This is a genomic window from Lactobacillus rodentium (genome assembly GCF_003423665.1).
GTDB classification, from domain to species: Bacteria; Bacillota; Bacilli; order Lactobacillales; family Lactobacillaceae; genus Lactobacillus; species Lactobacillus rodentium.
On sequence record NZ_BFBY01000001.1, the window covers coordinates 57672 to 115342 of the forward strand.

Here is a 57671-nt window from a genome sequence, read left to right on the forward strand (position 1 = left end):
AGTAGTCCACAAGACGATGCGCCCTAGTGAAAAAGTCGAATTAGTAGAAGTTTCTTTGAAAAAGGCGCAATACCTTTATGATGATGAAGCAAATTATATTTTTATGGATCAAGAAACCTATGAACAATATATGATTCCGAAAGAGCATTTAGCTGATGAAACTCATTACTTACTTCCTAATATTGATGTAGAATTAAAATTTACTGACGATGGTAAATTAATTGGAATTAACTTACCAGCCACTGTAAAAATGAAGGTTATTGAAACTCAACCGGAAATTAAAGGTGCAACTGCAGCAGGTGGCGGTAAACCAGCAACAATGGAAACAGGACTAGTAGTTACTGTCCCTGATTTTATTAATGAAGGTGAAGAGTTAATTATTGGTACTGAAAAGGGCGATTATAAGAGTCGTGCATAATAAAAGAAAGGAACAAATAATAGTGTTTGTTCCTTTCTTTTTTAATTTTGGTGGTTTACTAATGACAGTCGTTATTAAATTATAATTTTTAATTACTAGTATTGTAAGACAGGGCTAATAGCTGGAGCATCAACACTTATAGGCGTTTTATATTAACATTTTTTTGCGAATATAATATAATAAATGAGTAATTTTGTTATATAAATAACAAGGAGAAGAATGAAATATGAAAAATGTTAATGAAAGAAAAGTTAACCACTTTTCAATTAGAAAATTAAGCATTGGTGCTGCTTCAGTTCTATTATCGACTACAGTGTATTTTGGCTTAAAGCTTCAAGAGCCTACAGTACATGCAGCAGAAGTTACTAGTGAAGAAACTAACCAAGATTCTAATTCAACAATTGCAGTGGATTCAGATAAGGTAAGTAATGATGAGGATGCTACGAAAAACATTGATGCAGGTGAATCTTCAAAAAATGTATCATCTAACACAGATTCCACTCAACAAAGTTCAGCTCAAAATCAAACAGTAGCTACTAATCCCACTGCTGAGGTGATTTATCCTAATAAAGAAGATAATGTTCAGGCTGGAAATTGGTTTAAGGTAAAAGTTTCTAGTGGAGATTTAACTGATGTTAAGAAGGGTTCATTGTATCAGGTAACTGTTGGCAATAGTTTGCCGCTAGATTATGATCGATCAGAATTTTCTACTCCAGATTTTGATGTGGCTAATATGGGTAATGGAACCTATAATTTAACCGCTACTAATGATTATAGTAATGCAAGTTTTGATATCGTTGTTTCAATGAGCTATAAGGGAAATTTAGCAACAGATAAAACTATTTCTCTACCAATAACTTTTAATCATGATGATCAAACTAAAACTTTTTCAACAAATGTTAACTTAGTTCCAGCACCAAAGCCAACCTACCAAGAAACTCATCCACTTCTTAAGTATGTATGTTATGGGTTAAATCCATTAACTAAAACAATCTCGTGGGGAATTTATGTTAACTATAATGCAACGGATTTAAGAGATGTGGATATTGAAGGAACTTTTAGTGGCGCTCAAGAGTTAATAAAGAAAAGTATTTTAGTTTATGATACTTTTCCTGGAGATAGTGGTGATTTAAATGTAACTGAACACCAATATCAACAGTACAATTATTCTCTTTCTAAATTAATGCAAGATGAGTCTACACCGAAGTCAATTGAGCTCAAGCAAGCTGGGCCTTTCGTTGTGGACAACATTGATTATTCTAAGAAGCCTTTATATATCTATTTTCAAACTCAATTAAATAATTCAAATAATCCTACTCCTGGAAGTGATAAGCCGACAAACTATGCGAGTGAACTAAGTTTGAATGCGGCTGGAATTTCAATTAAACAAAGTGAAGCACCTGCACCAACAGGCAATAGTGGAACTAGTACAGGAGAAAATAGTTTAGTACCAGTTTCTGAAAGTAAATCTATAACTGAAACTATTAACTATTTATATGCAGATACAAATAAAATCGCAGCGCCTCAATATAAAGCAGAACCGCTCACATTTACTAGAACTGGAAAGAAAAATACTGTAACTGGTGAAATAATGTGGAATGCATGGACTCCTGCGCAAACTTTTAAGTCTGTAGTTTCACCAATTATTGAAGGCTATACTGTTGATAAGGAAAAGATTGAAGCTCAAACAGTCAACTTTAATAGTAAAGATTTAGTCTTTAACGTGTACTATGCAAAAACAGAAGTTCCAGTAATACCTGAGCAACCAGTGACTCCAACTCCTATACCTGATCCAGAACCAATCCCACAACCTCATCCTAATGAGCCAAGTGAACCAGTGACCCCAATTACTCCTAGTGAACCAAATACTGAAGTTGAAGATGTTCCAATGCCTCATGCTGCTAATGAAGATGAAATTACTCGCAGTTTATCTAATAATTCACAGTTAAGGAGATCAATGACCAAGCCATTATCTCTTCAAAATGCAGTTGCTCCAAAAGCTAATGAATTAGGAGAAAATACTGGTGAACAAGCAAAACTACCACAAACTAACAGTAAGAAGAATAGTTTACAAATAGTGGGTATAGGTATAAGTGCCTTAATTGGAGCATTGTCATTATTTGGCTTTAATAAGAAGAAAGAAAATTAAATTTGAAATGTAAAAAACAAGCTGTAGTAGCTTATTTTTTATTTTTTATTTTTAATAACAAAAATGTAAACCTTTGTATAAATCATATGTTGATATATTGGAATATTTTATAATACAAATGAATATTATATAAATTTAACATAACAAAAATATGGACTTTAATAATAACGAGCGTTATTATTGTTTTGTTAGATAAATAATATATCAAGTGTTCATAATTTGGTGAGGAGAAAAATACTAATGGAGAAAAAAGATAATGAGAGAATAAATCATTTTTCAATAAGAAAATTAAGTATTGGAGCAGCCTCAGTTTTGTTGTCGACTACTTTATATTTTGGAATTAATATTTCAAATTCCACAGTTCATGCAGCAGAAGAAACAACAAGTACTTCAACTATTCCCGTAACTGAAAATACAAAGCCTGCAAAAGAAAGCTCATCCATAGCGGCTTCACAATTAGAGCAAACAACTCAAGATCAAAATAATAAGTCTACTCTAATTCAACAAAAAAATGTTTCTCCTGAAAAAGTAGAAAATAAAGTAAATCAGAATAATACTTCAGTTAAAAAAGAAGTAACTAAACCAAGTGCCAATATTATTTATGCTGGGTCAACGCAAAATGTTCAAGTAAATGGTTGGTTTAAAGTAGAAGTAAATAGTGGAACTTTAACTAATATACCTCAAGGTTCTAGTTACCAAATTGCCATTGGCCAAAATTTACCTTTAAACTATAATCGTTTAGATATCAATATTCCTAAATTTAGTGTGACTAATAATGGTGAAGGTGTTTTTGATGTAACAGCTGATGGAGATTATACTAATGCTAGTTTTGATATCATTGCATCAATGAGTTATAAAGAACCAATTTCAGCAAATAAAACAATTACTTTGCCTGTAACTATTACTCATAATGGACAAACCACTAACTTAGATACTCAAGTTAATATAACTCCAGAACCTAAAAAGACAGAAAGTGAAGCTCATCCTTTAATTTATTACAAGTGTTTTGGTTTAAACCCTCAAACTAAGCGAATTTCTTGGGGAGTATATGTAAACTACAACGAAGAAGAACTTAAAGATGTTGATGTTAGCGCTATATTTAATGGAGACCAACAATTAGTAAAGGATAGTATTGCAGTTTATGCACCAACTCAAGATGAACTTGGTGATGGAATCAATACTGAAAAGTATCCAGATAATACATATAATTATGATTTATCTGCTCAAATGCAAAAAGAATCTACTCCAACTAGCGTTAAGCTACAACAAGCTGGTCCCTTTGTTGTAGATGGGAAGAATTATTCTAAGCAACCTTTGTATATTTATTTCCAAACTCAATTACCAAGTAGTGCAAATGTTTCATCAGGTGAAGGTTTAAGTAAATATTCGAGTGTATTAAATTTGAAGGCATCAGGGATTGCAGTTCATACACCTCCTACTAGTCCTGCTTCTTCAGGTAATGGCGGTCAAGCTGATGGAGAAAATATCCCTGTAGCTGTTAGTGAAACTAGAACTATTAACGAAACCATTAATTATCTTTATGAAGGCACAAACAAGACGGCTGCTCCACAATATAAAGCAGTACCAATAACTTTTACGCGCACTGGTGAAAAGAATGTTGTAACTGGTAAGGTAACTTGGGGTAAATGGAATGCAGATGAAAGCTTTAAATCAGTGACCTCACCAACTATCAAAGGATATACGGCAGATAAAAAAGTTATCACTAGCCAAAATGTAAATCCAGACAGTAAAGATTTAGTATTTGATGTGTATTACACTAAAAATGCTCCAACTAAAGTTAGTGAAACTAGAACCATTAATGAAACCATTAATTATCTTTATGAAGGCACAAACAAGACAGTCGCTCCACAATATAAGGCAGTACCAATAACTTTTACGCGCACTGGTGAAAAAGATGCAGTAACTGATAAAGTAACTTGGGGTAAATGGAATGCAGATGAAAGCTTTAAGGCCGTAACCTCACCAACTATCAAAGGATATACGGCAGATAAAAAAGTTATCACTAGTCAAAGTGTAAATCCAGACAGTAAAGATTTAGTATTTAACGTATATTACTCAAAAAATGAACAAACTAGTGGTACAGTTTTGCTTCAAGATGATGATGTAATTAATGAAACAATTAAGTACATTTATGCTGATTCGGGTCTACAAGCAGCTCCAACTTATAAGAATGTTATCGGCTTTACTAGAGAAGGAATAAGTAATGGTAAAACTACTATCTGGAAGACTTGGAATCCAGAAAATGGAACTTTTGAAGCAGTAACTTCACCTAATATTGCAGGATATACTGTAAGCAAAAAGGTAGTTAATGCGATGACAGTAAAACCTGGAGATAAGGATATTGAAATAACTATTTATTACACCCCAATTCCATCTCCAACCCCAACTCCGGACTCAACTCCTGTTCCTGATCCAGATCCAACTCCACAACCTCATCCTCAACCAACTCCAACCCCAACTCCTAGTCCTAATCCAGACCCAACAACCCCCGATGTACCGCAACCACATGCAGCAATCACTTCAGAAGAAAATACTAGGGTAATAGTTAACCACCCTAATAAGAGTCAGGTGATTGCAAGCGCAACTGGTCATTCTGATAAAAAAGATATAACTACTCAAGTTCAAGGCCAGAAAAAAGAAACTTTACCACAAACTGGTAGTCAAAGAAATGAACTGGGATTAATAGGTTTAGGGATTAGTTTGGTTGCTACAATGCTTTCTTTAGTTGGTTTTAATGAGAAGAAAGAACATTAATATAAAAACGAGTTTTGTTAAACTCGTTTTTTCTTTTCTATTTATTTTTTTGTTCAGCCAGAAGATCTCTAATTTCTTTTAGATAAATTTCTTCTTGTGATGGGCCAGTTTCTTTTGGCCTCATTGGGATAACTTTAGTTACAGCCTTCATTAAGAGGAAAACAACAAAAGCAATAATAATAAAATTGATTATAGCGTTAATAAAACTACCGTATTTAAAAGTTGCATCGCCAACTTTAAATACTAAATCAGATAAATCTATTTTACCAATGAAGATACCAATCAAGGGATTAATTAAGTTTGTTACCAAAGAATTGACAATTGCGGTGAAAGCACCACCGATGATTACGGCGATAGCTAATCCCATTACATTGCCACGAGAAATAAAGTCTTTAAACTCTTTTAGCATATTTTTACTCCTTTTGTACTTATTTAATTATAGTTTATAGATAAATTGTATATAAATTATGAAGATTATTGAAATTTTTTTAGAACTTAATTCCCGTTATAATAACCCTTAAAATTTTTCTATAAATGTCAATCCTTGTTTTTAAAATTTTATACTCATATACTAGATATCGATGCGTAATGCGGACAAGGTACGATATATAGTATTATATTGTAACCTAATTAAGAAAAGGAGATAGAATATGCAGGAATCGACATCACTCAATGGTTCAGTTTCAACCAAAAAAGAAAATTATTTTGTATGGTTATTTAACCAATTAAAAGGATGGCCAATTCAAAACTACATGTTGTGGTTTTTTGCTTTTGGTTTCCAATTAGCTTTATTAATTGAAAGTAAAATTACTGTTTTAAGTTTAATTACTTTTATCGGAACTTTATTAGGGACACTTTGTGTTTTAGCTATTAATGCTACTAAGGCAATCAATGGTTGGCTCGGTTTGGTGTCGGCAGCATGTTTTATCTATGCTGGTTTAGCAGCTAAGAATTACTTATCAATTTTTGAACAAGTTGCTTATATTCTTACTTTAGATTTACCAATTATTTTCTCAGTTAGATCTTGGAATGATGATACCAAGAATCACTTACGTAAATTCGGTGCAAAACAATGGGTAATTGCAATTTTAGGGACATTGTTAGTTTACGTAGTTTCTGGTTACTTAATCGGACACTTTACTAATGATCCTCGTCCTTGGATTGATTCAATCAGTTTTTCAATTTCATTAACTGCAGGAATCATGTGCTTTATGCGTTACAATAACCAATACTTCTGGTGGACAGCTAGTGGTATCTTCCAATTAATTTTATGGGGTGTAACGTATGCGCAAGGGGATGCTTCCTTAGCTATGGCAGTGAACGCCTTGATTTATGTCGTTAATGATGTGTTAGCCTTTACCGTATCACCATGGTTTAATCGTGGTCGTCGTCGGGAAGGCTTGCGTGAAATTAAAGGCCAAGAATAAAAATAAAAGCTCAGCGAAAGCTGGGCTTTTTTTGTGGAAAAAACTATTGATATTGAGCAATTTTTTGTGCTTTTTTCCTAAATTTAGTTGGTGTCTCATGATAATGCTTTTCAAATTGCTTGATAAAAAAGGTATCGTAATTGTAACCCACCGCATAGGCAATTTCGGTCAAACTTAAACCAGTTAAGGTAAGTAATTCAGTTGCCATTTTTAAACGATATCTTTGTAAAAATTGCATTGAAGTGCAACCGTAAGTTTGCTGGAAAAGTTTATTTAAGGAGACACGATTCAAATGCGCTACATTTACTAAATCTTTTTGTTCAACCTGATCACTATAATTTAGATGAATATAATTGACAGCCTCTGCCAATGCGTTTTTGCCAACTTCTTGGTTAAATTGTTCGACCATAGTTAAAGATTCAATTAAACATTTTTTTATTCGACATACCCAAAAATTATCTGTTTGAATTTGAATTTCACTAATCGCCATTAAAAATTGATTTAGGACTTTACTGTATAATTGTGAATTTAAACTATATATACCAGTATAACCTTGCGTACGATTAAATAATTTTAGGCGTTCCTTGATTATTTGTGGATCTTTTTTAATATATTCTTTTTCTGAAATACGTAGAACGGATAAAAAGTCGGGAGCAAAAGAGATTGTGGGTAAAATTGCATTTTGATTTTTGGTAATTTGAAATTTGTCTTTATCATTTAAGCAAATGATAGCAGGAGCAGAAATGTTGAAATCAAGCTTATTAATGTTACCCTCAATTTTTCCGCTTGTTAATAAAGTAACTGAATAGTGATTTGTAATTGGCAAAAATTGACCCTCATTTTGATTAAGTACAACATTAATATCTACATTTCTTTTTTTAAAACGATCATATTGCATAATTGATTTCCCTATTTCAAAAAGTATAGTTAAGCTTTACGAATACTTTATGGTGCATAAACAGAATATTAACTATATTTTATGTGTAAACAAAATTAATCGCAAGTTAAAAGAGAGGTAATTCATATGACTGTTAAAGTTGCAATTAATGGATTCGGAAGAATTGGTCGTTTAGCATTTAGAAGAATTCAAGACGTTGATGGTATTGAAGTGGTAGCTATTAATGACCTTACTAATGTCGAAATGTTGGCTAACTTATTGAAGTATGATACAACTCAAGGTACCTTTGATGCAGATATAGAAAGTAAAGATAATAATTTAATTGTAAATGGTAAAACTATTAAGGTTTTAGCAGAACCTAATCCAGCTAAGCTTCCATGGGCAGAATTAGGTATTGATATCGTTCTTGAATGTACTGGCTTCTTTGCATCAAAAGATGGTGCTCAAGCTCACATCGATGCTGGTGCAAAGAAAGTATTAATTTCAGCTTTTGCTGGGTACGATGTTCCTACTATTGTATTTAATACTAATCAAAATATCTTAACTCCAAACGATACTATTGTTTCTGGTGCTTCTTGTACAACTAACTCTTTAGCACCGATGGCTAAAGTCTTAAATGATAAGTTTGGTATTGTTGAAGGATTAATGACCACTATTCATGCCTATACTGGAGATCAAATGACTCTTGATGGTCCACACCGCAAAGGTGACTTTAGAAGAGCGCGTGCAGCAGCAGAAAATATTACTCCTACTACCACAGGGGCTGCCCGTGCTATTGGTCAAGTAATTCCAGAATTAAATGGAAAACTTGATGGTGTGTCTCAACGTGTACCAGTTAAGTCCGGCTCATTGACCGAATTATATACTGTTTTAAACAAGAATGTAACAATTGAAGAAATTAATCAGGCTATGCAAGATAGTCAAAATGAATCATTCGGTTATAACATTGATCCAATTGTTTCTTCAGATATTATCGGGATGCATTATGGCTCATTATTTGATGCAACCCAAACTCATGTAATGGATGTTAATGGTAAACAATTAGTTAAGACTGTTGCTTGGTATGACAACGAAATGTCTTATACTTCACAATTGGTAAGAACTTTGAAGTACATGGCAGAACTTTAATTTAATACTTAATATAGAAAGCTCAGCGAAAGCTGGGCTTTTTTATTTTGCTCAGTTGGTTGCATTTAACTAATGGCTTTCGTTAAACTAAACCTAAAAAATAATAGTGAGGTAAAAGTATGGATGAAGAATTACTCGCGCTAGCTGATGAAGAGGGGAATTGGCTCAAAAAAGCCAGTCAATTAAAAAGTGTAATTACCAGTAATGCTTATTTCAGGCTAAATGCGGGAATTTTATCACTTGAACAAATTAATGAATTACTTGCTAGTTATCCTGGAAATCTATTCTTTTATGGAAAAGATGGTCATTTTCTTTACTATAAGCAATTAATTGATATGAATTATGATCCAGTCGAATTAGGACACAAGACAATCAATTCTGATATTTTTGCAACTTTAAAATCTGGTAGTAAAAAGAGAATTATTGTCCCTGATCAAACAAATTCTTTAACAAGATTCGTAATAGATGAATATAAGAGTGTTTTTAATAAAGAGCACCAGTTTGCTGGAGTAGTTGAAATAGTTCAAGATATTTATCCACTAGTAGAATATTATTTACAAGAAACTGGACAAAAATTAGTACCCGATCCGGATAATAAGAAAGGTAAAGTATATCATCAAAATGCGGAAACAGATGCGGAGACGGGGGCTAGTGAATGGGAAGGATAAAGAATGAATTTTTATACGATTGATTACATTACGCGAAATCAAACTGACGATCGAAAAATGCTGTATATCTTAATGGTAGTAGCCGGCTTAGCAATGGTTATTTTTGTACTATTATACTTACGTGACAAAATGGCGACCAAGTATCGTGATTTGGGGATTATTGCTCTATTATTTTTACTATTATTTGCTGGAGTTCAATATGAGAAAGTTTTGCAGACTAACAGCCAAAAATCGCAGACTAGTCAATTAGTACCTTTTATGAAGTCAGTCGCAACTGATAAGGGAGTTTCTCCTAAAAAAGTACTAGTTAATTCGACAACCTTACAAAATGGACTAATTGTTAGGATTGATGATGAAGATTACCAGCTGAATTTAAATTCGGATAATAATTCATATACTTTAACTCGGGCCCATATTATTGATCATCATGTTTATGTAAATAAGTAGGAGAAAGATGTATACAGATCTATTTATAAAATTTGCTTTAGGGATTTTAACTTTAATTTTTCAAATTAATATTTTTGGTAAAGGTAATTTAGCCCCTACGACTGCTTTAGACCAATTACAAAACTATGTACTTGGTGGTATTATTGGTGGACTTATTTACAATCAAGACATTACGGTACTGCAATTTTTGATGGTCTTAATTCTTTGGACTTTAGTAGTATTTATTTTAAAATTTAGTAGGGATAATAGTAGTTGGATTAGAAATTTGATTGATGGGAAACCAGTACAGGTTATTAAAAATGGTAAGGTTCTAGTCGATAATTGTTTAAAGGCTGGAATATCTGCTAATCAATTAATGTTTCAATTAAGAAGTCGGGGCATCTTCTCTACTTCCAAAGTAAAAAATTGTATTTTTGAACAGAATGGTCAATTGACAGTAATTGAAAATGATGAAGATAATATTAGATTTCCAATTATTAGTGATGGTCAGATAAACGAAGATGTATTGGAATTAATTCATAAATCCAATCATTGGCTTGAACAAGAGGTTGAAGCAGCAGGTTTTAATAGTATTTCGGATATTTATTTAGGTGAATATAATAAGGGAAAGTTAACCTTTTTTGGCTACAATGATACTATTGCCAAAAATTAGCTAAAGGAAGAAGAAAAATGAGTATTTCAATTATGCAAGGTGTACTGAATATACCAGGTGCTCAAGATAAAATTAGAGCTAAGGGAATTGAAAAGCCCGGCTTTTTAGATAACTATACTTTGATTGACGTAGAAACAACGGGTCTCAGTCCCTACCATAACCGCATTACAGAGATGGGAGCCTTAAAAGTCCGCCATGGTGAAGTAATTGCAACTTTTTCAGAATTAGTAAAATTTCCTGATTCTAATAAAGTACCAGCATTTTTAACTAAATTAAATGGTATTGATGAAGAAGCAATTGAGTCTAAAGGAATGCCAGTTGATCAAGCGATAAAAGAGTATCGACAATTTATTGGTAGTGATATGATTGTTGGTTATAATGTTAACTTTGATTTGAATTTTGTTTATGATCTTACTGAAAAGTATCATTTACCAGTATTAAGTAATGATTATGTTGATGTTCTACGTTTGGCTCGCAGTTTTTATAATCAGGAAACACATAATCGTTTGATTGATTGTATGCAGAGAATGGGGATTGCTGAATCACAAGAACATCGCGGGTTAGATGATTGTCTTGATACTAAAAAAGTCTATGATAATTTACGAGAAAATTTCACCCAAACACATATGTTACGGGCACACGAATCAGTGAAATCACTTGATTTAACAAATGAATGGCCAGATATCGTAAAACAAACTACTGTCTTTAGAAGTCCATTTAAAAATAAAAATATTGTCCTTACCGGTGATATGGTTCTAGATACAACTGAATTAGAGAATGCCATTAAGAACTTAGGTGGCTTTGTTCAAGAACATGTAGATGATTATACTAATTATGTGTTTATGGGCGATGGTGATTTCTTTAGAACTGATTTAGTAGAACTGAATCGTGCCAAGGCCTTGAAAAAGAAAGGCCAAAAGATTAGTACTTGGTCCGAAAAATTCTTTTTGAGTGTTTTGGATGATTGGGCAAGATCATAAAAAGCGGCTTTAAGCCGCTTTTTTAAATATTTAATTTTTCATTACTTTTAGAAATAGAAATAGTAATTAAATAAATCATGTTGATCATGACTACAAAAAATGAGGTCATAATTACTACAGGGAAGTAATGGAAATAAAGGCAAATTAATAAACCAATTATTGTAATTAATCCAAAGAAAATGATAGTAGATTTTCGTAATGCAAAAATTTTTTGGTTATAGCGAGTTGCAACTAAAAGACCTAAATAGATTAGAGCAATCCCTGCAAAAAGACAGCATACCGTAAAAAGCGAATCTGCTTCTTTTTCGTGAATAATTTTAAGACTGGCTGTAACTAGGCTAATTCCAAAAATAATTGCATAGTGGAGATAAATAAGGGCATTTCCAGTTGCGTGTGGTTGATTCTCTTGGATTAAATAGTCGAATTGTAAAATATAAGTAAAGAAGAGAAATGCGACAAGTAAGAAAATAAAAACAGAATAGAAATTAAAAGTTGTTGGTCTGAAATAGTCGGCAATACCAATAATCGTCTCACCAAAGATTACGATAACTAGTAAATTTAATCTTTCTAAAAAGTGACCAAAATGGATAGGATGCTTAATAGTATATTTTTTGGTCAAACTTGGCATAATCCAGCTTAAGGCCAAACCAAGAATGGCAATTGAAAAACCAAAAATATTATCAAGATATCCACCTGTGAATAAACAGATGGCACGGAAAATTAAAAACCTAAAATATGAGATAGTAATTTTTTTATCTTCTTGCTTGTCTACTTGAAAATAGGTAATTAAATAGTGGAGTGCCAAAGTTGTAGATAAAAGTCCTGCTGAACTTAATAAGATCCGCATTTCTCTTAAATCGGTGGTATCAAATGAATTTGACATGAAAAGCAAAATCATCATATCAATAAAGTAAAATGCGATATCACTCCAACTTCCTTTGCCATAACGGTTAGTAAAAATCGTTTGGGTCATCCAGGAGCTGATAAAAATTAGGACAATAATTGCAAATAAAATAAAAGAAAATGTTGAAATTCGTCCATGTGATAAATGATGGAGAATTTCACTAGTTTTAGAAATCATGTAGACAAAAACTAAATCATAAAAAAGGGCAATTTTTGAAACATGTTTTTCAGTGTTTTCAGAGCTAGAAGTCATTAATAAACCTACTTTCATATATTATTGATATCTTTAGAATAATACTTATTGTTAAATTTAGGATAAAAATAAATCCTATCAAAACAGGGATAGGATTTTGAAAATTAAAATTCTTCATGTTCATGGGGATCAAAACGACGACTACCAATTTGATCAAGTGCGGTGATTTTTTCCACTTCTTCAGGAGTTAGTTTAAAATCAAAAATATCTAGGTTAGATAATTGGTGCTTAATTGAGCTAGCCTTTGGAATAGGAACTACATTTATTTGCGTTTCCCAACGTAAAATTACTTGAGCAGGCGACTTACGATACTTTTGAGCAAGTTGATTTATAAAGGGTTCATTAAAGGCTTCACCACCACGTTGTAGTGGACTCCAGGCTTCAGTAATAATCTGGTGAGCATCATCAAATTGACGAATGGTATTGCTTGACCAGTAGGGATGTAATTCAACTTGATTGATTGCCGGCATAATATTTGTAGCTTGATAAATTTTTTCAATATGTTCTGGTTCAAAGTTTGAAACACCAATTGACTTAATTAAGCCCCACTTCTGTGCATCTACTAAGGCTTGCCATGCTTGGACATATTTATCCTCTTTAGGGTTAGGCCAGTGAATTAGGTAAAGATCAAAGTAGTCTAAACCAGCTGAAAACAATGATTCTTGAATTTGATCTACAGCTTTTTGATATTCGTGATCTCGACCCGGCAATTTACTCGTAACAAAAATATCGTCACGAGGAATGCCACTACGTCTAATTGCTGCTCCAACTGCTCCTTCATTTTCATAGTTAACGGCACTATCAAGTAAACGATAGCCAAGTTTAAGTGCATTTTGAATGGCGAAACAACCGGCACTACCATTTAATTTATAAGTACCAAATCCTAATTTAGGAATTCGATTGCCATCATTTAAGTCAAAATATTCCATCATGGATGTCCTTTCTTTTAATGCCAAGCTAATTGCTTATATTTAGTGTAACATTAATTAATTTTTTTAAATAAGCTACAAACATATGTTCAAAAAGAATATACTAGTTTTAGTTAAAATCAGTTAAGGAGTAAAGTAATGGCGAAAAAGAAGCATAAACAGACTCAATCTACTAAATCTACGCTATTTTCATCACTTGTAGTTTTAGTAGCCCTAATTTGGGGTGTTTGGGGTAAATACGGTGGACAACTAAAGCAAGCTTATTCTAATAATAACGAACCTAAGTCTGGCGTAGTGAATAATGCTAATCGTGCAAATACCACCTATGGAGGATTATCTAAGCAAGACTATCAAAAATTAGCTAATTTAAATTTTCAAAGTGGTAATCGTGGATATGTTTATGTCAACAATGATAAATCTACGTTGATAAAAAATGCTTGGCAAGTAAATAAGGTGATTTATTCAAACCTAGATAATTTAAATAGAACTTCTGCTTCTAATACGGCCTTTCTTGAGCCACGTAATGTAGCCAATGATAGTTTGCGAGTCCGACAGTTTATTCAGCCAACTGCTTGGCATTCAAATAATAAAAGTGGAACTCAAATCTATAATCGGGGTCATTTAATTGCTTATTCAGTTTCGGCTGGAATTGATCAAGATGGTCAGTATAATCCCAATAATCAATCTGGTGATCAAAATAATCCTAAAAACTTATTTACTCAAACTGCTTTTTCTAATCAAAAAGTTCAAACTATTTTTGAGACAAAAGTGAGACAAGCCTTGAAACAAGGGAATAAGGTGATTTTTCAGGCTACCCCTATTTTTCGTAGAAATGAATTAATGGCACGCGGGATTAACTTGCAAGCAATTGGTGTAACTGGAAACTTGAATTTTAATGTATATATTTTTAACGTTCAGCCAGGGTATGCATTTGATTATAATAATGGAAGAGCAAGTATTGATCGTTCAATGCAGGTTGTTGAGTAAGAAATTATTATTCGTATTTGTATTATGCATACAAGATATAGAATTTGGTAAATTTGCTGGATATGAATATACATATCATGAATTACGAATTATATAATGAATATACGTCTCCATTATTCGTATTATCATCCAACGTACTAAAAATAAGTATTACTATATAGACACAGTTATATTAATTTACGAACCTTTTTTCTAAAAAAAGGTTTATTTTTTTACTTATTTATCATAGAATTTGTGTTAGCAAAATTTAAAACACACAAGATATAGTGGTGGAGGAGTAATGGAAAACAAAAAATTCATTGAAGTCAAAGATTTGCAGAAAACGTATGATAATGGACATCAAGCAATTAAATCTGTCAGTTTTTCTGTAAATAAAGGTGATTTAGTTTGTCTTTTAGGACCTAGTGGATGTGGAAAAACTACAACTTTGAATATGATTGCTGGCTTGCTCGCTCCTACCGGAGGTGACATTTTAGTTGAAGGTAAATCCATGATCCATGTTGAACCAAAGGATCGTAATATTGGCTATGTATTTCAAAATTATGCTCTTTATCCACATATGACAGTTTTACAAAATGTAATGTTTCCCTTAACTGTGGGAAAGGGTAAAAAGTCCAAAAATGAGGCTAAAAAAATTGCTAAACGTTACATGCAATTAACTCATATTGAAGAGTTGGCTGATCAAAAACCAGGTAAATTATCTGGTGGTCAGCAACAAAGAGTAGCAATTGCACGTGCATTAGTGCAAGAACCTAAAATTTTATTAATGGATGAGCCCCTTTCTAATTTAGATGCACGTTTACGCTTGAAAATTCGGGAAGAAATTCGTGCCTTAGTTAAGGAAGTAGGAATTACTACTTTATTTGTGACTCATGATCAAGAAGAGGCTTTATCAATCGGTGATAGAATTATTTTATTTAATGAGGGTACGGTTCAGCAAAATGATACGGGTGATAATCTTTATTTAGAGCCTGTAAATCAATTTGCCGCTAATTTTATTGGTAATCCTGTAATCGATAACTTCAAGGTAAAAGTTGAAAATGACTATGTAGTTGGTAAAGGTTTTAAGTTTGCTATTACTGATTTAAAGAATGAACGTTTCAAAAAAACACTTCAAGAAGGACAAACTTATACTTTAAGTGTTCGTCCAGAAAATCTTCTCCCCTTGATGACTGAAGTAAAAATTGAAAATGATGATCATTATTTAGAAGCTGATATTGAAGATATTGAGTTAATTGGTCGAGAACGAGTATTGAAATTTACTAATGATGGAAATTCAGAAAGATCTTTAATTAATTTGGAACACCAAGTTAAACGTGGTGATCACTTAACCTTCAGTTTTAAGTTGAAGCGTGTGTACATTTTTGATGATAATGGGGAACGAGTTTACTAATGAAACAAAATCAAAAGAAAGCCTGGCTATTTTTAGCGCCAATTTTAATTCTAGTGACCGTTTTCAGTATTTGGCCAATTATTAGGGCATTTATTATGTCTTTTAAAGGCGGTCCAATCATTAATATGCAATATAATGGGTTAGCTAATTATCAATATATTTTCAGTGATCCAGATTTTTGGCATGCTATAGCTAATACCGCCATTTATGCCTTTGTAACGGTACCAGTTGCATTGATTATTTCAATAGCATTGGCGTGGTTTGTATTCTCAAAAATCAAACATAAAACATTTTTTGAAACAATGTTTTTCATGCCATATGTTACAAGTACAATTGCAATTGGAATTGTCTTTAGATATATCTTAAATGGCAAATATGGACTTTTAGATTATCTTTTAAGAGCAATCCATTTACCAGCACCTGATTGGCTTGATGATCCAAGTATGAGTATTATTTCATTAATTATGTTTGGTGTCTGGGCGTCATTAGCTTTCAATATTGTAATTTTGATGGGTGCACTACGTAATATTGATCCCAATTATTACGTTTTAGCCGATATGTACGGTGCTAGTGAAATGGAAAAATTCTGGCGGATTACCTTACCACAATTAGTCCCGACGATTACTTTTTTATTAACTGTTAACTTAATTGGGGCATTTAAGATCTATACTCAAGTCTATGCCTTGTTTAATGGGGCTGCAGGGCAAGCAAATTCGGCTATGACTGCGGTTTTCTATATTTATAATAAATTCCAAGTAGTGAATACCCCAGGTGTGGCGATGGCTGCAACTGTAGTCCTATTCTTTATTATTTTGCTTGCGACATTTATTCAAAGAAAAATTACTAAGAAGGTGAACAGCTAATGAAAAAGAAAAAGTTTAGTTGGGGCATGGTAGTAATTTATCTTTTTATCGCTATCTTTGCTATTATTACGGTTTTTCCGTTTATTTATATGATTCTAGGTGGATTAATGTCTTATGAAGAGACAACTACAATTCCACCCACTTTGATTCCACATCATTTTAATTGGGATAACTTTCGGCAAGTCTTTGCACAAGCGCCTTTCGCTAGATATTTCCTCAATACCTTTATTACTGCGAGTGTAAGTACTCTAGTAACTTTGTTTACCTCAATTCTTGGAGCCTTTGCAATGGTTTATTTGAAATTTAGGGGAAAAGGTTTTATTCAGTTAATTCTTTTATCACTTTTAATGGTACCTGCTGAAGCAATCATTTTTACTAATTACACCACAATTATGGACATGGGATTGCTTAATACTTATCTTGGGTTAGTGTTGCCTTTCTTAGTATCAATTTTTTATATGTACTATTTGCAAAGTTATTTCACAGCGATTTCGCCTACTATTTATAAGGCGGCGAAGATTGATGGGGCCAGCGATTGGGAATTTATCTGGAAAATTTTGGTGCCAATGTCTAAAGGTGGCCTCATGACAGTTGGGCTTTTAAGTTTTATTGCAGGCTGGAATTCATTCTTATGGCCTTTGTTGGTGACTAACGAAGATAGCATGCGGTTGTTAAACAATGGGTTGACTGCCTTCACTACTGATGCTGGAGCACAAACTCAATTACAATTAGCGGCAGCAACTTTAACGGTTTTACCAATTTTAGTAATTTACTTTATTTTCAGAAAACAGATTATTAATGGAGTGGTAAGAAATGACCTCAAAGCCTAAAACAATAGTAACGTTTTATAATGGCTTGACAACGATTGGTGGTCCAATGATTGAAGTGGCCTATGATAAATCTCATGTTCTGTTTGATCTAGGGGAAGTTTATAAGCCTGACCTTGGTTTAAGTATGGAAGATGAAGATTATCAAACTTTAATCAAGTATCAATTAATCGGTGATGTAAAAAATTTTTATGATCCTCAAATAACCGGTCAACCAATTGATGGTGAACGTTGGCATCATGCGGCCGCTTATATTTCACATGTTCACTTAGATCACAGCAAGGTGGTAAATCTTATTGCACCAGAGATTCCGGTTTATGCTGGACCAATTACCGCAAGGTTATTATCAACTCTTAATCAAAATGGAGATTTTCTTTTACCGGCCGCAGGACATGATAAAAGTTATACTCGTCCTATTACGGCTGTTGAACTAGGTCATTCAATCAAAGTAGGAGATATTACCCTGGAAATAGTGGCTAGTGATCATGATGCATATGGGGCCACTGGATTAATTATTAAAACCCCTGATAAAACTATTGTCCATACTGGGGATATTCGGTTGCATGGTTATCATCCTGATTGGGTACGAGAGTTTATGGCTAAGGGTAATAAATGTGATCTCTTAATTATTGAAGGAACTGGAGTATCTTTTCCTGATGAAGATGGTGAAGAATTTTCCGGCCCTAAAAATGAGCAGGAACTAACTGAACAAATTATTCAGTATCAAAAGCGGAACCCTCAGCGTCAGCTTACTTTCAATACTTATCCGACTAATGTTGAAAGAATGCTGCGAATTATTGCCGATTCACCAAGAAAAGTTGTTCTACATGCAGAGCGAGCGGCATTATTAAAAAGAGCTTTGGGACAGGATGTTCCTTATTATTATTTGCCAGAGGACCAGAAAATTGATGCGCTCAATTCTGAGTTGGAAATTTCATATTCTAACTTATTGGAAGATGATCATCAATACTTCTGGCAAGTAGTAGGTCATTATGATCAGCTAAAAGTGGGCGGATTATATATCCACAGTAATGCCCAACCGCTAGGGGATTTTGATCCAGCTTATCGTCCCTTTATAGAAAATATTGAAAAGCGTGGTATTGAATTAATACCTTTACGCTGTTCAGGTCATGCAGGGGTTGATGAGTTAAAAAAGATCATTGCTGGGTTTGAGCCAAAAATATTGGCTCCGGTGCATACATTGCATCCAGAATTAGAAGAAAACCCATTTGGAGTAAGGATTTTACCTAAGCGTGGCGAAAGCCTTGAACTTAGTTAAAATTAATTGTTGTTATTGTTAAATTTATTTTTTATTTATAGGAGGAACTCATGAAGTTCAAAAAGGCGTTAGCTGCAGCAGCTGTAGCTACTTTGGCTATGATAAGTTTATCTGCTTGTTCAAACAAGGGTGGCTCGAGTGATTCTAGTTCTACTAAGATTCCAACTAAAATTACTAAAAAGACCACAATTACTTTTTGGCATGGAATGCATGGTAGTCAAGAATCTACTTTAAAGCAATTAACTAAGGATTTCGAAAAAGAAAATCCAAATATTACCGTTAAACTTGAAAATCAAGGTAGTTATCAAGATTTACAATCTAAGCTCAATTCTACTTTGCAATCACCTAAGAATTTACCAACTATCACACAAGCATATCCTGGTTGGCTCATGGATGCCGCTGATAGCAAAATGTTAGTCAATATGACCCCATATATTAATAATTCTAAAATTGGCTGGGGTAGTGCTAAAAAGAGTGATATCCGCCAAGAACTTCTTGATGGGGCAAAAATTAACGACACTCAATATGGTATTCCATTTAACAAGTCAATTGACATGTTAACTTATAATAAAACTCTATTAGACAAATATGGTGTTAAAGTTCCAACAAATATGGCAGAATTGAAAAAAGCCTCAGAAACTATTTACAAGAAGAGTAACGGTAAAGTTGTTGGTGCTGGATTTGATTCACTTGCCAACTACTATGTTTTGGGAATGAAAGATAAAGGCATTAACTTTAGTAAAAAAATCAACTTTACTGGGACTGATTCTAAAGATGTAATTAATTATTATGCTCAAGGTATCAAGAAAGGATACTTTGAAACTGCAGGCTCTGCTGGTTATCTATCAGGTGATTTTTCTAACCAAAAGATAGCCATGTTTATTGGTACTTCTGCTGGTGAAAGCTATGTTAAAAAAGGTGTAGCCAATAAATTTGAATATGGTGTTGCTCCTCGACCATCAAAATACACAATGCAACAAGGAACGGATATTTATATGTTCAATCAAGGTAGTGCTGATCAAAAAGCCGCTGCATTTATGTACATTAAATACTTATTAGGAAAGAAACAACAATTAACTTGGGCTAATGCAACGGGGTATATTCCGGTACTTAACTCCGTAGCTAACTCAAAGGAATATAAAGACAATACTGATAGTAAAGTGCCGGGACAATTAGCTAAAGCAATGAAGCACTTATACAGTATTCCTGTAGTTAAGAATGGTAATGCTGCTTACAATGGTCTTTACCCAATTATGCAAAATATCTTTGCTCAAGCCAAGAAGGGGAAGAGTTGGAATTCAGCTATTGATCAAGGTAAGACTAAGTTCAATAGTAACTGGAATCAATAATAAATCTAACAAAAAAGAAGTAGAAATTTTCTACTTCTTTTTTTATTAGAATGATAAACAAATCAAAGCAATTAATGCTGGAAGCATTTGTACTAAGAATATTTTCTTTGTGGCAGTAAATCCGCCAAAATTTCCCGCAATCACTATAAAACCTAAAAGTAATTGCCAAACCACTAAAAGCCAATTAAAAGGAAAAATAAACCATACTAGGATAATTAAAAGTCCCAAAAGGCCATTATAAATTCCTTGATTTGCCATCGAAATTTTTGCGGGCTTTTGGGTAATAAATTTGATATCCATATCAAAAGATTTAGCTTGTAATTGTGAGTTGCCAAAAATTTCAAGAAAAGCGATGCCAATATGTTCGATTCCTACGAGGAATGTTATAATAATTCCAATTATTTGGAGTGTATTCATAAATGTACCTCTTTCTAATAATTTGCAAAAATTATTTTATAAAAATCATGCGCTTACTGCAAGAATAGGAGGATTCAAGTGAATTTTAACTTTAAAACAGTTGACCAGATGAATGGTAGAGAAATGTTTTGTGTTGAACGGTTACGTTTAGAAACATTTGTGACTGAACAAGAAATTACTTTACCTGAATTAGATGATCAGGATTTAAAGGCGATTCATGTTTTTCAATTAAATGAAAATAAGACTGATGCTTTAGCCACTTGTAGAATTTTTCAAGATAAACAAGGAAAGTGGATTTTAGGAAGAGTAGCAGTTTCTAAACAAGCACGAGGACAAGGATTAGGTAAGAAAATGTTAAAAGCTGTGCATAAATACCTAAAAGAAGAAAAGGGTGCGAATTCTATTTCTTGTCATGCTCAGCAATATGTACAAAAATTCTATGAATCTTTGGGGTATGAAATCCAGGGAGAAGTTTTTCAAGAAGCAAATATCGATCACATCATGATGATGAAAAAATTATAAATGAAAAGGACAGTTAGTTTTTTACTAACTGTCCTTTTCATTTTAACTAATTGTACTAGTTGTTGTGATTAGTGAAGTAACGGTAATCTTTACTTTTATCAAAAATTACACCACGTGCATTTTCACCATTAGATACACTAAATACTGCATCTGGGTATTTTTCTTTAACTTCATCTTCCATAATTGAACGCATCATGGCATTATTTGAAAGAACTGAACCGGTTAAGGCGATACGCATTGGTTTTGGATCTTCGTAACGATCTAAACAATTGATAATATCACGTGCTAAGAGGTGAGCTTGTTCTTGAATGATTTCGCGAGCTTCTTCATCACCATTATCAGCAAGTTTAGCAACTTCAACAGCATATGAAGCAACTTCAGGACTGGTTAATTCATAGAACTTAGCTGGAGCTTCATCCATACTATCTAAGTCCCAGATTTTTACAAAGAGATCAACTAATGAACTCTTTTCACGTTGGTCCCATTTAAGTAGAGCTGCTTGTAAAGCTGCCTTAGATATAGCATAACCACTACCTTCGTCTCCCAATTGAGAACCGTAACCACCAGTAGCAATTAATGATTCATTTTGGCGGCCGTTAACAACAGAACCGGTACCAGCAATAACTAATGCACCGTCTGCACCTTCAAGTCCATTGTATAAAGCTAAAAGTGAGTCAGTAATTGCTCTAGTTGGAATATTACCAACGTTTGAAGAAATAGTTGCAGCTACTTCAGGAGCATTTCCAACTACAGATAATCCAGCAATTCCTGCTAGGATTTTCATACAATCACCATTAATTTGATCTTTTAAGTTATTTATGGTGTCAGAAATATTTTTTATACCAAGTTCATAATTATTATTAATTTGACCTGGGCCACCTTCTGCGCGACCTAATTCTTTACCATTTTCATCGTAGGCGATAGCAGTGGAATGTGTACCACCGGCATCAATACCAATCATATATTTCAACATGTTATCTTGTCCTTACTTTTAAAATATTTAACTAGTTTATCATACTTTGCAGTAATTTCACATTGTGAGCGTATTCATTATATTACAAGCATAACGATTAGGTCTAATTTTTTTTGAGAATCCTACTAATATTTTTCTTTCAAAATGATAAAATAAAACAAGTATTTTAAGGAGTAAAATATGAAAAATAGAATTTTATTAGGATCACTCTTAGTTACATTTTTCAGTTTAACTTTTTATTTAACTGGAACCGCTAGATTTGAAAATGCTACATTAAAAATCTATGGAAATAAGGATGCTAAGGTTGCTACTCAGTCCACATTAAATGATAAAACAAACACCAACCTGACTCCTGATAGTTTAAAACGAACTAAAAATAGTAATAAAGCCTTATCCAAAGTAATCATAAAAAATGTTGATGATACTACAGCCCCAGTTCAAATAACTGCGGAAAATCTTAAGCACAGTGATCAATATGCAAATGTTAAAAATATAGACCAGGCTCAAGATGTTGGAGCTGTGTTGAAGCTCTTTATTTTAATTGCGTATGAAAAAGAAGGAAAAACTTCTCAAACGTTTAAAGTAACTAGTAGTGAAATAAAGGGAAATGATAATTCACTTCAAGCTGATACAGCTTATTCAGGAACATTTTTAAAAGATTTAATGATCCGGCAAAATAATAATGATGCCGCAAATGTTCTATTAAAGGCATTAGGTACTAAAAAAGTTAATCAAATTTCTCATTCAATTGGTGCAACTCATACAAAAATAACTGGTAAGTTTGGAGATGATAAAGTAGGTGTTACTACAGCTAGTGATTTAGAAATAGTAATGAAGAAACTTTATCAAGGTAAAATTAAAGATACAAATTCAGACAATCAAGTTTTAGGTCAATTATTGAATTTCCCTAATAAAGGGTTAGCTAGCCAAATAAACGGTACTGTTTATCGCATAAGTGATTCGCATGCCAGTGTAGCGTTAGTACAGTCAAATAATGGTCAAGTTTACATTATGAGTGGAATTAATCCAGATAATAGCTTTAACTTTGAAAAATTAGGAAGTGCTATTAATTCTTGGTATGAAAAAAATTGAGTTTAAAAAGTCTTTGCTAGCAAAGGCCTTTTTATTTGAATTTTTAAAAAACTACACTTTGTAAACAATAATCTACAAAATGTAGATTGTAATCTACAGTATGTAATGATATTCTATTTAAGAAAGAGGTGAAAATCATGGCACAAAAAAGAACCTTAGATCTAGAAAAGGTAATAAATAAAGCTACAGAAATTATTAATGAAAAGGGCTTAAGCGAGCTTACAATGCCAAAACTTGCCATGGCTTTGAACGTAAGATCACAATCCCTTTATCATTATGTTTCTAACCGAGACCAACTACTTTCACTAGTGTGTGCCGAACGTTTAAGAGTATTACGTAGACACCTAACAGAGAGTTTAATTGGGTATTCAGGTAATGATGCTTTATATCGGTTTGCAGATGAAACTCGTGATTTTTTACTCAATGATCGAACTGTTTCCAGTATTTTTTATAATGTTGACGAGTATATCAATAACAAATTAATTACTGATGAAATTAATAAGATAATTGATTTGGGAGAAAAATTATTAGATGTTGATAAGAAAAATACCGTCTCATTACATGGTCTGCTAGGAGCGGTTTTAGGTTATGTCTTCTTAGATCGTGCTGATCTGTTTAAAAATGAAGATAAAAAAAGTGCTGATGATAATTACCATGAATTGCTATCACGCTTAGTTGCATCGAATGAATGATAAGTAAGTGAAGCAAAAAAGTTAGGAAAGGAAAAATTTTATGAAAGGGTTTGTCAAAAATCACGTTGGTGCGTTAATCGCATGGATTGTAATCCTACTCGCAGCTGTTTTAACTTTGCCAAATGTTTCTGCATTGACAAGTGCTCACTCAGAAATAACTCTTCCCAATTATGTTCAAACATCTGTAGCAAAGAAAATTCAAAATCAGTGGGGACGCAATCAAGGTAATAGTTATACCGCGGGAGTTGTTTTTAATAGAAAAGGCGGAAAATTAACTACTGCTGATAAGGAACGAATTGATGATACGATTTCTTTCTTAAAAGATAATAAGAAAAAACTCGGTATTAAGACAATGATGACGCCTAATGATAATGAGGCGGCCAAATCTCAATTGGTTTCAAAAGATGGTACCACAGAAGTTATTCAGTTGACTCTATCTAAAAGTCATAAAACTGTCGGGGAAACTAACAAGGACTTAATTAAAGCAGTAAAGACTAAGGGATTAAGAACTTATGTAACTGGTGCAGAAATCCTTCAGGATGATTTTTCTTCATCTGTTCAAGAAGGAATAAAAAAGACTGAGATAATTTCTATTATCTTTATCTTTATTGTTTTGGTCCTAGTATTTAGGTCACCTATTGTCCCAATTATTTCGCTAATAACTGTAGGAGTTTCATTCTTTACTTCCTTCTCAATTGTTACGAATTTAGTACAACATGCTAACTTCCCATATTCAAACTTTACTCAAGTATTTATGGTCATTGTGCTATTTGGGATTGGTACTGACTATAATATCTTGCTATATAACAAGTTTAAAGAAAATCTTGGAAAAGGGATGAAGAAGTGGGAAGCTACGCGTAGTGCCCAACGTGAAGCAGGAAAAACGATTTTATATTCTGGCTCATCAATCTTGATTGGATTTTCTGCTTTAGGTTTAGCAAACTTTTCACTCTATCGTTCAGCAGCAGGAGTTGCAATTGGGGTAGCGGTTCTCTTAGTAGTTCTTTTGACCTTGAACCCATTTTTCATGGCAACTCTAGGCAAGAATATGTTTTGGCCAGTTAAAACGTTTAAGAGCGAAAATGATTCAAAATTATGGCATAGTCTTTCAAAAAACACTTTATTACATCCAATTGTTTATATTGTAATTATGGCAATTGTGACAGTGCCTTTCATGTTGCTCTATAATTCAGGTGCGTTGAATTATAACGATGCGGATGAAATTTCGGATTCTACGCCATCAAAACAAGGCCTACTGGTATTCCAAAAACATTTCTCAAAGGGGACTCCGGAGGCTTCTACTTTATACATTAAAGCCGACCATCCTTTAGATAATGAGAAAGATCTGAAGGTTATTGATCAAATTACTAAACAAATTCAAGATTATAAGGATGTTAAATTAGTTGCATCAGTTACAGAGCCAGCTGGTAAACCAATCAAGGCATTATATGTAAATGATCAACTTAAAACAGTTAATAGTGGGACTGTAGCGGCCAGAAATGGTTTAACCAGAGTTAGTGAAGGTACTAGTCAAATTGCTAGTGGTGCTACTTTATTACAAAATGGTGCGGGTCGTTTAGAAAGCGGAACACTCCAACTTAGAGATGGTGCTGTTCAACTTCAAAATGGTACTTATGTTTTAGTCAATGGTGCTAATACCTTACAAAATGGTACGCAACAATTGGCTAATGGCTTAAACTTAATGAGTGCTCAATTATCAAGTCAAATGAATGGTGCAACAGCTGCTCAATTAGCCCAATTACAACAAGGATTACCACAAATTAATGCTGGTATTCAACAATTAAATCAAGCATTAGGCAATTCGGAAAACGTTAATACTGAAGCCTTAACAAACAATTTAACTAATGTAGGTTCACAAGCTAAGATTATTGGTGATAATTTAACTGAAGCTGGTAATACCTTGCAAAATATGCAAGGAAGTTCACAACAGGCGCAAAGTGCTTTTGCAAGCGCAATGAATCAGGCTCAATTAACTGAGCAGCAAAAACAAGTGATGAGTGCTGCTTTAAGTCAAATTATGGCAAGTCAACAAAATAGTTTAAATTCCGTAGCTGGTAATCTTAAGGCTGCTGGAGATGCTGATCAGTCATTGGCAACTTCTATGACGAGTGTTGCTGGCACCATGCAAAACTTGCAAAGTATGTTGGGACAAGTAACTACCTTAAAGGCCTCTGTTAATCAGTTAGCTACTGCATCTAATGTGGCTCTTCCTGGCGCCAACCAAGCTTTAGATAAATTAAGTTCAGGTTTAACTCAAGTCCAAGGCGCTGTTGCTCAAAGTGCTAGTGGAGCTGAAGCTTTGAATACCGGAGCAGGTCAATTAGCTAGTGGCTTAAGCCAAGGTGCTGATGGAGCTGCGCAATTAAGTTCAGGAGCTGAAGCTTTGAATTCTGGTGCTAGTCAACTTGATAGTGGGTTAGGCCAAATTGCTACCAATGCTCCACTTTTAACTGATGGTGTTAATAAAGTTAATACAGGATTAGGAACAGCTCAAAATTACTTAACTGGTTTAGGTAATTCTGCCGCTGCTAAGACTTTCTACATTCCAGAAGATAAGATTCACTCAGATGATTTCCAGGAATCAATTGATAATTATATGTCTTCAAACTTAAAGGCAACTAAGTTTACAATTGTCTTTAAGATCAACCCAAGTTCAACTAAGGCAGCTAAAGAAGCTAATGAAATTAGTAAGATGGTTAAAAAGTCTGTGAAAGGAACAAGCTTAAGCAATTCAACAATTGCCATGGCTGGCCAATCAGAAAATATTTACGATACACAATCTGTCGCAAATTCAGACTTTATTAGAACAGCTGCAATAATGTTAATTGGTATTGGAATTGCTTTAATTTTCATTACTCGTTCAGTTTTGCAACCTATATTTATTTTGGGTACTTTGCTAATTGCCTACCTAGCTTCATTAGGTATCACACAAAAATTAATACCTGTAACTTTAGGTTCAGATTTAATGGCTTGGAATACACCATTCTTTACCTTCATCATGTTAGTTGCTTTAGGTGTTGACTATAGTATTTTCTTGATGATGCGTTATCGTGAATTAGGACAAGAGGATCCATCTTGGAGCCCAAGCGAAAGAATTTTGAAAGCAGCTAGCTTTATTGGTACAGTTGTAATTTCTGCAGCTATTATTTTAGGTGGTACCTTTGCTGCATTAATTCCATCTGGTGTTCCTACTTTAATTGAAGTAGCAATGGGAGTAATTATTGGTTTATTCTTGTTAGTATTCTTACTTCCAATTAATATGTCGGCTGTAGTTAAGATTACCTATGAAGGGCTTAGTCGCAAAAAAGGCAAACACTCTGAAAATTAGTCTTTAAAATAAAAAAGTTCGCATATAATGCGAACTTTTTTGGTATCAAGAGAATTATCATGTAAAATAATTCTAATAAGTAAAGTTTTAATGAAAGATAATTATGAAACAGAAATTACTTAAAACAGTATTAATTGGACTAGGTATCGTAGTAGCAATTAGTTTGCTTTACTTTTTGTACCAAGATTATCGCCCAGAAATTCAAATATTACTTCATCCAGAGCAAGGAGATATTAAAGAAAAATTACTAGTGCTTTTACGTCAACATGAAACACGAGATGTTTTATTCTTGATGGGGTTAATTGTAATCTTTAATGCAATTCCTGGACTTTCAAATTCAATATTTTGTATTTTAGCTGGTCTGTGCTATGGTCCATGGCTAGGCTTGCTAATTAATTGGTGTGGCAATATTTTGGGTAACACTATTATTTGCGTCTTAATTAATAAAATAAATTTTTCTCGTTCATTTAAAAAAAATCGGATTTTAACTTATTTAATGCATCAAAAGCATCCTGTCATTGGAATGACTATTGGTTTAATGATTCCAGTAATTCCTAGTATTTTGGTTGATTACACAGCAGTAAGATTAAAATTACCGGTAAAACATATTATCGGCATGATTGTAATTGGCATGTTTCCAACTTCATTTATTTATGCTTTTGGTGGAGATGCAATTTTTTCAGGAAATATTAAGCGAATTGCAACCGCGTTAGCAGGATTAATCATTTTAATTGTGGTTGCTTTGATTATTTTCCAACTTGCAAGTCATCATGAAAAATCAAGTTCAAAGTCTGCTTCATAAAGTTAAATCTTAAATAAAAGGACATACGCCTAATAAAGTAGCGTATGTCCTTTTGTAGTATTTTTAATCAAATTAATCTAACAAATCATATTTTAAGGTCATTAAACCATGGCCTTCTTTAACCATATTGCCAAGTAATTCAACGGTATTGTTATAAACCGTATCAGCCATTTTTTGGTTAGCGGCGTCAAGTTTATCTTGTAATTCATCACCAGAGAAGTTAACAGCTTCTTTGTCAGTATCATGTTGAATCTTATGACATTGGGCCAAAGATTTTTGCTCAAAATCTTCTTCTAAAGCTCCATAAACTCGGAAATTAGTGTCTCCTAATTGTGCAGTTAATTTGTTTAACCAAAAAATTTTATTCAAATCAAATTTTGGTCCAGTTTGAAAACTAGCTGGAGTAGTAGTGATATTAGTATAAAATGGTACCATACTGTTAAAAGTATTAGGGCCAAAGGCTAACCATTGAACACCAGCAATACCTGAAGGAACATCGTTTCTAATTTGTAAAATATGAGTTTCAAAATTACGGTTGATTCCAATTGGGCGGAAAGTTTTCTTTTGTTCAGGGGTACCTTGATCGCCGTAAGCGTCAAATGGCGTATCTTGATAGTGAGAACTCTCTAAGAATTTAATATCTTCAACACTTATTTTATGCTTAGGATAAGTAATAAAAGGTTGGTCTTGATCACCTGGTTGACCGTCAAAATCTGGATCAAAGTAGCGATGTACATACCATGCGCGTGGATTATTGTAGTGGGCATCTTTAATAGTTGAAGAACCAAAAATATGGCGTAAATTATATTGATTAGGTTCATCAGGATTTAGGTGATATTCTTCAATCAAATCTTGTAAATCGTTTGAAGCCATAAACCCTGGGGTTTCAAAGTAGAATTCGTCAATATTTAAACGATTGGGTGCGATTACATATGCATCATCAGGAATTCTACGAGCAGCCCAATGATGGCCACCAATGGTTTCTAAATACCAGATTTCATCTTTATCAGAAAAGGCCATTCCGTTCATTTCATAAGTACCATACTTTTCAAGCAGGTAACCAACACGTTCGACACCTTCTTGAGCAGAATGAATATAAGGCAGCGTTAAAGTTACAAAATCTTCTTCACCTAAACCGCCTTTTTCAAGTAAAGGATCAATGCCTTGGATTCTTGAATTAGTTGTAATAGTTTCAGTAGCAGTCATTGCTACATTATCACTGTTGATTCCAGCAGCTGCCCAAATACCATTTTCATTTGAAGCATCAGGAGCAGACGTGTAACGAAGCGGATCAGGTAAAAGATCACTGTCATCAATTTTTTGATGACTAATTACACTTTCGTAATGTTGTGGCTGATCATTGGGCATTACAACTTTGAAAGCCTCTGGAACAATAGTACGACCGCCGTCTTCACTACGCGCAATCATTGTTGAGCCATCAATACTTGCTTTTTTACCGACAAGAATAGTTGTACATTCAGTTTGTTTCATGGATTAAGTCCTTTCCGTGTTTATAATATTTAACTTAATTTAAAAGCTATTCTCTTTATTTCTATTATATTTAAAAAGAAAAAACATTGACACTAAAAAGAAGTAATGTATACTAAAATTAATAATTTAAAGGAGAACAATTATGAAGACGCAAGGTATTTCAACATTTATTAATAATCGTTGGCAAAACCGGTAATTCAGGTTCATCGACATGGATGTAACCTGAACTAATCAGATTACATCTGTGCCGGCTTAATTTGCGTATTCAATTTGGTCTGCATGGATAAACACATGCAGACTTTTTCTTTGGTATAATTTTTGAAAGTTAAAAGATAGGAGTCTCATGTGGGATTCCTATTTTTTGTTTGGAGGAATTATATGAAACGAATGTATAGCTTCATTGCAATTATTCTGATATTTTTAGGATTTGCCTACTTTCAAGAAAGTAAACCAGCTATTCAAAAAAATAAGGTGCCAGAGATTGGTGTTTTGACTTTAATGCATCATCCAGCCTTAGATGAAATTTACCGTGGCTTTTTGAATGAATTAAAAGCAGAAGGTTATCAGAACGGAAAAAATATAAAAATTAACTATCAAAATGCCAATGGAGATCAAAGTAATTTAAGAACGATGGCTTCTAAATTAGTAGATCAGAATAATGACATTTTGGTAGGAATTACCACACCAGCTGCCCAGGCATTAGCTAATGACACACAAACTACTCCCATAATTCTAGGAGGAATTACAGATCCACAAGGTGCAGGTTTAGTAAAAAGTAATAATCATCCAGGTAGTAATATTACGGGAGTTTCAGATGGGGCACCAATTGAGCAACAATTGCATTTAATTAAGGAATTTATGCCCAATTTAAAAACTTTGGGAGTTATCTATACTTCCAGTGATAATTCGGCAGTTTCTGAATACAAGAAAGTGGTAGCTGAATGTAAAAAGATGCATATCAATTTGAAGAGTTATTCGATTGCTAATAGTAATGATTTAAATCAGGTCTCAGTACAAATGTTCAGTCAAGTTGATGCCGTGATTGTACCTACCGATAATACAATTGCTGGAGCAATGGATACATTGGTTAAAAATGGTAATGCAGCCAATAAGCCGATCTTTCCAGCTGCTTCCACAATGGTTAAAGATGGGGGTGTAGCTACTTATAGTGTTAATCAATATGATTTAGGTAAAGAAACTGCCAAGATGACGATAGAGATTTTGAAAGGTAAGAAAAAAACAGCAACAACCCCGATTGCTCATATTACTAAAGGTGAACCAGTACTTAATCTGAAAGAAGCAAAAAAATTAGGACTTAAGGTTCCAACTAAATTTATGAATGAATGTAAAAGAAAAGGAGAAATTTACCGATGAATTTAATCGTCTCTTCAATTGGTCAAGGCCTTTTATGGGCTTTACTTGGACTTGGACTTTACTTAACTTTTAGAATTTTAAATTTTGCTGATATGACAGTAGAGGGAACATTCCCTCTTGGTGCAGCGGTAGCCGTAACGGCAATTTCTCGTGGAGTAGATCCATATATAGCTACTTTTTTGGCATTACTTGCAGGGATGACAGCTGGTTTAGTTACTGGACTTCTTTATACTAAGGGAAAAATTCCAGTTCTTTTAGCTGGGATCTTAACGATGACTGGAATTTATTCAGTTAATTTACGGATTATGGGAAAATCAAATATTTCTTTATTGGGAAAGAAAACTATTTTTTCTAATACTTTTTTAGAATCACTGCCACAGTATTTTGACAGTATTGTTGTCGGAATAATTGTTATCGCAATTATTACAATTTTACTGATTTTCTTTTTAAATACTGATTACGGTCAAGGTTTTATTGCGACCGGCGATAATCCAACTATGGCGCGCTCTATTGGAATTCATACAGATTCTATGGTAATTGTAGGCCTGATGGTTTCTAATGGGTTAGTTGCTGTATGTGGTAGTTTAATTGCGCAAAGTAATGGTTATGCTGATATCAATATGGGAATTGGAACAATTGTTATTGCATTAGCTTCAATTATTATTGGCGAAGTTGTTTTTGGTGAATTAAGTTTAAATCAGCGTTTAGTTGCCATTACTTTAGGAAGTATTATTTATCGTTTGATTTTACTTGCTGTACTTCAACTTGGCTTTTCAACTAATGATCTAAACTTAATCTCATCAATAGTTTTAGCAATTTGCATGATGATTCCCCAATTAGAAAATATGTTTCACCTAAAGAAAACATTTGTTAAAGGAGGGCGAGCTAATGACTAAACCGATTTTAGAATTAAATGATATTCACACTAATGTAACTACTGCTGATGGGCAATCAATTGAGATTCTAAAAGGATTAAACTTAAAGATTAATTCTGGAGATTTTATTACCGTAATCGGAACCAATGGAGCTGGTAAGTCTACTCTTTTTAATACTATAGCTGGTACTTTAAAACCTAATTCTGGTTCAATTTCTCATCTCGGCAATGATATTACTAAACTTTCAGAAGAAAAAAGAAGTAAATTTATTGCTCGGGTTTTTCAAGATCCTAAGCTAGGGACTGCTCCAAGAATGACGGTTGTAGAAAATATGTTATTAGCTACTAAACGCGGTGAACACCGATTTTTAATTCCAAGAAAATTAAAACAAAATTTACCTTATTTTGAAGAATTAGCAAAATCAATGAACAATGGTCTAGAGAATCGTTTAACTACTTTTGTTAGTAATCTATCTGGCGGACAAAGACAAGCCTTGAGTTTTTTAATGGCTACTTTGAAACGTCCAGATATATTATTATTAGATGAGCATACGGCTGCACTTGATCCACATACTAGTCAAAATCTTTTGGCAGCTACAGATGAGAGAATTCAAAAAGACAATTTAACGGCTCTAATGATTACTCATCACATGGAGGATGCTTTGAAGTATGGGAATCGTTTATTAGTCTTAAAGAGCGGACAAGTAGTTGCTGATTATAAAGAAGAGGAAAAGAAAAAATTACATTTAGAGGATTTATATAATTTTTTTGAGGATTAAAATTTGGGTTGGCTTGAAAAGCACAGTAAAAGATGCTATTCTAATTAAGTCGTAATATAATCTATGATCTGAAATATAGATCATGGCAAAGGAGTATGAAACAATGAAACAAGGCATTCATCCAGATTACCAAGAAGTTGTTTTCATGGACTCAGCAACTGGTGCTAAGTTCTTAGCTGGCTCAACTTTAAAGCCAACTGAAACAATTGATTATGAAGGTAAGACTTACCCATTAGTTCGTGTTGAAATTTCTTCAGATTCTCACCCATTCTACACTGGTAAGCAAAAGTTTGCTCAAGCAGATGGTCGTATCGAAAAATTCAACAAGAAATACGGTATGTCTTCAAAGAACTAATATTTCTTGGTTTTTACCAAAAGAGCAGTTCCTGTTTGGAACTGCTCTTTTTAACTTTATGAGGATTGTAATAATGATTAATTGGTGAGGATAGCCTACAATTACAAACTAAAGTATAATGAATAGCTAGATATGGAAATATAAGTCAGGAGCAAAGATAAATTATGAAAATGCAACTTGCAGAAATTGCTAATGCCTTAAATAGTGAAATCGATAAAGGCGATGATACGATAATAACATCGGTTGATTTTGATTCACGTAAAGTAGGTAAAAATGCATTATTTGTCCCCCTTGCTGGACAACGTGATGGTCATGATTTTGTAAATAGTGCGATTGCCAATGGCGCAGCGGCAACTTTATGGCAAAAGGGTCATCCTAATAAACCCGAAAATATTCCAGTAATTGAAGTAGATGATCCCTTAACAGCATTACAGGATTTAGCGCAATACTATTTAAACAAGGTCAATCCTACAGTTGTAGGTATTACTGGCTCAAATGGTAAAACTACTACTAAAGATATGGTTGCTGCAGTTTTGGCTAAACGTTTCAATGTTCATAAAACCCAAGCCAATTTTAATAATGAAATTGGTGTTCCAATTACTATTTTAGAGATGAAACCATCTACTGAAATTTTAGTTTTAGAAATGGGTATGGATCGTGCTGGACAATTGCATCACCTTAGTTCATTAGTAAAACCTGATGTTTGTGTAATTACTATGATCGGGGAAGCTCATATTGAATTTTTCGGTAGTCGTGACAAAATAGCCGATGCCAAGATGGAAATTACAGATTTTCTTAAGGAAGATGGTGAATTTATCTATAACGGTGATGAACCATTATTAAAACAAAGAGCAGCAAAAATTTCCCAAGAAAAGGCAACTTTTGGCTTTAAAGAAGATGATACGATTTATGCAATTGAGTGGCATAGCAAAATGCGTCAAACTGAATTTAAAATTCAAAATTCTAGTCAGGAATTCATTATTCCAATGATTGGTAAACATAATGTATCTAATGCAATGGCCGCAATCAGTGTAGGACGCCGCTTTGGTGAAAGTGATGAGGAAATTGCTCAAGCATTAGCTCATTTCACTCCAACTGCAAATAGGATGGAATGGGAAACTGGAGCTTTGGGTGAAGCAATAATGAGTGATATTTATAATTCAAACCCAACTGCTGTAAGTGCTGTAGTAACTGCTTTTGGCCAGGTAAAAGTTAAAAATAATGGTAAAAGAATTGCAGTTCTGGGAGATATGCTTGAATTAGGTAAGGAATCTCCTACACTTCATGCAGGGTTAGCTTCAGACTTAAATCCTGATATTATTAACGAAGTTTATTTATATGGTTCAGAAATGGAGAACCTATATAATGCATTAGTTGATAAGTATGATCCAAAGCATTTACATTATTATCCTACTGATAAGATGGATAACATGATTGAAGCTTTAAATAATGATATAAAACCTAATGATATTGTTGTCTTAAAAGGTTCTCATGGTATGCATCTTGAAAAAGTATTGCAACATCTCCTGTAGGAAGGAAAAATTAATTGAAATTTTCAGAATTAAATTTAAAACCCGAAATTTTAAAGGCGATTAAGAGAGCTGGATTTGAAGAAGCTACCCCAATTCAAGCACAAACAATCCCATTAGCTTTATCGGGTAAAGATGTAATTGGACAAGCACAGACGGGAACTGGAAAAACCGCTGCTTTTGGCTTGCCAATTTTACAAAACTTAGAAAAACAGCATGATACTATTCAAGCGATTATAATTGAACCTACTCGTGAGTTGGCTATTCAAACGCAAGAAGAATTATATCGTTTAGGTCGAGATGAAAACGCAAGAGTTCAAGTGGTATATGGTGGTGCCGATATTAGAAGACAAATTCGTGCGTTAAAACAAACACCAGCTGTTTTAGTTGGGACACCTGGTCGATTACTAGACCATTTAAAACGAGGAACTATTGATATTTCTAATGTCAAAACTATTGTACTTGACGAAGCAGATGAAATGCTTGATATGGGATTTATTCAAGATATTGAAAGTATTTTGAAATATGCTTCTAGCAAGCATCAAACTCTTTTATTTTCAGCTACCATGCCAAAGCCAATTATGCGAATAAGTGAAAAGTTTATGCATAATCCAGACATAGTTCAAATTAAGGGAAAAGAATTAACTGCCAACTTAATTGATCAATATTTTGTGCGTGCAAAAGAAAATGAAAAATTTGATATTCTTTGTCGTTTAATTGATGTCCAAAATCCAGCTTTAGCAGTTGTTTTTGGTAGAACTAAGCGACGCGTAGACGAATTAACACGCGGCTTACAAGCTCGTGGATACAATGCTGCCGGGATTCATGGGGATCTTTCTCAAAATAAAAGAATGAGTGTCTTGAAACGCTTCCGTAAGGGCCAATTAGACATCTTAGTTGCAACTGATGTAGCCGCACGTGGATTAGATATTTCTGGCGTGAGTCATGTTTATAATTATGATATTCCGCAAGATCCCGATTCTTACGTTCACCGAATTGGTAGAACAGGTCGTGCGGGTCAAAATGGGATGTCAGTTACTTTTGTAACACCAAATGAAATTGGCTACATGAAAGAAATTGAAAAATTAACTCGCAAACAAATGATGCCATTACGTCCACCATCTGATGAAGAGGCTTTCAAGGGTCAATTGAGTGCAGCAAACAAAAAAGTAGTTGAACTTTTAGAAGGGGATCTAAGCAAGTATACAGATGGGGCATCAAAATTACTAGATGATTATTCAGCAGTTGACTTAGTAGCGGCTTTACTTAAAGATCTTTCCAAAGATTCTGAAAGTATTAAAGTTAAAATCACACCCGAAAAGCCATTGCCATTTAAGGGTAAACATGGAAGTCATCGAGGCAATCGTCGTAGTAATCGTAGTCACAGTTCACATAATCGCAATCATAATTCTAATCGTCGCAATTCAAATAGTAGAGGCGGAAAAAGAAAGAGTAATCATGAGTTTGTGATTAAAAAAAAATAAAAAGAGTGCTTTAGGCACTCTTTTTATGTATTTTTGATATTAAAGGGAGGGAAAAATCATGATTCAAGGCATTGGAATAGACATTATTGATCTTGATCGAGTTAGAAAAATTCAGGCTCGGCGCGGTGATAGTTTTGCCAAAAAGGTATTAACAGAGAAAGAGTTTGACCAATATCAAGGCTATTCAGGGCAAAGACAAATTGAATATCTTGCTGGAAGATTTTCTGCTAAAGAATCTTTTTCCAAGGCTATGGGAACAGGTTTAGGTAAAAAGATTAATTTTAAAGATGTAGAAACTTTGCAGAATAAACTTGGTCAACCAATTATGACCTCGACAAAATTTAGTGGTAAAATCTTAGTCAGCATTTCTCATGAAAAAAACTATGCAATCACACAAGTGTTATTAGAGGAGATATAAAATGGTTCCTGCAATACATCGCCCAGCACAAATAAATGTTGACTTGGATGCAATAAAAACAAATGTTAAAAATGAAATTAAACGTTTAGATAATAACCAACAACTATGGGCCGTTGTAAAGGCCAATGCTTATGGTCATGGCGCAATTCCAGTAGCGCACGCGGCTTTAGAAGCGGGAGCAACTGGTTTTTGTGTAGCAACTCTTGATGAAGGCTTGCAATTAAGAGAATATGGTTTACCTAAGCCAATTTTAGTTTTGGGAATTGTTCCAACTCAATGGGCTCCATTGGCAGCACAAAAAAATATATCTTTGACAGTTGGAAGTTTAGAATGGCTTAAAAAAGCCGATAAAATTTTAACTGAAACTGGTCAAACTTTGAAAATTCATCTTGGAATTGATTCTGGTATGGGAAGAATTGGTTTTAGTGAAGATGATGAATTTAAAGCAGCTAATGTATTCTTACAAGATAACCCACATTTTGAAGTAGAAGGAATGTTTACTCACTTTTCTAAGGCTGATTCTGCAGATACTTCTTATTTAGATTATCAAGTTGACCGCTTTAACCATATGAAAGATTTGCTTACGGTTAAACCTAAATATATTCATATGGCAAATAGTGCTGCAGCCGTCTTTGATCGTAAGATAAAAACTGATATTGTACGTTATGGGGTAGCAATGTATGGCTTAAATCCATCCTCTGTACCAAATGGCAAAGACCTTGAATCCCATGTGGATTTGAAACCAGCCTTATCTTTTACTTCTGAATTAACTTTTGTAAAGAAAATTCATTCTGGCTATGGTGTAAGTTATGGGGCAACTTTTGTTGCTGATAAAGATCAGTGGATTGGTACAGTGCCAGTCGGCTATGCTGATGGCTGGCAAAGAAAAATGCAGGGCTTTAAAGTAAAAGTGGGTGAAGATTATTGTCCAATTGTAGGACGTGTCTGTATGGATCAATTTATGGTACTTTTACCTAAAGAAGTACCAGTTGGAACTAAAGTAGAATTAATTTCAGCTGATCCAAAGGCTCCTAATAATATTAAAGCGGTGGCTGATCAAGTAGATACAATTCACTATGAAATTGCTTGTTTATTATCAGATCGTTTACCTCGCGTTTATCAAAATTAAATACACAAAAAAAGACAGTCATATGACTGTCTTTTACTTTAAACTATTTATCCTAAGAATTCGCCAGGTTTTTCATCACTGCGAATAGTCATCCCTGATTGTAAATCTTCAATTTCAGCAACTACATAACCTTTACGTTCTAATTTTTTAACAATAGTTTCCATAGTTTGTCTTGAAACACCAATTGGCAAAGTAAATAAGTTTCGTCTTACTAGTTCCCCTTGCTTGGTATCTAAAGTAAGACAACCACCTAGGTTAGTGTACTTAGAAATTATTTTACTCATTTTAGCTAAATTACCACGACTATTATCTGATAATACGGTTAATACATAGGAACCAGATTTAATATTCCAAGCATCAGATAACATGTTTAAAAGACTGGAGTGAGTTAAAATACCGTAAAAATGGTTTTCTTCATCTAAAACAGCAATGTAAGGCAAGTCTTTAATATTGAAGAATACACGGAAGAATGGTGAATTAACCTTGATAGTCTTAGTTGCATTCTTTAATAAATAAGTAACTGGTAAGTTCATATCACCGCCTTGAGATTTATGACGGTAAATATGCATTTTATAAATATTACCTCTAAAGATTTTGCCACTATCATCGAGAATTGGTACACATCTGAATCCAGAATCTTCTAGTATCTTTAAAGCTTCAGCTAAAGTGGCTTTCTCATTGACAGTAGTTAAATAATCCTTCTTATATACAAGCGATTTAATTAGCATTGATTGCCTCCCATGATTTAAGTGTAATAAGTCATTAAAAGTATAGCATATAATCAGTAAAAACTTAAAGGATAATTAAAAATGCTCTATATCTAAATTTAAACTTAATTTTTGACAAAATAAAAATAGGCATTACTAGGTAATACCTATCTTCATTAATAAATAATTATTAAAAAATTATTGACGAGTCTTAACGCCGGTTTCTTCAAATGCTTTATCCATGACTTTCTTCAATTGGTCAGCTGAAGCAGTCATAAGTTCCTTTTCCTTGTCATTTAATGGCATTTCAATAATTTGTTCAATACCATGACGTCCAACAACAGCTGGAGTACCGATGTGGATATCATGAAGTCCATATTGACCATTCATTGGAACAGAAAGTGGAAGAACACGGTGTTCATTGTTCAAGATAGCTTTAGTAATGAATGCCAAAGCCGTACCGATACCATAGAAAGTAGCACCCTTTAAGTTAATGATCTTGTAAGCCATATCAGCAACTTCCTTGTGGATGGCTTCAAGTTTGTCTTCACCGACTTCTGGGTGGGCTTTTACCCAATCACTAACTTTTACACCACCAACATTGTTGTAGCTCCATGCAGGAAATTCGGTATCACCGTGTTCACCAAGCATGTAAGCATTAACTGAACGAGGGTCAACTTTTTCCATTTCACCGATAACTTTTTGTAAACGAGCTGAGTCAAGTGAAGTACCAGAACCGATGACACGATCTTCTGGGAAGCCAGACATTCTCCAAGTTGCATGAGTTAAAATATCAACAGGGTTAGCCGCTACTAAGAAAATACCATTAAAGCCAGATTCAACAATTGGTTCAACGATAGAGCTTAAAATCTTTAAGTTCTTGTTAACTAAGTCAAGGCGAGTTTCACCAGGCTTTTGAGGAGCACCAGCAGAAATCACAACTAAATCAGCGTCTTTGGCATCCTCATACTTTGCAGAATAAATATTCTTTGGTGCAGTCCATGGAAGAGCATCAGATAAGTCGATCGCATCACCCTTAGTACGATCTTCAATAATATCAACGATACCTAATTCTTGAGCAATACCCTGTTGTACAAGTGAAAAGGCATAGCTTGAACCTACGGCACCGTCACCAACAAGAATAATTTTGTGGATTTTTTCTTCTGACATGAGAAAAGCTTCCTTTCATGATAGATATTATGAATTTTTTCACATAAGGATTATAGCATGAGAGAGAAGTTGTTTTAAAGTAGAAGGCATTACGGTATATGCTATAATCAGTACACAAGTAAAGCAGTTAAGAGGAGAAAACAATGAAATTAATTACAGGTTTAGGTAATCCAGGTCAAAAATATGATCGTACTAAACATAATACTGGATTTATGGCCTTAGATAATTACTTAGATAAAAACAATTTAACTTTGAATAAAGATAAATTTGATGGTCTTTGGACTAAAGAAAAGATTAATGGTGAAGATGTAATTTTTCTTGAACCACAAACTTATATGAATGACTCAGGTAAATCGATTGCTCAAGTAGCTAATTTTTTCAAAATTGATCCGAAAGATATTCTTGTAATTCAGGATGACATGGACATGCCCATTGGAAAAATAAGAATTAGAGCTAATGGTAAATCTGGTGGTCATAACGGAATTAAGAGTATTATGGCTTGTCTAGGAACAAATAATTTTAATCGTCTAAAGATTGGTATTAAGCATCCTGAAAATGAAACTGTTGTTTCTTGGGTGTTAACTCCATTTAATGCTGATCAACAAAAACTAATGGACGCTGCCTTTACAACTAGTGAAGACATCATTGATGATTTTATTAGTGGTAAAGATGCTCAGTATTTGATGAATCGATACAATTAAAATGCAAGTTAGTGAAATAATAAATCAAGACAAAGATTTAAATAAATTTATTGATAATGTCCCTGATTCAAAAAAGTCTTTATTGACTGGAGTGAATCCAGGGGCTTTTAATGCTGTCTTAAAGCAATTTGTTAAAACTATTCGTCATCCAATATTGTTGGTAGAAGAAAATGAAGATCGCGCACAGAGAATCGCGAGTGACTTAGAAGCTGTAGTAGATGCACCAGTTGTATCTTTTCCAGTAGACAGTAGTCTGGCTACTCAAGCAGCAGTTGCATCACCGGATGAATTAAGTCAACGTTTAGAAGCACTTCAATTTCTCTTGAGTGATCGTCCGGGAATTGTAGTAGCAACTCCGCAGGCTCTACAATATAAGTTATCGAATCCAGAAGAATTTGCCAAAGCTTCACGAAGTTTAAAAATAGGTCAAGAAAATGACTTGAGTGATCTTACTAATTGGTTGATCCAATCTGGTTATCGTCGAGAAAGTTTGGTTGCACGACCAGGTGAATTTGCTCTACGCGGAGATATTTTAGATATTTACCCTTTAAGTCGAGAAAATCCAATTAGAATTGAATTCTTTGGGGATGAAATAGATACCATTAAAGAATTTGATGCTAGTAATCAAAGAAGTATTAAGGATTTAGATAGTGTTACTATTGGTTCGGCGCTAGATCGAATTTATGCAGTAACCGATTTGGAACGGGCTGCAAAAAATTTAAAAAAAGATATGGCTGAAAGTATTGCAGATCCTGAAAATGTTAAAAGTCATTTTGGAGTAGATCTTGATACTTTAGAACGTGGTGAATTACCTGAAAACAACGCTTTTTTAGTTGATTATTTGTTAGAAAAGCCGGCTTCAATTATTGATTATTTACCGACTGCTAGCGTGGTTATGTTTGATGATTGGAACCACATTAAGAAAAATGTTAGTGATGTGACTGCTCAAAATGAAGCCTTTATTTCGCAAGAAATAAAACTTGGTGGAATGTTAAATAGCCAAAGCTTACGGTTAGATTTTGATAAAGTCACTAGAAAAATTAAACAGCCACAAGTACTTTTTTCTTTATTCCAAAAAGGTACAGGTCGGATGAAATTCGATCAACTATTTAATTTTGTAAGTCGTGAACCTGAACAATTCTTTAGTCAAATGCCATTAATTAAGAGTGAATTGACCAGTTTTGCTAAAGAAAAAAATACTGTAATTTTACAAGCCGATAATGAACAGCGTAGCCATGAAATTCAACAAAATTTAGTTGATTATGGCTTAGATGTCCCAATCGTTGATAATGACCAGGTTAAAGAAAATGTAACGCAAATTATCGTAGGGTCGTATTCTAATGGTTTTACTTTACCGAACGTTAATTTGGTTTATTTGACTGAACGAGAATTATTTAATCAAAAGCCTAAGCGTAAAAAGCGTGTTAAAACACTTGAAAATGCCCAAAGATTGCGTAACTATACTGAATTAAAACCCGGCGATTATGTAGTTCATGTTAATCATGGGATTGGGCGCTTTGAAGGCATTAAAACGATGAAGGTTGATGGTAAGAATCGCGATTATATTACGATAACTTACCAACATCATGATCAATTGTTTATTCCGGCCGATCAATTAGGCTTAGTACAAAAATATGTTGGTTCTGAAGGAAAAGTTCCCCATATTAATAAATTAGGTGGTAGTGAATGGGCTAAGACTAAACGTAAAGTTCAAGCCAAAGTTGAAGATATTGCAGATGACTTAATTGAGTTATATGCAAAGCGTGAATCCGAAAAGGGATATGCTTTTAGTCCAGATGATGAATTACAAAGAGAATTTGAAGATGCCTTCCCTTATCCAGCAACTCCTGACCAGCAAAGGTCATTAAAGGAAATTAAAGCTGACATGGAAAGTCCAAGACCAATGGATCGGCTTTTAGTCGGGGATGTAGGTTTTGGTAAGACCGAAGTAGCCTTACGAGCAGCTTTTAAGGCGATGCAAGACGGTAAACAAGTGGCCTTTTTAGTGCCAACAACAATTTTGGCTCAGCAGCACTTTGAAACAATGCAAGATCGTTTTAAAAATTTTCCTGTTAATGTGGCTCTACTTTCAAGATTCCAAAGTGACAAAGAAGCAAAGCAGATAATTGCTGATTTAAAAGCGGGAAAAATTGATATGGTAGTGGGAACGCACCGTATTTTATCTAAAGATGTTAGTTTTAAGGACCTGGGCTTATTAATTGTTGATGAAGAGCAACGCTTTGGTGTTAAACATAAGGAACGTTTAAAAGAATTAAAATCTAATGTTGATGTTTTAACGTTAACTGCTACGCCAATCCCACGTACATTACACATGTCGATGGTTGGTGTACGTGATTTGTCAGTTATGGAAACTCCACCAGTTAACCGTTATCCAATTCAAACTTATGTAATGGAGGAAGTACCTAGTGTAGTTCGCGAAGCCGTTCTACGTGAAATGAAGCGTAATGGTCAGGTATTTTTCTTACACAACCGTATTGATGATATTGATAAGGTAGTTAGTCAATTACAAGAACTAATTCCTGAAGCAAGAATTGAATTTATTCATGGACGGATGAGCCAAAATCAATTAGAAGATATTATGTATCGTTTTGTAAATAATGAGTTTGATGTGTTGGTTACAACCACAATTATTGAAACTGGAGTTGATATGCCAAATGTTAATACTTTAATTGTTGAAAATGCGGATCATTATGGCTTGAGTCAGTTGTATCAATTACGTGGTCGTGTAGGACGTAGTGCGCGATTAGCTTATGGTTATTTCCTGTATCAACCAAATAAAGTTTTAACCGAAGTCGGAGAGAAACGTTTAAGTGCGATTAGAGACTTTACGGAATTAGGTTCTGGTTTTAAAATTGCCATGCGTGACTTGTCGATTAGAGGTGCCGGTAATATGCTCGGGTCACAGCAACACGGCTTTATTGATAGTGTTGGATATGATTTATATTCTCAAATGCTTGATGATGCTATTAAAGAACGTAAAGGACAAAAAACAGTGGTCAAAACTAATGCTGAAGTTAATTTTGACCTTGAAGCCTACATCCCTGATGAATATATTGCTGATCAAGAACAAAAAATTGAATTTTATAAGAAGATTAAAGCAATCCAAAGCAAAAAAGAAGCTGAAGAAATTGCTGATGAATTAATTGATCGATTTGGCGATTACCCAGTAGCGGTAGAAAACTTGCTCAATGTCTCTACGCTTAAATTAAATGCTGATCTAGCACAGGCGATTACAGTAGTACAAAAAGGACAAAAAATTCAGATTATTTTTGACAATAAGGCATCTCGAGAGCTAGAAGGACCTAACGTTTTTAAGGCGTTAGAACATGTTAATTTGCGTGCGCGTGTAAGTACAGATCAACATCAACGTTTAAATGTGATGTTAGAAGTACCAGATAAAATGTCTATGCGACAATTATTTAATGAAATGAATATTTTTTTATCAGCAGCGGCTGAGATTATTCAAAGATAAATTTGAGAGGTAAAGAGGTAAAAATGAGATTAGATAAATTTTTAAAAGTATCAAGATTGGTTAAAAGACGTACTGTTGCCAAAGAAATGGCCGATCAAGGACGTGTAGAAGTGAATGATCGAACCGTTAAATCAAGCTATGATGTAAAAATTGGGGATGTCATTAAAATTGGTTTTGGTACAAAAGAAATAAAAGCTAAAGTATTAGATTTGCGTGAAACAACTAAAAAAGCAGAAGCTAGCGAACTCTATGAGTTAATTGACTAGTGACAATTAATTGCTGCCGTGCTAAACTAGAAATGTTACATATTAAATAACTAAAAGTTATTGATACATTAGGATAAATTAATATTAAAAAGCTAAAGGGTGGGCAGTATATAATGAATAATGGACCTCGTATTTATAATGCATTAAGTGATGAAGAAAGAATTGCACGTTTACAAAGAAAAGCTAATAAAAAAGTAAAAGAAGTGCATCGTGTGCGTCGTAATCGTATCTTAGCAATTTTTGCTGTAGTCTTTCTTATTTTTGGCATTCAATTGATAATGGTCCATGTTCAAACAAATAAAATTAATGCCCAGGCTGTTACTACTAATAAACAATTAACTAAATTAAAAAAGAGTAATAAAAACCTTGAAGATCAGGCTACTAACTTACGTGATCCTGATTATTTGTCTAAAATGATTCGGTATAAATTTTATTACTCAAAGCCTGGTGAAACTATTTATAATATTCCAGAAACAGCAGGAGATAATAATTAGTGAAATTTGAAACTGGTTTAAGAGTGAATGGAAAAATCAATAATATTGTTGATTTTGGAATTTTTGTTGATTTACCCAAACGACATCATGGTTTGATTCATGAATCAGATTTTGGAGAAAAATGGCCTAGCAGTAAGGCAAAGTTTGAGGTGGGGCAAGAATTAAGAGTAGTGGTATTAAATAATAGCCATGGTCGCTTATCTTTATCTTTAAGTCGTGTTAATGATCCTAAATTAATTGATCCCACTAATTCTTTTAATCAACAAAAAAACTTTACTCAAAGTCTCACTAAATTAACGAATAAAGCAACTCAAGAATTAAAATATTTAAAAGAAGAGTTAAGTAAAAGTGACCTTTAGGTCACTTTTTTATTAATAATGAAAAATTTACAGGAATTTTTTACTAAAAATCATCTTCCACTCGAAGATAAAAAGATTTTATTAGCCGTAAGTGGTGGGCCAGATTCTATGGCTTTACTTGATTTAATGCGTCAGAGTGTAAAAGATCCTACAACTCAACTATGTGTGGGACATTTAGATCATCAATTACGCAGTGATAGTTATCAAGAAAGTAAAGTGATTTCTCAATATTGTAATTACTATAATTTGCAGTTGATTGAGAAAAAATGGCCCAAACCTGAGCAACCCACAAGTGGTATTGAAGCGGCAGCGCGTAACTATCGTTATTCATTTTTAAGACAAATAGTGTTAGAGAAAGAAATAGATTATTTGTTAACCGCTCATCATGGTGATGACTTAATTGAAAATATTCTCTTAAAATTAATTCGTTCCGGAAATGTGCAAGAAATGAATAGCTTAGTTCAAATAGGAAACTTTGAAGATACCCAGGCGTATCTCTTGCGTCCTTTGCTGCAATACTCTAAAACAGATTTGTTGCGCTATGTTAATGAACATCACTTGACGTATGTTCAAGATAAAACAAATTTTGAAGATAATACTTTAAGAAATCGCCTGCGTCATCATGTTGTTCCACTTTTGAAATCTGAAAATCAAAATTTAATTGAAAATGCAAATCGATTTCAAACTAGTGAAGCGCAACTTGCAAAAAGTCAAATTACGTTATTTGAAACTTTTCCTTCTCCTCAAAGGAAATATAGTACTTGGACAGGAAGGCTAAGTGATTTACATTCATTAAATTTAACGCAAAAGAGACTTTATTTTGAATGGTTAGTTTTACAAAAATTTCATCAACATGTTCATTTTGATGAATTAGAAGATAAGCCCAATATTCATCAAAAAAAGGCTGGAATTGTTTTGATTCTTTATCAAGATCGATATTATATTTATCGGGCAAAAGAATATGATGCAAATTATGTAACTCCTTTTAAAGTTAGTTTGGAAAAAATATTTACATTTAAAAGGAAAAAATATATAATTTCTAGACAAAATTTACCTTTTATAAAAATAGGTGATTTTTATGGTAAAGAAAATCTTACTTTAAAAGTTGGTTCTCTACCACTAGGACAAAAGTTACTCTTAGCCAATGGTAGCCAAACCAAGGCTAAGAAAAAGTTTGCTGAAAGTGGCATTCCGAACGTGTTACGTTCCTCCTGTTTTGCAATTATGGCGGGAGATGAGAGTAATGAAGTTCAATATATTATGGATGTTTATAGTAAACAAACTTATGATCCTAGTTTTGTAAAATACATGGTTTATGAAATTTAAGATAAGTTGAAGAAATTTCAAATAATAGAGAAAAAAGTTGATTTATGGTAAACTTTTGAGGTAATTCATTGAAATTTCATGGAGGTTCGATATGAAAAATAGAAGAAATAGACTGCTTTCTAACGGTCTTTTCTATATTTTGGTATTCGTGATCCTCTTGGGAGGAATTAATTGGTTTGTCGGTGGGTCAGGCAATGGTGGTTCCTCTGAAAATATTAGTTACTCAACCCTAGTAAAGGAATTGAATAACGGTAAAGTCAAGAGTATCAATATTCAACCAGCAAATGGCGTTTATACTGTTACTGGTACTTACAAAAAAGCTGAAAAAGCTAAGAATTCCCAAAATAGTAGTTTAGACTTCTTTGGTGGCACTAAGAGTAATAATAAAGTTACTAACTTTAGTACCACTATGCTACAAAATGATTCCATGGTTAAGAATGTATCAAATCTTGCACAAAAGAATGGTACAAAAATTTCTAATCAAGGAGAATCACAAACAGGTAGTTGGATTTCTACCTTAGTCATGCTTGTTCCCACTTTGATTTTCATTGTAATGCTTTGGATGATGATGAACCAAGGTGGACAAGGTGGCCGTGGTGGAGTAATGAACTTTGGTAAATCCAAAGTTAAACCACAAGATCCTAAGAAAAATAAAGTTCGTTTCTCAGATGTAGCTGGGGAAGAAGAAGAAAAACAAGAACTTGTAGAAATCGTTGAATTTTTAAAGAATCCAACTAAATACACTAAATTAGGGGCAAGAATTCCTGCCGGGGTCCTTTTAGAAGGTCCTCCCGGAACTGGTAAGACTTTACTAGCACGTGCTGTTGCCGGTGAAGCCGGCGTACCATTTTATTCAATTTCTGGTTCAGATTTTGTTGAGATGTTCGTTGGTGTAGGTGCTTCTCGTGTTCGTGACCTCTTTGAAACTGCCAAGAAAAATGCGCCAAGTATCATTTTTATTGATGAAATTGATGCTGTTGGACGTAAACGTGGTAATGGCATGGGTGGAGGACACGATGAGCGTGAACAAACCTTAAACCAATTATTAGTTGAAATGGATGGTTTTGATGGCGACGAAGGTGTCATTGTGATGGCTGCCACTAACCGTTCAGATGTCTTGGATCCTGCTTTACTACGTCCGGGTCGCTTTGACCGTAAAGTATTAGTTGGTCGTCCTGATGTTAAGGGACGGGAAGCTATCTTAAAGGTACACGCTCGCAATAAGCCACTTGCTTCTGATGTCGATTTAAAAGAAGTTGCGCGTCAAACTCCAGGCTTTGTAGGGGCTGATCTTGAAAATGTCTTAAATGAAGCTGCCTTAGTTGCTGCTCGTCGTGATAAGAAAGAAATTACAGCCTCTGACATTGATGAAGCTGAAGATCGTGTAATTGCTGGACCAGCTAAGAAAGATACTGTTATTTCAGCAGCTGAAAGAAAGCGGGTTGCTTTCCACGAAGCAGGACACGCAATTGTTGGTTTAGTTCTAAGTGATTCTAGAACCGTTAGAAAAGTTACTATCGTACCTCGTGGTCGCGCTGGTGGTTACAACATTATGCTTCCTAAGGAAGATCAAAACTTGTTAACCAAGAAGCAATTGATGGAACAAGTTGCGGGATTAATGGGTGGTCGTGCCGGTGAAGAAGTTGTGGTTGGTGATAAATCAACTGGTGCTTCAAATGACTTTGAACAGGCTACAAACATTGCTCGTGGTATGGTTACACAATACGGTATGACTGATGTCGGAATGACAGAGCTTGAATCACCAAGTCAACAAAATGAATTTGGAGCTAGATCATACAGTGAAGCAACTGCTGCTAAGATTGATGAAGCAGTAAAGAACATCTTAGATGAAGGTTACCAAACCGCAGTTGACATCATTAAGAGTCATCGTGATACCCATAAGGTAATTGCCGAAGCATTACTTAAGTATGAAACTTTAAACGAAAAGCAAATTTTATCTTTGTTTAAATATGGAAAAATGCCTGAAAATGAAGATAATGAATTTCCAAGTGAGAGTGATGCTTTAACTTATGATGAAGCAAAAGCTGCTATGGAAAAACGTGATCAAAAACGTGAAAAAGTAGAAGAAAAGGATGATAAAGAAGATATTCATCCACTTCCAGATGATCACAAGAATATTGATGATATTCCTTTAAATCCGCCTTCTGAAAAGCAAGATAAAAATGCAACTAAAGAAGATAAGAAGGATGACGATCAAGATTAAGATAAAAAATAGAGCCTTCGGGCTCTATTTTTTTAGGAGAAATTATGATGAATGATTATTTAATTAGAGCAATTGATAAAGATAAAAAGTTAAGATTATTAGCCATTACTGCTAAAGGTGTAGTTAGTGAAGCTCAAAAAAGACATGACACCTGGAGTGCTTCTTCAGCAGTATTAGGTAGAACAATGGTCGGAGGATTGCTTTTAGCTGGTGCTTTATTAAAAGATAAAGATGAACTAACAGTACGTTTACTAGGAAATGGTCCAGTAGGAGCAACTGTAGTAACAGCGCAAGCTGATTTAACTGTAAAAGGTTACGTTCAAAATCCCCATATTGCGTTACCACCAAAAAAAGATGGCCATATCGATGTGGCAAAGGCTGTAGGTCAAGGCTGGCTTGAAGTAACTAAAGATCAAGGACTCAAGGAGCCTTATACTGGCGAGGTTCCAATCGTAAGTGGTGAAATTGCGGAGGACTTTACTTATTATTTAGCTAAATCTGAACAAATTCCTTCAGCTGTAGGATTATCAGTATTTGTAGAACCAAATAATTCAATTGGTGCTGCTGGTGGCTTTATGATGCAAGCTTTGCCAGGTGCTGATGATGCTTTACTAGAAAAGGTAGAAAAGAGAATCAAGGCGCTTCCTAACTTGTCAACAATGTTCTTGGATGGAACCACCCCAGAAGATTTAGCTAAAAAAATCTTGGGTGATGATTGCAAGGTCTTAGATAAGCAAGAGGTAAGTTTTGCTTGTGATTGTTCTAAAGAAAAATATAGTGAAATCCTTGCTACGATTAAACCAGACCAATTAAAAGAAATGATTGAAAAAGATCATGGTGCCGAATTAACCTGTCGCTTCTGTGGCAAAAAATATCATTTTAGTGAAGATGAATTAAAAGATATTCAAAAACAGGCAAAGTAATCTAAGAGTAATAGTCGATTTACTAATTTTTTGTTAGAATATTAAAGTATTTGTGAAAGGATGTGTTGAAGTGAGTAAAAGCTGGAAAATAAGAGATCTTACTATTCCTAATCAAGTTGTTGTTGCACCAATGGCTGGTATTTCTAATGCGGCTTTCAGAGTTGTCTGCAAAGAATTTGGTGCTGGGTTAGTAGTTTGTGAAATGATCTCTGACCATGGAATTATTTATCGCAATAAGAAAACTTTAAGCATGCTTCAAGTTGATCCTCGTGAACACCCAATGAGTATCCAAATTTTTGGTGGTAGTGAAGAAACTTTAGTTGAAGCAGCCCACTATGTTGATGAAAATACTGCAGCCGATATTATCAATATTAATATGGGTTGTCCTGTACCAAAGGTAACTAAGACTGATGCCGGAGCCATGTGGCTCAAAGATCCTAACAAGATTTATCAAATGGTACGTGCAGTAGTCAGAAATGTTAAAAAACCAGTTACAGTTAAGATGAGAACTGGTTGGGATCAACGTAATATTTTTGCGGTTGAAAATGCTTTAGCTGCCCAAGAAGCAGGTGCCAGTGCAGTTGCAATGCATGGTCGTACGCGTAAACAAATGTACATGGGTGAAGCTGATTGGGGTATCTTAAAAGATGTCGCAGATGCTTTGACTATTCCATTTGTTGGTAATGGGGATGTTGATAGTCCGCAAAAGGCTAAGAAAATGCTTGATGAAGTTGGAGCTACTGCGGTAATGATGGGACGTGCAGTTTTAGGAAATCCTTGGCTATTAAAAGAAGTAACTCATTATTTAGACACAGGAGAACTTTTACTACCTCAAACTGTGGAAGAAAAAGTTGAAACGGCCAAAAATCAACTTGCAGGTTTAATTGAACTTAAGGGAGAAAAAATTGCGGTTCCTGAATTTAGACGTCAGGCTGCATATTATCTAAAAGGAATTCCCCGTTCAGCTCGAACACGTGCTAAAATAAATGAAGTATGGACAAAACAAGAAGTTTTTGACCTATTAGATGATTTTGTGGAAAAATATGAAGCAAGACAAAAGCAAAGACAAGCTTAATAAATAATAAAGGAGTTTTTAGAGTGGCAAAGAATGAGATGAATGACCAGCTTATCGTTCGTCGCGAAAAGATGGAAGAAATGCGCGAAAATGGTATTGAACCTTTTGGCGTAAGAAAATTTGATCGTCAAGATTTAGCTAAAACCTTAAATGAAAAGTACTCAGACGAAGATAAAGATGAATTGAATGCAGATATGCCTAAGACCAAGGTTGCAGGTCGTATGCTTGCAAAACGTGGTAAGGGTAAGGTTGGTTTTGCTGATCTTTACGACCGTACTGGTAAAATTCAAATTTACGTACGTAAAGATATTGTAGGAGAAGAAAACTACAAGATTTTTAAGAAATCTGACATTGGTGATTTCCTAGGTATCGATGGTGAAGTAATGAAAACCGATACTGGTGAATTGACCATTCGTGCTACTCACGTTACTTTCTTATCTAAGGCTCTTCGTCCATTACCTAATAAATGGGATGGTTTAAAAGATGTTGAACAAATTTATCGTCAACGTTATCTTGATTTAATTACTAACCGTGAAAGTTATGAACGTTTTGTAAATCGTACTAAGATTATCAAGGCTATCCGTAATTACTTAGATAACCGTGATTTCTTAGAAGTTGAAACTCCAGTTCTTCATAACATCCCTGGTGGTGCAGAAGCTCGTCCATTTATCACGCACCATAATGCTTTAGATATTAGTCTTTACATGAGAATTGCGCTTGAACTTCCTTTGAAGCGTTTGATTGTTGGTGGAATGGAAAGAGTTTATGAAATTGGTCGTGTCTTCAGAAATGAAGGTGTAGATACTCGTCATAACCCAGAATTTACTGAACTTGAAACCTATGCAGCTTACTGGGACTTCCATGATGTAATGGATGAAGCCGAAGGAATTATTAAAGCGGCTGCTAGTGTAGTTAGTGATGATGGTAAGATTACTTATCAAGGAACTGAACTTGACTTAGGTAAGCCATTCCGTCGTGTTCACATGGTTGACTTGATTAAGGAAAAGACTGGTGTTGATTTCTGGCAACCAATGACCTTAGATGAAGCCAAAAAGGTTGCAGAAGAACATGGTATCCATGTTGAACCATTCTGGAAGGTAGGTCATATCATCAATGCCTTCTTCGAAGAATTTGGTGAAAAGACAATCGTTAACCCAACATTTGTTTACGGTCACCCTGTAGAAGTTTCACCTCTTGCTAAGAAGAATGCCGATGATCCAAGATTTACTGATCGTTTTGAAATCTTCATTATGGGTACTGAATATGGTAATGCCTTTTCAGAATTAAATGATCCAGTTGATCAACGTCACCGTTTTGAAGACCAAATGGCAGAACGTGAAGCTGGTAACGATGAAGCTGATATGATTGATGAAGATTACATCCGTGCCATGGAATTTGGTATGCCTCCTACTGGTGGTTTAGGAATTGGTATTGATCGTTTAACTATGCTTTTGACTGATGCTCCTGCAATTCGTGATGTCTTGTTATTCCCAACAATGCGTCCTGAAAAAGTTGAAGACGTAGATGCTGAAGTTCAAGCAGACTTGAAGAAGCGTAAAGAAAATAAAGAATAATATAAAAGCTGGTAGGACTACCAGCTTTTTATGTATATTTATTTAAAATAATTCTTGCAACAGAACTATTTTCTGCTATACTATTTAATGTACTGCGGAAGTAGTTCAGTGGTAGAACATCACCTTGCCATGGTGGGGGTCGCGGGTTCGAATCCCGTCTTCCGCTCCTACATAAAGAGATTCACGATAAGGTGAATCTCTTTTTTTATTTTCGGAAAATAGCTCAGCTTGGTAGAGCGCTACGTTCGGGACGTAGAGGTCGCAGGTTCGAATCCTGTTTTTCCGATAAAAGTTTAAAGACTTCAAAGGTTTATCTTTTGAAGTCTTTTTTATGTCATAAAGACTTAATTTTTGCATTTAATATAATAAACACTTAAGGTAAAAGAGATGTAGAAAAAAGAAAGAAGATGTAAAAATGGGAAAGAGTGTTGCTCCCACTAAAAAGTTATCGTTTATTTCGATCTTCTTTTTAGGAATTAATGCCATCATTGGATCAGGAGCTTTTTTACTTCCTAAATATATTTATCATGATATGAATTTAATGAGTGTAGTTGTACTTCTATGTGCTGCTTTAACAGTAAGTATGATTGCACTTTGTTATGCTGACTTATCTAGCCGTTTTACTGGATCAGGTGCAGCGTGGCTTTATTCGTACTATGCTTTTGGGAGATTTGCAGGTTATGAGTTGGGATTATTTACTTGGTTTTTAACTTGCTGTACCTATGCAGCAGAAGTGGTAGCTTTTGTAACAACTTTACGTAGTTTTGTTCCAGCATATAAAAATGACGCTATTTATTTTGGTACCGCGATTGGCTTAATTGTTTTATTTACGATTATTAATTTTTACGGTAGAAAATTAGTGAAATTTGTTGATAATACTTCTTCCGTAGCAAAATTGGGCGTTATTGTTCTGTTTATTGTAGTTGGTGTATTTTTCATGCATTGGTCTAACTTTAGTCCGGTAATGCCACATGCAGCAACTACTGGTGTAGGACCATTCTTTAAACATTTTGGTGCAGCATTTAGCGAAGTCTTTTATTTGTTTACCGGCTTTTCATTTATTCCGATAGCCGCACGTCAAATGCAAAATCCAACCAAAAATATTCCCCGAGTATTAATTTCTGTCATGATTACAGTTACTATTCTTTATGCTTTAACTGTTTTAATTGGAATTGGTATTATTGGGTCAAAGATGAGTGATTATACTGCTCCAATTGCTAATGCCTTTGGTAAAGCAGTTGGTGAATGGGGTTATATCGTTATTATTATTGGGATGCTTTTAAGTATTTTTGGTGTTGCTTTTATTTCATCTTTCAACGCCCCTTCACTGGTTGCTTCATTAGCAGAAGAACATAATTTAGTACCTCAATGGGTAGGTAAAAAGAATAAATATAAGGCTCCATGGATTGCAATTATCATGAGTGCAATTATTACTGCATTGTTGACGACCCAATCATACATTTTCTTAGTTTCATGTATTGTGCTTGCGTCATTTGTCCAGTATGTTCCTTCAATTTTTGCTGTAATGAAGTTTAAGCACAATGGACAATATCCTAATAAAGGCTTTAAATTACCTGGTGGCTATCTAATTCCTGTTATTGCCTTATTAGTATCGTGTTACTTAGTCTTTAATTTTACTTGGAAAACATTTTTCGTTGGAATTGCAGTTGCGGTGATCGCTGCACTACTATATTTGTTCTCCGGACGTAAAAGAAAAGACCCTAATCCCGGCGTTGCTAAAAATACAGAAAATAATTAAATAACATTTAGTGGAAAATAGAAAATTTTTATTTTTCTTTTCTTCATTCCATGATAGGATTAAATTGGACTCAAATGAGTCCTTTCCATTGCACCTGGAAGGAATGAAGACTATGAAAGAAAGAATATATGTTGTGATGCATGCAAGTGTTAACAAGACCGATGAATCTAACAAAAACGGGATTGTAGATATCTTATTTGCATCAAAAGACCTTGAAAAAGCGCGGGCTTATAAGGAAAACTTAGCTCCTTATGAAGTGGCTGCTGTTTACCCGATTGATTTGGATAAAAGCTTAGATTTAGCTGTGGAAAAACCCGCGCTTTCAATTGATTGGACAGATCTCCAATAGGAAAGATCCTGACTGTTTAGTCGGGATCTTTTTCTTGTTATAATTATGAGAGAAAAATAATTTTACTTTTATAAGTTTAAGTTTTACAATACATAACTACGATACTTTTACTTATTAAAAAATAGTAACTATTAAGGCGGTGGAAAATGGAAAATTCTTATAGTGCTAGTGCTAGAAATGTATTAGATATTGCACGAGAACAAGCACAAAATTTTAATCATCGTATTATTGGAACTGAACATATATTACTTGCGTTAGTAATTGAGGCAAATGGCGAAGCCGGAAAAATTTTACGTCAAAATGGGGTAACACCGACCGTTATACGAGAAGAAATTGAAAGATATACTGGTTATGGTTCAAGCCCCAAGGCTAATTATGTTGAACTATCACCACGTTTAAACTTAGTCTTAAACTATGCTAAACGTAGAGCTGATAAATTAGGAAATACAGAAATTAAGACTACCCATATTTTAATGGGCTTACTTGCCAGTGAAAGAATTTTGGCGAGTTTAATCTTAAAAAATTTAGGACTAGACCCTGCTTATTTAATGGAGCAATTAAAGGGATTGGAAAACAGAGCCAATCCTTATGGTTCAAGTAATAATCTGGGAAATAATCTAAATTCAAGTTCTACTTCTAATGAAGGTCAATCAATGACACCAAATTTAGATAAAGTAGCTGTAAATCTTAATAAACGTGCTGAAGAAGGCGGAATTGATCCGGTTATCGGCAGAGATAAGGAAGTTAAACGAGTAATCCAAATTCTTTCTCGTCGTACTAAAAATAATCCAGTGCTAGTTGGTGAACCTGGTGTTGGTAAAACTGCAGTAGCGCAAGAAATTGCCATGGCTATTGTAAATGGACAAGTGCCTGAGAACTTACTTAATAAACGAGTAATGTCTTTAGACATGGGGAGTTTGATTGCTGGTACCAAATATCGTGGTGAGTTTGAAGATCGAATGAAAAAGATCCTCAATGAAGTGCACCTTGATGGCAACGTAATTCTTTTTGTAGACGAAATGCATACTTTAATTGGTGCTGGAGGTGCAGAAGGGGCCATTGATGCCTCTAATATTTTGAAACCACCTCTAGCACGAGGCGACATTCAAATGATTGGGGCTACTACTTTCGATGAGTACCAGAAATATATTGAAAAGGATCAAGCTTTAGCAAGACGTTTTCAACAAGTAAAAATTGAAGAACCAAGTGCCAAAGAAGCTCAGGCAATTTTGGCCGGACTCAAATCAAAGTATGAAAACTATCATCATGTATTAATTACAGATGATGCCGTTAAAGATGCAGTGGATCTTGCAGTTAGATACATTTCTAATCGCTATTTACCAGATAAGGCAATTGATTTAATAGATGAAGCAAGTGCAGCAGTAAAAATCAAGGCTAATAGAGAGAAAAATCCGCGTTTGTCTAAGCTAGAGGCTCAAATTCGGTCAACCGATCAAGATAAAGAACAAGCGGCTGAAAACCAAAACTTTGTCGCAGCAGCACAACTTCAAGCTAAAGAAGAAGAGTTACAAAGTGAACTAAATAAATTAACCTCTAATTTAAAGGCAAAAACTGCTAAATCGGCAACAGTTAATAGTGATGAAATAGCTAAAGTTGTTGCTCAATGGACTGGTGTCCCAGTTACACGGATGAAGAAAAGTGAAACAAAGCGTTTGGCTCATTTGGAAAGTTTACTTCATGAACGTGTAATTGGCCAAGATGCAGCAATTAGCGCAGTAAGTAAAGCGATTCGTCGTAGCCGTAGTGGGATTAAGGATGAAAATCGCCCAATCGGATCTTTCCTATTTTTAGGCCCTACAGGGGTAGGAAAGACTGAACTTGCAAAAGCAGTTGCTGATTCTGTATTTGGTTCAGAACAAAATATTATTCGTGTTGATATGTCAGAATATATGGATCAAGTAGCATCAAGTAAGTTAATTGGTTCTGCCCCTGGTTATGTTGGCTATGAAGAAGGTGGCCAGTTAACTGAAGAAGTTCGTCGTAATCCATATTCTGTAGTTTTACTTGATGAAGTAGAAAAGGCTAACCCAGAAGTCTTTAATTTATTACTTCAAGTTTTAGATGAAGGATTTTTAACTGATTCAAAGGGTAGAAAAGTAGACTTCAGAAATACAATTATTATCATGACTTCTAATTTGGGCTCACGTTCGATTCAAGAAGATAAGACAGTAGGGTTTGCAGCTGACTTAGCTGACCAAAACCGTCTTAATAAAGAAAGAGTGCAAGCTGCTACTAAACAATTCTTTAGACCAGAATTTCTTAATCGAATTGATGAGACCGTTGTCTTTGATAGCCTAAGTAAACCGGAATTACGCCAAATTGTTAGCTTGATGACCAAAAAATTGGAAAATCGCTTAGCTAAACAAGATATTACTTTGAAACTTTCTTCATCAGCTCTTGATGTATTGGCCAAGGATGGTTTTGATCCTGAAATGGGTGCCCGTCCATTGAGAAGAACGATTCAAACTGAATTAGAAGATCAGATTGCTGAAAATGTAATTAGCGGTGACCTGGCTGCTGGCCAAACTATTAAAGTTGGTTCTCAAAAAGGAAAACTTAAATTTAAAATTGAAAATAATCGACCTAAATCATTAGTTAAGAGCTAATACAATAGCTTTGACAAAAAGTCAAGAATAGAGTAAAATTATCTCTGTTTAAAAGGCTGAAATTCAGGATTTCACTGATCTATTGTCCAGTGAGATGATAAAACAAAAACGACTTATTAAGTTGTTTTTGTTTTTTTGTACCCAAAAATTGGCTTTTTGCAAAATGTAACATAAATGTAATATTAGGCTCTTTTTATGCAAGAAAGGATGTTTGCTGTGTTAGGACATACTGTAAACTACGGTAGCCATCGTACTAGACGTAGCTTCTCACGCATCAAAGAAGTGTTGAAGCTTCCTAATTTAACCGATGTGCAAACGCAATCTTACAAGTGGTTTCTTGATGAAGGTATTCGAGAAATGTTTGATGACATTATGCCAATTTCAGACTTTTCAGGAAAACTTTCTCTTGAGTTTGTTGATTACAAGCTTTTAAAACCTAAATATACTCTTGAAGAAGCTCGTGATCATGATGCTAATTATGCTGCACCATTACACGTAACTTTGAAGTTAACTAACCATGAAACTGGTGAAATTAAGACCCAAGATGTTTTCTTTGGCGATTTCCCATTGATGACTGATTCAGGTACCTTCGTAATTAATGGTGCTGAAAGAGTTATTGTTTCTCAGTTGGTTCGTTCACCAGGTGTATATTACAATTCAGATTTTGATAAGAATGGTCGTGCAATCTACGGTGCAACTGTTATTCCTAACCGTGGTGCTTGGCTTGAATATGAAACTGATGCTAAGAATTTAGCTTATGTACGTATTGATAGAACTCGTAAATTACCACTATCTATTTTAATTCGTGCTTTAGGTTTTGGTTCTGACAGCGAAATCCTTGATATGTTTGGTGATATTGATTCACTTAAATTTACTTTGGATAAGGATTTACATAAGAATCCTGCTGATTCTAGAGTAGCAGAAGCATTAAAAGACATTTATGAAAGATTACGTCCAGGTGAACCTAAGACTACTGATTCATCTCGTTCACTTCTTTATGCACGTTTCTTTGATCCAAG

General features: G+C 34.2%; 51 protein-coding genes and 2 tRNA genes (2 of these 53 cut by a window edge). 44 read left to right on the forward strand and 9 right to left on the reverse strand.

What is annotated here, in order from left to right; genetic code table 11:
• The 3 genes from efp to LrDSM24759_RS00305 all read left to right on the forward strand — a co-directional run.
• Positions 1-418: the 3' portion of an elongation factor P gene (gene efp / locus LrDSM24759_RS00295; protein WP_117117350.1), read on the forward strand. It extends 143 nt beyond the left edge of the window; 418 of the gene's 561 nt are visible here — the last part of the coding sequence; its start codon lies beyond the left edge, outside the window; the stop codon is at positions 416-418.
• A 226-nt stretch (positions 419-644) separates the two neighbouring features.
• Positions 645-2567, forward strand: coding sequence for a mucin-binding protein (locus LrDSM24759_RS00300; protein ID WP_117117351.1), 1923 nt, complete (start codon positions 645-647; stop codon positions 2565-2567).
• A gap of 240 nt (positions 2568-2807) precedes the next feature.
• Positions 2808-5342 (forward strand): mucin-binding protein, encoded by a 2535-nt coding sequence (locus tag LrDSM24759_RS00305; RefSeq protein ID WP_117117352.1) that lies wholly within the window; start codon positions 2808-2810, stop codon positions 5340-5342.
• A gap of 37 nt (positions 5343-5379) precedes the next feature.
• On the opposite strand, the gene mscL is transcribed toward LrDSM24759_RS00305, so the two are convergent.
• A complete protein-coding gene (gene mscL, locus LrDSM24759_RS00310) occupies positions 5380-5751 on the reverse strand; it encodes a large-conductance mechanosensitive channel protein MscL (protein WP_117117353.1) in 372 nt (123 codons plus the stop codon).
• A 241-nt stretch (positions 5752-5992) separates the two neighbouring features.
• Between mscL and pnuC the strand changes: the two genes are divergently transcribed.
• Positions 5993-6769: a nicotinamide riboside transporter PnuC gene (gene pnuC, locus LrDSM24759_RS00315; protein WP_117117354.1), complete on the forward strand. Its 777-nt coding sequence runs from the start codon at positions 5993-5995 to the stop codon at positions 6767-6769.
• Between the two features lie 43 nt (positions 6770-6812).
• On the opposite strand, the gene LrDSM24759_RS00320 is transcribed toward pnuC, so the two are convergent.
• Entirely contained in the window at positions 6813-7667 is an 855-nt protein-coding gene (locus tag LrDSM24759_RS00320) for a helix-turn-helix domain-containing protein (RefSeq protein WP_117117355.1), read from the reverse strand.
• Positions 7668-7793: 126 nt separating this feature from the next.
• On the opposite strand from LrDSM24759_RS00320, the gene gap reads away from it, so the two are divergent.
• The 5 genes from gap to LrDSM24759_RS00345 all read left to right on the forward strand — a co-directional run bounded on the left by gap (position 7794) and on the right by LrDSM24759_RS00345 (position 11542).
• Positions 7794-8795: a type I glyceraldehyde-3-phosphate dehydrogenase gene (gene gap, locus LrDSM24759_RS00325; protein ID WP_117117356.1), complete on the forward strand. Its 1002-nt coding sequence runs from the start codon at positions 7794-7796 to the stop codon at positions 8793-8795.
• A 119-nt stretch (positions 8796-8914) separates the two neighbouring features.
• Positions 8915-9463 (forward strand): PAS domain-containing protein, encoded by a 549-nt coding sequence (locus LrDSM24759_RS00330; protein ID WP_245953314.1) that lies wholly within the window; start codon positions 8915-8917, stop codon positions 9461-9463.
• A gap of 3 nt (positions 9464-9466) precedes the next feature.
• Entirely contained in the window at positions 9467-9910 is a 444-nt protein-coding gene (locus LrDSM24759_RS00335) for a DUF3290 domain-containing protein (RefSeq protein WP_117117357.1), read from the forward strand.
• Positions 9911-9917: 7 nt separating this feature from the next.
• Positions 9918-10562, forward strand: a complete 645-nt coding sequence (locus tag LrDSM24759_RS00340) for a DUF421 domain-containing protein (RefSeq protein ID WP_117117358.1) — start codon at positions 9918-9920, stop codon at positions 10560-10562.
• A gap of 17 nt (positions 10563-10579) precedes the next feature.
• Complete coding sequence (locus LrDSM24759_RS00345; RefSeq protein ID WP_117117359.1) at positions 10580-11542, forward strand: exonuclease domain-containing protein; 963 nt, start codon at positions 10580-10582, stop codon at positions 11540-11542.
• A 22-nt stretch (positions 11543-11564) separates the two neighbouring features.
• Here the strand turns inward: LrDSM24759_RS00345 and LrDSM24759_RS00350 are convergent, their stop codons facing one another.
• On the reverse strand, positions 11565-12698 hold the full coding sequence (locus LrDSM24759_RS00350) for a low temperature requirement protein A (RefSeq protein WP_117117360.1): 1134 nt from the start codon (positions 12696-12698) through the stop codon (positions 11565-11567).
• A 104-nt stretch (positions 12699-12802) separates the two neighbouring features.
• Complete coding sequence (locus tag LrDSM24759_RS00355) at positions 12803-13627, reverse strand: aldo/keto reductase (protein ID WP_117117690.1); 825 nt, start codon at positions 13625-13627, stop codon at positions 12803-12805.
• Between the two features lie 138 nt (positions 13628-13765).
• Here LrDSM24759_RS00355 and LrDSM24759_RS00360 point away from each other — a divergent pair, with 138 nt between their 5' ends.
• The 6 genes from LrDSM24759_RS00360 (at position 13766) to LrDSM24759_RS00385 (ending at position 20325) form a co-directional block, all read left to right on the forward strand.
• On the forward strand, positions 13766-14614 hold the full coding sequence (locus LrDSM24759_RS00360) for a DNA/RNA non-specific endonuclease (protein ID WP_117117361.1): 849 nt from the start codon (positions 13766-13768) through the stop codon (positions 14612-14614).
• A gap of 280 nt (positions 14615-14894) precedes the next feature.
• Complete coding sequence (locus LrDSM24759_RS00365; protein ID WP_117117362.1) at positions 14895-16007, forward strand: ABC transporter ATP-binding protein; 1113 nt, start codon at positions 14895-14897, stop codon at positions 16005-16007.
• On the forward strand, positions 16007-16870 hold the full coding sequence (locus tag LrDSM24759_RS00370) for a carbohydrate ABC transporter permease (RefSeq protein ID WP_117117363.1): 864 nt from the start codon (positions 16007-16009) through the stop codon (positions 16868-16870). Before LrDSM24759_RS00365 ends, LrDSM24759_RS00370 begins: the two co-directional genes overlap by 1 nt.
• Positions 16870-17700: a carbohydrate ABC transporter permease gene (locus LrDSM24759_RS00375; protein WP_117117364.1), complete on the forward strand. Its 831-nt coding sequence runs from the start codon at positions 16870-16872 to the stop codon at positions 17698-17700. The genes LrDSM24759_RS00370 and LrDSM24759_RS00375 overlap by 1 nt, the downstream gene beginning before the upstream one ends.
• Complete coding sequence (locus LrDSM24759_RS00380; protein WP_117117365.1) at positions 17684-18976, forward strand: MBL fold metallo-hydrolase; 1293 nt, start codon at positions 17684-17686, stop codon at positions 18974-18976. The genes LrDSM24759_RS00375 and LrDSM24759_RS00380 overlap by 17 nt, the downstream gene beginning before the upstream one ends.
• A 50-nt stretch (positions 18977-19026) precedes the next feature.
• Entirely contained in the window at positions 19027-20325 is a 1299-nt protein-coding gene (locus LrDSM24759_RS00385) for an extracellular solute-binding protein (protein ID WP_117117366.1), read from the forward strand.
• 45 nt (positions 20326-20370) lie between these two features.
• Here LrDSM24759_RS00385 and LrDSM24759_RS00390 read toward each other — a convergent pair whose 3' ends face one another.
• Positions 20371-20742 carry a DUF1304 domain-containing protein gene (locus LrDSM24759_RS00390; protein ID WP_117117367.1) on the reverse strand — a complete coding sequence of 124 codons (372 nt, stop codon included), beginning with the start codon at positions 20740-20742 and terminating at the stop codon, positions 20371-20373.
• A gap of 78 nt (positions 20743-20820) precedes the next feature.
• On the opposite strand from LrDSM24759_RS00390, the gene LrDSM24759_RS00395 reads away from it, so the two are divergent.
• Positions 20821-21264, forward strand: a complete 444-nt coding sequence (locus LrDSM24759_RS00395; protein ID WP_245953315.1) for a GNAT family N-acetyltransferase — start codon at positions 20821-20823, stop codon at positions 21262-21264.
• A gap of 55 nt (positions 21265-21319) precedes the next feature.
• Here the strand turns inward: LrDSM24759_RS00395 and LrDSM24759_RS00400 are convergent, their stop codons facing one another.
• The gene (locus tag LrDSM24759_RS00400; protein ID WP_117117368.1) at positions 21320-22237 is read right to left on the reverse strand and encodes an N-acetylglucosamine kinase; all 918 of its coding nucleotides are present in this window, start codon (positions 22235-22237) and stop codon (positions 21320-21322) included.
• A gap of 180 nt (positions 22238-22417) precedes the next feature.
• On the opposite strand from LrDSM24759_RS00400, the gene LrDSM24759_RS00405 reads away from it, so the two are divergent.
• The 4 genes from LrDSM24759_RS00405 (at position 22418) to LrDSM24759_RS00420 (ending at position 28172) form a co-directional block, all read left to right on the forward strand.
• Positions 22418-23329 (forward strand): serine hydrolase, encoded by a 912-nt coding sequence (locus LrDSM24759_RS00405; protein ID WP_117117369.1) that lies wholly within the window; start codon positions 22418-22420, stop codon positions 23327-23329.
• A gap of 137 nt (positions 23330-23466) precedes the next feature.
• On the forward strand, positions 23467-24021 hold the full coding sequence (locus LrDSM24759_RS00410; protein WP_117117370.1) for a TetR/AcrR family transcriptional regulator: 555 nt from the start codon (positions 23467-23469) through the stop codon (positions 24019-24021).
• Positions 24022-24061: 40 nt separating this feature from the next.
• Positions 24062-27370, forward strand: a complete 3309-nt coding sequence (locus LrDSM24759_RS00415; RefSeq protein ID WP_117117371.1) for an MMPL family transporter — start codon at positions 24062-24064, stop codon at positions 27368-27370.
• A gap of 103 nt (positions 27371-27473) precedes the next feature.
• Positions 27474-28172, forward strand: coding sequence for a TVP38/TMEM64 family protein (locus LrDSM24759_RS00420; RefSeq protein WP_117117372.1), 699 nt, complete (start codon positions 27474-27476; stop codon positions 28170-28172).
• Between the two features lie 72 nt (positions 28173-28244).
• Here LrDSM24759_RS00420 and LrDSM24759_RS00425 read toward each other — a convergent pair whose 3' ends face one another.
• Positions 28245-29663, reverse strand: coding sequence for a C69 family dipeptidase (locus LrDSM24759_RS00425; protein WP_117117373.1), 1419 nt, complete (start codon positions 29661-29663; stop codon positions 28245-28247).
• A gap of 378 nt (positions 29664-30041) precedes the next feature.
• On the opposite strand from LrDSM24759_RS00425, the gene trpX reads away from it, so the two are divergent.
• From trpX to alr, 8 genes are all read left to right on the forward strand, one after another.
• The gene (gene trpX, locus LrDSM24759_RS00430) at positions 30042-31037 is read left to right on the forward strand and encodes a tryptophan ABC transporter substrate-binding protein (protein ID WP_117117374.1); all 996 of its coding nucleotides are present in this window, start codon (positions 30042-30044) and stop codon (positions 31035-31037) included.
• Positions 31034-31933 (forward strand): ABC transporter permease, encoded by a 900-nt coding sequence (locus LrDSM24759_RS00435; protein ID WP_117117375.1) that lies wholly within the window; start codon positions 31034-31036, stop codon positions 31931-31933. Before trpX ends, LrDSM24759_RS00435 begins: the two co-directional genes overlap by 4 nt.
• Positions 31926-32690: an ABC transporter ATP-binding protein gene (locus tag LrDSM24759_RS00440; protein ID WP_117117376.1), complete on the forward strand. Its 765-nt coding sequence runs from the start codon at positions 31926-31928 to the stop codon at positions 32688-32690. Before LrDSM24759_RS00435 ends, LrDSM24759_RS00440 begins: the two co-directional genes overlap by 8 nt.
• Before the next feature lie 103 nt (positions 32691-32793).
• Positions 32794-33045 carry a type B 50S ribosomal protein L31 gene (locus LrDSM24759_RS00445; RefSeq protein WP_117117377.1) on the forward strand — a complete coding sequence of 84 codons (252 nt, stop codon included), beginning with the start codon at positions 32794-32796 and terminating at the stop codon, positions 33043-33045.
• A 164-nt stretch (positions 33046-33209) separates the two neighbouring features.
• On the forward strand, positions 33210-34577 hold the full coding sequence (locus LrDSM24759_RS00450) for a UDP-N-acetylmuramoyl-tripeptide--D-alanyl-D-alanine ligase (RefSeq protein WP_117117379.1): 1368 nt from the start codon (positions 33210-33212) through the stop codon (positions 34575-34577).
• Positions 34578-34591: 14 nt separating this feature from the next.
• On the forward strand, positions 34592-36058 hold the full coding sequence (gene cshA, locus LrDSM24759_RS00455; RefSeq protein ID WP_117117380.1) for a degradosome RNA helicase CshA: 1467 nt from the start codon (positions 34592-34594) through the stop codon (positions 36056-36058).
• 58 nt (positions 36059-36116) lie between these two features.
• Positions 36117-36476, forward strand: coding sequence for a holo-ACP synthase (gene acpS, locus LrDSM24759_RS00460; protein WP_117117382.1), 360 nt, complete (start codon positions 36117-36119; stop codon positions 36474-36476).
• Between the two features lies 1 nt (position 36477).
• Positions 36478-37605, forward strand: coding sequence for an alanine racemase (gene alr / locus LrDSM24759_RS00465; protein ID WP_117117384.1), 1128 nt, complete (start codon positions 36478-36480; stop codon positions 37603-37605).
• A gap of 47 nt (positions 37606-37652) precedes the next feature.
• Here the strand turns inward: alr and cbpA are convergent, their stop codons facing one another.
• Both cbpA and LrDSM24759_RS00475 read right to left on the reverse strand, forming a co-directional pair.
• Complete coding sequence (cbpA, locus tag LrDSM24759_RS00470) at positions 37653-38333, reverse strand: cyclic di-AMP binding protein CbpA (protein ID WP_117117386.1); 681 nt, start codon at positions 38331-38333, stop codon at positions 37653-37655.
• 177 nt (positions 38334-38510) lie between these two features.
• Positions 38511-39482 carry an L-lactate dehydrogenase gene (locus LrDSM24759_RS00475; protein ID WP_117117388.1) on the reverse strand — a complete coding sequence of 324 codons (972 nt, stop codon included), beginning with the start codon at positions 39480-39482 and terminating at the stop codon, positions 38511-38513.
• Between the two features lie 143 nt (positions 39483-39625).
• Between LrDSM24759_RS00475 and pth the strand changes: the two genes are divergently transcribed.
• The 16 genes from pth to rpoB all read left to right on the forward strand — a co-directional run.
• The gene (pth, locus tag LrDSM24759_RS00480) at positions 39626-40183 is read left to right on the forward strand and encodes an aminoacyl-tRNA hydrolase (protein WP_117117390.1); all 558 of its coding nucleotides are present in this window, start codon (positions 39626-39628) and stop codon (positions 40181-40183) included.
• A 1-nt stretch (position 40184) separates the two neighbouring features.
• Positions 40185-43676, forward strand: coding sequence for a transcription-repair coupling factor (mfd, locus tag LrDSM24759_RS00485; protein WP_117117392.1), 3492 nt, complete (start codon positions 40185-40187; stop codon positions 43674-43676).
• 23 nt (positions 43677-43699) lie between these two features.
• Entirely contained in the window at positions 43700-43942 is a 243-nt protein-coding gene (locus LrDSM24759_RS00490; protein ID WP_117117394.1) for an RNA-binding S4 domain-containing protein, read from the forward strand.
• Positions 43943-44055: 113 nt separating this feature from the next.
• Positions 44056-44436 (forward strand): FtsB family cell division protein, encoded by a 381-nt coding sequence (locus tag LrDSM24759_RS00495; protein ID WP_117117396.1) that lies wholly within the window; start codon positions 44056-44058, stop codon positions 44434-44436.
• A complete protein-coding gene (locus LrDSM24759_RS00500) occupies positions 44436-44795 on the forward strand; it encodes a S1 RNA-binding domain-containing protein (RefSeq protein WP_117117397.1) in 360 nt (119 codons plus the stop codon). The genes LrDSM24759_RS00495 and LrDSM24759_RS00500 overlap by 1 nt, the downstream gene beginning before the upstream one ends.
• Before the next feature lie 18 nt (positions 44796-44813).
• Positions 44814-46121 carry a tRNA lysidine(34) synthetase TilS gene (gene tilS / locus LrDSM24759_RS00505; RefSeq protein ID WP_117117398.1) on the forward strand — a complete coding sequence of 436 codons (1308 nt, stop codon included), beginning with the start codon at positions 44814-44816 and terminating at the stop codon, positions 46119-46121.
• A 91-nt stretch (positions 46122-46212) separates the two neighbouring features.
• A complete protein-coding gene (gene ftsH, locus LrDSM24759_RS00510; protein WP_117117400.1) occupies positions 46213-48345 on the forward strand; it encodes an ATP-dependent zinc metalloprotease FtsH in 2133 nt (710 codons plus the stop codon).
• Positions 48346-48392: 47 nt separating this feature from the next.
• Complete coding sequence (gene hslO / locus LrDSM24759_RS00515) at positions 48393-49268, forward strand: Hsp33 family molecular chaperone HslO (RefSeq protein ID WP_117117401.1); 876 nt, start codon at positions 48393-48395, stop codon at positions 49266-49268.
• A gap of 70 nt (positions 49269-49338) precedes the next feature.
• Complete coding sequence (gene dusB / locus LrDSM24759_RS00520; RefSeq protein WP_117117403.1) at positions 49339-50343, forward strand: tRNA dihydrouridine synthase DusB; 1005 nt, start codon at positions 49339-49341, stop codon at positions 50341-50343.
• A 23-nt stretch (positions 50344-50366) separates the two neighbouring features.
• Positions 50367-51917 carry a lysine--tRNA ligase gene (gene lysS, locus LrDSM24759_RS00525; protein WP_117117405.1) on the forward strand — a complete coding sequence of 517 codons (1551 nt, stop codon included), beginning with the start codon at positions 50367-50369 and terminating at the stop codon, positions 51915-51917.
• Positions 51918-52011: 94 nt separating this feature from the next.
• A tRNA-Gly gene (locus LrDSM24759_RS00530) sits at positions 52012-52083 on the forward strand.
• Between the two features lie 46 nt (positions 52084-52129).
• Positions 52130-52203, forward strand: a tRNA-Pro gene (locus LrDSM24759_RS00535).
• A 129-nt stretch (positions 52204-52332) separates the two neighbouring features.
• Positions 52333-53676, forward strand: coding sequence for an APC family permease (locus LrDSM24759_RS00540; protein WP_117117407.1), 1344 nt, complete (start codon positions 52333-52335; stop codon positions 53674-53676).
• A 112-nt stretch (positions 53677-53788) separates the two neighbouring features.
• The gene (locus LrDSM24759_RS00545) at positions 53789-54025 is read left to right on the forward strand and encodes a phosphoribosylaminoimidazole carboxylase (RefSeq protein WP_117117409.1); all 237 of its coding nucleotides are present in this window, start codon (positions 53789-53791) and stop codon (positions 54023-54025) included.
• Between the two features lie 146 nt (positions 54026-54171).
• Entirely contained in the window at positions 54172-56652 is a 2481-nt protein-coding gene (locus tag LrDSM24759_RS00550) for an ATP-dependent Clp protease ATP-binding subunit (protein WP_117117411.1), read from the forward strand.
• Between the two features lie 207 nt (positions 56653-56859).
• Positions 56860-57671, forward strand: partial view of a DNA-directed RNA polymerase subunit beta gene (gene rpoB / locus LrDSM24759_RS00555; protein WP_117117692.1) — the start only. It continues 2809 nt past the right edge of the window; only the first 812 of its 3621 coding nucleotides appear in the window; the start codon lies at positions 56860-56862; the stop codon falls past the right edge of the window.

Bases quoted from the DNA above. Each gene is read 5' to 3' on its own strand.
- LrDSM24759_RS00305 (WP_117117352.1), top strand. From the start codon at position 2,808: ATGGAGAAAAAAGATAATGAGAGAATAAATCATTTTTCAATAAGAAAA.
- alr (WP_117117384.1), top strand. From the start codon at position 36,478: ATGGTTCCTGCAATACATCGCCCAGCACAAATAAATGTTGACTTGGAT.
- LrDSM24759_RS00370 (WP_117117363.1), top strand. From the start codon at position 16,007: ATGAAACAAAATCAAAAGAAAGCCTGGCTATTTTTAGCGCCAATTTTA.
- LrDSM24759_RS00375 (WP_117117364.1), top strand. From the start codon at position 16,870: ATGAAAAAGAAAAAGTTTAGTTGGGGCATGGTAGTAATTTATCTTTTT.
- trpX (WP_117117374.1), top strand. From the start codon at position 30,042: ATGAAACGAATGTATAGCTTCATTGCAATTATTCTGATATTTTTAGGA.
- hslO (WP_117117401.1), top strand. From the start codon at position 48,393: ATGAATGATTATTTAATTAGAGCAATTGATAAAGATAAAAAGTTAAGA.
- ftsH (WP_117117400.1), top strand. From the start codon at position 46,213: ATGAAAAATAGAAGAAATAGACTGCTTTCTAACGGTCTTTTCTATATT.
- mscL (WP_117117353.1), bottom strand. From the start codon at position 5,751: ATGCTAAAAGAGTTTAAAGACTTTATTTCTCGTGGCAATGTAATGGGA.
- pnuC (WP_117117354.1), top strand. From the start codon at position 5,993: ATGCAGGAATCGACATCACTCAATGGTTCAGTTTCAACCAAAAAAGAA.
- LrDSM24759_RS00385 (WP_117117366.1), top strand. From the start codon at position 19,027: ATGAAGTTCAAAAAGGCGTTAGCTGCAGCAGCTGTAGCTACTTTGGCT.
- LrDSM24759_RS00335 (WP_117117357.1), top strand. From the start codon at position 9,467: ATGAATTTTTATACGATTGATTACATTACGCGAAATCAAACTGACGAT.
- LrDSM24759_RS00415 (WP_117117371.1), top strand. From the start codon at position 24,062: ATGAAAGGGTTTGTCAAAAATCACGTTGGTGCGTTAATCGCATGGATT.
- LrDSM24759_RS00425 (WP_117117373.1), bottom strand. From the start codon at position 29,663: ATGAAACAAACTGAATGTACAACTATTCTTGTCGGTAAAAAAGCAAGT.
- LrDSM24759_RS00440 (WP_117117376.1), top strand. From the start codon at position 31,926: ATGACTAAACCGATTTTAGAATTAAATGATATTCACACTAATGTAACT.
- LrDSM24759_RS00490 (WP_117117394.1), top strand. From the start codon at position 43,700: ATGAGATTAGATAAATTTTTAAAAGTATCAAGATTGGTTAAAAGACGT.
- LrDSM24759_RS00545 (WP_117117409.1), top strand. From the start codon at position 53,789: ATGAAAGAAAGAATATATGTTGTGATGCATGCAAGTGTTAACAAGACC.
- acpS (WP_117117382.1), top strand. From the start codon at position 36,117: ATGATTCAAGGCATTGGAATAGACATTATTGATCTTGATCGAGTTAGA.
- LrDSM24759_RS00350 (WP_117117360.1), bottom strand. From the start codon at position 12,698: ATGACTTCTAGCTCTGAAAACACTGAAAAACATGTTTCAAAAATTGCC.
- LrDSM24759_RS00410 (WP_117117370.1), top strand. From the start codon at position 23,467: ATGGCACAAAAAAGAACCTTAGATCTAGAAAAGGTAATAAATAAAGCT.
- LrDSM24759_RS00540 (WP_117117407.1), top strand. From the start codon at position 52,333: ATGGGAAAGAGTGTTGCTCCCACTAAAAAGTTATCGTTTATTTCGATC.
- LrDSM24759_RS00390 (WP_117117367.1), bottom strand. From the start codon at position 20,742: ATGAATACACTCCAAATAATTGGAATTATTATAACATTCCTCGTAGGA.
- LrDSM24759_RS00380 (WP_117117365.1), top strand. From the start codon at position 17,684: ATGACCTCAAAGCCTAAAACAATAGTAACGTTTTATAATGGCTTGACA.
- cbpA (WP_117117386.1), bottom strand. From the start codon at position 38,333: ATGCTAATTAAATCGCTTGTATATAAGAAGGATTATTTAACTACTGTC.
- LrDSM24759_RS00550 (WP_117117411.1), top strand. From the start codon at position 54,172: ATGGAAAATTCTTATAGTGCTAGTGCTAGAAATGTATTAGATATTGCA.
- LrDSM24759_RS00450 (WP_117117379.1), top strand. From the start codon at position 33,210: ATGAAAATGCAACTTGCAGAAATTGCTAATGCCTTAAATAGTGAAATC.
- LrDSM24759_RS00420 (WP_117117372.1), top strand. From the start codon at position 27,474: ATGAAACAGAAATTACTTAAAACAGTATTAATTGGACTAGGTATCGTA.
- gap (WP_117117356.1), top strand. From the start codon at position 7,794: ATGACTGTTAAAGTTGCAATTAATGGATTCGGAAGAATTGGTCGTTTA.
- mfd (WP_117117392.1), top strand. From the start codon at position 40,185: ATGCAAGTTAGTGAAATAATAAATCAAGACAAAGATTTAAATAAATTT.
- pth (WP_117117390.1), top strand. From the start codon at position 39,626: ATGAAATTAATTACAGGTTTAGGTAATCCAGGTCAAAAATATGATCGT.
- LrDSM24759_RS00340 (WP_117117358.1), top strand. From the start codon at position 9,918: ATGTATACAGATCTATTTATAAAATTTGCTTTAGGGATTTTAACTTTA.
- LrDSM24759_RS00300 (WP_117117351.1), top strand. From the start codon at position 645: ATGAAAAATGTTAATGAAAGAAAAGTTAACCACTTTTCAATTAGAAAA.
- LrDSM24759_RS00405 (WP_117117369.1), top strand. From the start codon at position 22,418: ATGAAAAATAGAATTTTATTAGGATCACTCTTAGTTACATTTTTCAGT.
- LrDSM24759_RS00495 (WP_117117396.1), top strand. From the start codon at position 44,056: ATGAATAATGGACCTCGTATTTATAATGCATTAAGTGATGAAGAAAGA.
- LrDSM24759_RS00365 (WP_117117362.1), top strand. From the start codon at position 14,895: ATGGAAAACAAAAAATTCATTGAAGTCAAAGATTTGCAGAAAACGTAT.
- LrDSM24759_RS00445 (WP_117117377.1), top strand. From the start codon at position 32,794: ATGAAACAAGGCATTCATCCAGATTACCAAGAAGTTGTTTTCATGGAC.
- LrDSM24759_RS00435 (WP_117117375.1), top strand. From the start codon at position 31,034: ATGAATTTAATCGTCTCTTCAATTGGTCAAGGCCTTTTATGGGCTTTA.
- LrDSM24759_RS00320 (WP_117117355.1), bottom strand. From the start codon at position 7,667: ATGCAATATGATCGTTTTAAAAAAAGAAATGTAGATATTAATGTTGTA.
- tilS (WP_117117398.1), top strand. From the start codon at position 44,814: ATGAAAAATTTACAGGAATTTTTTACTAAAAATCATCTTCCACTCGAA.
- LrDSM24759_RS00400 (WP_117117368.1), bottom strand. From the start codon at position 22,237: ATGTTGAAATATATGATTGGTATTGATGCCGGTGGTACACATTCCACT.
- LrDSM24759_RS00360 (WP_117117361.1), top strand. From the start codon at position 13,766: ATGGCGAAAAAGAAGCATAAACAGACTCAATCTACTAAATCTACGCTA.
- LrDSM24759_RS00355 (WP_117117690.1), bottom strand. From the start codon at position 13,627: ATGGAATATTTTGACTTAAATGATGGCAATCGAATTCCTAAATTAGGA.
- LrDSM24759_RS00330 (WP_245953314.1), top strand. From the start codon at position 8,915: ATGGATGAAGAATTACTCGCGCTAGCTGATGAAGAGGGGAATTGGCTC.
- LrDSM24759_RS00475 (WP_117117388.1), bottom strand. From the start codon at position 39,482: ATGTCAGAAGAAAAAATCCACAAAATTATTCTTGTTGGTGACGGTGCC.
- LrDSM24759_RS00345 (WP_117117359.1), top strand. From the start codon at position 10,580: ATGAGTATTTCAATTATGCAAGGTGTACTGAATATACCAGGTGCTCAA.